The following is a 57,671-nucleotide window of genomic DNA, read 5'->3' on the forward strand; positions in this document are numbered from 1 at the left end:
GAAGGTGTCGCGCGAGCTGTGGCCGAGAGCGAGCACGACATGCTTGCTGAACAGTTGCTCGCCGCTCTCCAGCATCACGCCGCTGAGCTGGCCGTCTTCCATCAGCAGGTCGCTGACCCGTTGCTGGAAGCGCACTTCGCCACCGAGGGCCTTGATCTCTTCACGCATGGTGGCGACCACGCCAGTCAGGCGGAAGGTGCCGATATGCGGCTTGCTGACGTAGAGGATCTCGTCCGGCGCGCCGGCCTTGACGAATTCCTCCAGCACCTTGCGTCCGTAATGGTTGGGGTCCTTGATCTGGCTGTATAGCTTACCGTCGGAGAAGGTGCCGGCACCGCCTTCGCCGAACTGCACGTTGGAGGTGGGGTCGAGCACGTTCTTGCGCCACAGGCCCCAGGTGTCCTTGGTGCGTTGGCGTACTTCCTTGCCACGCTCCAGCACGATGGGGCGCAGGCCAGCCTGGGCCAGGATCAGCGCGGCGAAAATGCCACAGGGGCCGAAACCGACGACGATGGGGCGCTCGTTCAACGGCGCCGTGGCCTGGCCGACCGGCTTGTAGGTGATGTCCGGTGCCGGGCCGACATGCTTGTCATCGGCCAGGCGGGTGAGCAGGGCGGCCTCGTTTTGCACCTCGCAATCGAGGGTGTAGATGAAGGGCATGTCGCCATACTTCTTGCGCGCATCGTAGCTGCGCTTGAACACGCTGAAGGCGAGCAGCTCGCCATCCTCGATGCCCAGGCGCTGGACGATGGCCGGGCGCAGGGCCTCCTCGGGATGGTCGAGGGGCAGTTTCAGTTCGGTCAGGCGAATCATGGCGAATATCCCGTTGGGCCGGTGGTGATCCGGCAAGGTCAAGAAGGGCGGCGATTGTACAGGATCGCCGTCCTGCGGTCGCGCTGGCAGGAAGCCTCGACGTAGCCCGGATGCAATCCGGGAAATCCCGCATTCTCAATCCCCGGATTGCATCCGGGCTACTTGCGAGTCAGGTGATGCCAGTACAGCAACACATCGAGCATGCGGTTGGCGAAGGCCCACTCGTTGTCGTACCAGGCCAGCACCTTGACCAGATCCTCCTGCACGCGGGTGTGGTTGAGGTCGACCACGCAGGACACCGGGTGGGCGTTGAAGTCGCTGGACACCAGCGACAGCTCGTTGCACTCCATCACTCCCGGCAGCAGGCCCAGGGCACCGGCCTGCAGGGCGGCGTTGATGGCGTCGCGGCTGAGCGGGCGCTCGGCGCTGAAGGTCAGGTCGAGCAGCGACACGTTGGGTGTCGGCACCCGTACCGAAAGGCCGTCGAGGCGCCCGGCCAGCTCCGGCAGCACCAGGCCGATGGTCTTTGCCGCGCCGGTGCTGGTGGGGATCATCGACAGTGCGGCGGCGCGGGCGCGGTAGAGGTCGTCGTGGGCCTTGTCCAGCAGGTTCTGGTCGTTGGTGTAGGCGTGCACGGTGTTGACCAGGCCCTGGCGGATGCCCACCGCTTCGTGTAGCACCTTGGCCAGCGGTGCCAGGCAGTTGGTGGTGCAGGAGGCGTTGGAGACGATCTGCTGGGTCTTCAGCCGGTCATGGTTGACGCCGTACACCACCGTCAGATCGGCGCTTTCCAGCGGATGCGAAAGCAGCACGCGTTGCGCGCCGGCGGTCAGGTGCTGCTCGACCTGCTCGCGCTGCTTGAACTTGCCCGAGCATTCCAGCACCAGATCCACCCCCAGATCACGCCAGGGCAGGTTGACGGCTTCACGCTCGCCGAGCAGGTGGATCGCTTGGCCACCCAGGTGCAATTGGTCGTCGTGCAGCTCGACCTGGCCGGGAAAGCGGCCGAAGGTGGAGTCGAAGCGGGTCAGGTGAGTGAGGGTGGTGTAATCGCCGAGATCGTTGATCGCGACCAGGCGGATGCGTTGTTGCAGATCGCGTTGCACCAGGGCGCGCACCAGGGCGCGGCCGATGCGCCCGTATCCGTTCAGGGCTATGCGTAGCATGGCGGTCTCCTTCCATCATTGGCTCTTTGAGCTTAGGTGGAGAGTTCGACTCCATGCCAAGCGGCCGGGTGGTAACGGATGGAAGGGATCGCCTGGCGACGAGTGGGTGGCTCGCTACGCCGATCAGTTGCGCATGCCACCGAAGTGGGCGCAGCCGCGCAGCACCTGGCCGTCGAGACGCAGCTCGGCGCTGAGGTGATTGAGCGTGCCGCTCATGCTGTCGACGCAACGCTGCGGCGCCACCCACAGCTCCAGGCGCTGACCATTGGCCTCGCTGCTGAAGCTGATGCGCTCGTCCGGCAGTTGTTCTTCCAGATAGGGCAGGGCCAGGGGCGGCTGATTCGGGCGGTTGAGCACCAGCCCCTTGCTGCCGACTTCCACCTGCCAGGCAGGCTCGTTACCGCTGGCGCGCAGCACCAGGCGCTTGAAGTTGAGGTCGTCGCAGCCATGGCCTTCGGCCTGCAGGCGATACACCCGGCTGACCTCGAAGCGGCCATCGCTGCCCTGGCCCTGACTGCCGCCCAGCTCTCCGGCCAGATCGGCGAACAGGCTGCTGCGGTTGCCGGCCAGCAGGTTCATGGCCTCGCGCTCGATGCCGCTACCGCTGAGGCTGAAGTGACGTTGCTCCTGACAGGGGGTGAACAGCAGGGCGCCGTTCTGCACTTGCACCTCCCCTTGCAGGCGCGTGGCCGGGGGCGGGCCTTCGGGCTTGCCAGTATAGACCTGGCAGGCGGTCACGAGAGGGAGCAGAGTGAGGGTGGCGAGCAGGCTACGGGTGATGGACATGAGGGCCTCCGAAGGAAGCCGCCACCATAGCCACAGCGTGGCCTCGGCTCAAGTCGTTCGCTTTGACGCGGCGCGCCGGCTGCGGCCTAATGCGCCGGTTGATTGCGTTCGGTTCGTTCCCCATGTCCAATTTCGCCATGCGTCCCAGCACCCTCCATCTGCCTCAGGGCGACTGGGTCACGGTGCTCGACTGCCTGTGCGACCACTTCCCGGCCATCGACCGTGCCACCTGGCTCGAACGCATGTCACGCGGACGGGTACTGGATGCCGATGGCGCCCCCATCGATGCGGCGCATCCCTACCGTGCCGGGCTCAAGGTGCGTTACTTCCGCGAGGTGCCGGCGGAAACGCCGATTCCCTTCGAGGAGCAGGTACTGTGGCAAGACGAGCATCTGCTGGTGGTGGATAAACCGCACTTCCTGCCGGTGATGCCGGCCGGTGAGTACGTCGAGCAGACGCTGCTGGCGCGTCTGGTCAGGCGTACCGGCAACCCGGATCTGGTGCCGATCCATCGTATCGACCGGCTCACCGCCGGGCTGGTGCTGTTCTCCTGCCAGCCGAACACGCGCGGTGCTTACCAGGCGCTATTCCGCCAACGTGAGGTGCACAAGCGCTACGAGGCCATCGCCCCGGCCTTGCCGCAGCTCGAGTTTCCCCATGTGCACCGTTCGCGCATGGTGGAGGGCGAGCCCTTCTTCCGCATGCAGGAGGTGGCGGGGCAGGCCAACAGCGAGACGCATATCGAAGTACTGGAGCGCCATGGCCAGTGGTGGCGCTACGGCTTGTCACCAGTGACCGGGCGCAAGCACCAGTTGCGCGTGCACCTGGCCGGGCTCGGCGCGCCGATTCAGGGCGACGACTTCTATCCACAGCTCAGCAGCCACCGCGAGCAGCCCGACGATTACACCAGGCCGCTCAAGCTGCTGGCCCGTGGCCTGCGCTTCGTCGACCCGCTCAGCGGCCAGGAGCGTGAGTTCCACAGCGCTTTGCAGCTCTCCTGGTGAGCGCTCGCATAGCGTGACCCACATCATGCTATCGCCCCGCCAGCATTGAATCGCCGCCTCGCTGCGTGCAGTCTGCATGGCACTCACTTCACGGAGGAAGGATGACGGCATGTTCAACCCGGCCAACGAAACCCATTTCAGCCTGAACATCGAGGGTATCGAGCACGACCTGCAGGTGCTCGAATTCAGCGGGCGAGAGGCCGTCAGCCAGCTCTACCGCTTCGACGTGGAACTGATCAGCGAGCGCCCCGACCTCGACCTCAAGGCCCTGCTGCAGCAGCACGCCTACCTCGCCTTCAGCCCCAACGGCGATGGCATCCACGGCATCATCCACCGCGCCGAGCAGGGCGAATCCGGCAAACGCCTGACCCGCTACCGCCTGAGCCTCGTGCCGCAGCTCAAACTGCTCGAGTACCGCATCAACCAGCGCATCTTCCAGCACCTGAGCGTGCCGCAGATCGTCGCCCAGGTGCTCGAAGAACATGGCATCGTCCAGGGCCGCTACGAATTCCAGCTCGGCCCCACCGTCTACCCCGAACGCGACTACTGCGTGCAGTACGACGAGAGCGACCTGCACTTCGTCCAGCGCCTGTGCGAAGAGGAAGGCATCCACTACCACTTCCACCACAGCGAAAGCGGCCATGTGCTGGTGTTCGGCGACGACCAGAGCGCCTTCGCCAAGCTCGGCAGGCCCACGCCCTACATCCAGGACAGCGGCATGACCGCCGACGACCCGGTGCTCAAGCGCCTGGCCCTGCGCCTGGAAACCCGCACCCGGCGCACCACCCGCCGCGACTACGACTTCGAGCAACCGCGCCTGTTGCTGGAGGCCACCTACCAGGGCGATAAGGCCGGCGAGCTTGACCACCTGCCCGCCCTGGAAGACTACGACTACCCTGGCCGCTACACCGACCGCACACGCGGCAAGCACCTGGCCAAGCGCGCCCTGGAACGCCATCGCAGCGACTACCAGCAACTGCAAGGCAAGAGCGACCAACCGCGCCTGGTCAGCGGCCACCTGCTGGAAATCTCCGAACACCCGCAACGCGAATGGAACGCCCTGTGGCTGCTCACCGAAGTGCAGCACCAAGGCAAACAGCCGCAGGTGCTGGAAGAGTCCATCACCAGTGATTCAGCCCTGCGCCGAACGGCTCCCTCGCCCCTTTGGGGAGAGGGGGACAAGAGCGACACCGACTTTACCCAGGGCTACCGCAACCGCTTCCTCGCCACCCCCTGGGACGTGCCCTTCCGCCCGCCGCTGAAACACCCCAAACCCAAGGTGCTCGGCAGCCAGACCGCCGTGGTCACCGGCCCTGCCGGCGAAGAAATCCACTGCGACCAATATGGCCGGGTGAAGGTGCAATTCTTCTGGGATCGTGAAGGCCAGGCCGACGACAAGACCAGTTGCTGGCTACGGGTCAGCTCAAGCTGGGCCGGTGATCGCTACGGCGCCATCACCATCCCGCGCATCGGCATGGAAGTGCTGGTCACCTTCCTCGAAGGCGACCCCGACCAGCCGCTGGTCACCGGCTGCCTCTACCACGCCGAACACGTGGTGCCCTACGACCTGCCGGCGAACAAGACCCGCAGCGTGTTCAAAACCCTGAGCAGCCCCGGCGGTGGTGGCTACAACGAACTGCGCATCGAAGATCGCAAGGGCGCCGAGCAGATCTACCTCCACGCCCAGCGCGACTGGGACGAGAACATCGAGCACGACCAGAAGATCCGCGTCGGCAACAAACGCCACGACACCGTGGAAAAGAACAGCTACACCGAACTGCTGGCCGAGGAACACCTCACCGTCACCGCCGAGCGCAAGGTGGAAGTCAAACCGCAGGATCACCTGACGGTAGGCACCGACCAGCACATCAAACTCGGCACCGCACAACTGACCAAGGCAGGCAGGGAGATTCATCTCAAGGCCGGGCAGAAAATGGTCATCGAAGCCGGCATCGAACTGACCATCAAGGCGGGCGGCAGCTTTATCAAGCTCGACCCCGGCGGCATCACCATCAGCGGCCCATTGGCCCGCCTCAACGCCGGCGGCTCACCGGGCAAGGGCTCGGGCATCAAGATCAAACCGCCCGTGCTGCCAGGCGCGGCGGATAGTGACAAGGCGGGGAGTTTGTTGGAGCAGGCCATTGGTAATGCTGTTGAGCCACGGCCTAACCAGCTAGCGGTTCGTCTGGCTCCATTGCCTAATTTGCCGGGCTATGCGGACGAGCCTTATCAGCTTTTCGCCGACGGTGCGTTGCTGGAGAAAGGTTTCTCCGACGCGCAGGGCTATGTGCGCTTCGAGCACCGCCCCGGCACGCAGGCTTATGTGATCGAAACCGTCAACGGGCATCGTTTCACCCTGGCCGTGAAAGAACAGGCCGATGCTCAGAGTCGCTCGCTGAGCGAACGACTGGGGCGCCAGGGATATCGTGACTACCCTGCGCAAGCAGCCTCACTGGAGCCTCTTCGAGATACTGCCGATTTCCGTCGACTGTTGGCAGGACAGCACAAGGACACCGAGTAAAAGGACTTAGACATGACCTACCTCGATCAGAATCTCAGCCTGTCTCTGGACGACCGTAGCGCCACGGTGACACTGGACTGGTTCGCCCACCTCAAGAACCCGCTGAGTCCACCACGGCCAGCCGGCAACGTCGTGACGCCGCTCGTCTGCGGCGAGGAAGCCTTCGCCAAGGTGTACGAGTGCATCGAAAAGGCCCGGCACAGCGTCGATATCATCAGTTGGGGCTTCGACCCGGCGATGCGTCTCAAGCGCGATGACCCGAACGCGCTGCCCCTGGGCGATCTGCTCAAGCGCAAGGCTGAACAAGGCGTGGAAGTGCGTGTGCTGATCTGGAACAACAAGCTCGCCCAGCTCGGGGAAAACTCCGTAATCGGCGAGGGTATGAGTGGCCAGGGCGGCACTTGGCTGGGCTCGGGTCAGAGCGAAGGCCAGCCAGTGGATACTGCCGCGCGTGAACGCAAACGCCAGGAACTGTTGCTCGAGCAGGAAGAAGAGCGCCAGAAGTTGGCAGAGCTGGGGCCGAACGAAGAGGCGAAGAGACGCGCCAGCCGTGATCGGCTCAACAGCATTCAAGGCAAGCTGGATGCCCTGGACAGCGGCTACACCAAGGGCAGCGACTCAGGCGGAACCGCACATGATCCAGATGCCCAGGTTTACACCCGCAACTGGTTTCGCTGGGTACACAGCGGTCAGGTACGCAATATCGAATTCAGGACGAGGGACTTTGATCTCGTCGGCAGCCTGACCTATCACGACGATGTTGGTTTCAGACTTCATCGGGGGCGCCTTCTGATCCTGGGTAGGCTACTGCGGAAGGATCTTTTTCAAGGCACCGAACTGACGGGGTTGCAGATACTGTTGCTCAGCCTGTTCCCCAGCCACCACCAGAAGACTCTGGTCACCGACTACCAGCATCCCGAGTTGGCAGAAGGCTTCGTGATGGGGCACAACCTGCACCGCAACTACTGGGATACCACCGCTCACCTGTATGACGACAAGGCCGCCAACCGTGATATCGGTTTCGGCCCTTGGCAGGACTTGTCCCTGCACGTCAAAGGTCCGGTGCTGTTCGACCTCAACCACAACTTCTGCAATGCCTGGGACAGTGGCACCAGCTGGATCAGACGAATCTTCCAGGGGTCGTTGGCCAGCCAACGACGCACGACCACGCCGCTCAGCTATATCCAGAACGGCGGCGAACCGGCGCAGATATGTCGTACTCATCCGGAGGAAGGGCCGGAAGAGGCCATCCTTGAAGTCTATGAGAAGGCGCTGGGTAACGTGCACCAGTACGCCTACATGGAAAACCAGTACTTCCGCTACAAGCCGCTGGCCGAACGCCTCAAGAACACCGCCGCAGCGCGTAAGGCAGCAGGGGCCTTGCATGATCTGCATCTGTTCGTGGTGACCAACAACCCGGAAAGTGGTCACTTTTCCAGCACCTCCTACGACATGATGGAGAGCCTGGGCCAGGCCGAGCTGATGCCATTGGCCCACCGCGACAATCTCTATGATCAGCGCCAGTTGGCCTATCGGGAACGCGAACTCAGCGCACGCCCCGCATCACCTGAGCGTGATCGCGAATTGCAGCAGGTACGCAGCAAGATGCGTCAGCAGAACATCGACGAGGCGCGTGCCGATGAACTGATCGCGGATGACCCCAACGCCCACTACAACAAGGCTGTCGCCCGCGAGCTGGAACCGGAAATGCTGCCGCCCGAAGGCATGAAGGTCATCGTAGCCACCTTGGTCAGTTGTGACAGCGGCAACTCCGCCTCTCCCGCCGCGAAAACCCAAAGCGAACGCCAGACCGAGCAGCAGATCACCGAAACCCTCGGCCCCGAGCAAGGCACGGCGAAATATAAGGCCATCTACGTACACAGCAAACTGCTGCTGGTGGACGACCTGTTCTTCACCCTGGGTTCGGCCAATATCAACGCCCGCAGTCTGCTTAGTGACTCCGAACTGAATATCGCCATGCCGAGTCCAAAGACCACCAGATTGTGGCGGGAGCGGTTGTGGGAGATGCATTCGGGGGTTTCGATAACAGCAAATAAGGGTGGTGTCAAGAATGTTAAGACTGATTTTGATATTTGGAATGACGTGATAAATGACAACTGGGAAAGCCAAAAGAAAAATCGTCCTTTAGTGGGTAATATTGTCAGATTTTGGGATGTGGTGACACCTTATGCGACAGCTGTGGATTAAAGCGCTGCTTACTATTACGCTAATTTTTTCAGGATCGCAGGGAATGGCTTACGAATTTAAGTGTGTGCATGAAAAGGATACTGCGCCACAGCTTGATAAAGAGGCTGATGGCTGGTTTCAGCAAGCCAGAGAAATAAGCAAGGAACGTTTGCCAGACTGGGCGAAAGTAGCCCAGCTCTATCAACAAGCTGTTGATAAAGATCATTGGAAAGCCATGCATAACCTTGCAGAGCTTTACCTGCGCGGCAAGGGCGTATCAAAGGACACCAATAGAGCCATTGATCTCTATCAAAGAATGGTCGACTTGGATGTGCCGCTTGGGTACTACGATATGGGTGTTATGGTGCAGCGCGGCGTGGGGGTAGTTCAATCTGATAAGGATGCTATGCTTTTTCTGATAAAAGCGGCCGACATGGGCAGCCCCCATGCACAGACTCGAATTGGCTATATATATATATATGATAAAAATCAGGACTCTGTAGGGCTGGGCTACTTAAAATGCGCCGCCAAGCAGGGTTTCGCAGATGCTAATTATAAGCTGGCCAGTTATAACAAGAATATCGATGCAAATTATCCTGTCGCAATGCACTATTATCAGCGTGCAGCGGCTTTGGGGGAGCCAAAAGGGGCAATGAATATCGAGAGGGTATTCAGAGAAGGGAGGTTCGGTTATGAGCGAAACGAGGAAGTCGCCAGCGCCTACGAGAAAGTATATGACCAAATAGACGATAATCCCGATATCCGCTTCCCTAACTTGGCTAAAGATCACCCGCTTCCTCCACACCCTATCCAAGGCTACCACGCCGACAAGGACATCAACTGGATGCCTACTGGCCGTGCGGACGATTATTAAGGCAGTCACTCTCAGTTTGTTCTGTGCGATGGCGCCAGCCATGGCTTACGAGTTCAAGTGCGTACATGAAAAGGATACGGCGCCTCAGCTTGATAAAGAGGCTGACGGCTGGTTTCAACAAGCCAGAAAGATAAGCAAGGAACGCTTGCCAGATTGGGTGAAAGTAGCCCAGCTATATCAACAAGCTGTTGACAAAGAACATTGGAAAGCCATGCATAATCTTGCAGAGCTTTATTTGCGTGGCAAGGGCGTACCCAAGGACACCAATAAAGCCATTGATCTCTATCAGAGAATGGTTGATTTGAATGTGCCGCTTGGCTACTACGACATGGGTGTTATGGTGCAGCGAGGCGTGGGGGTGGTGCAGTCTGACAGGGAGGCTGTGCTTTTTCTGCTAAAGGCTGCAGACCTAGGAAGCCCGCATGCGCAAACTCGAATTGGCTATATATATATATATGATAAAAATCAGGACTCTGTAGGGCTGGGCTACTTGAAATGCGCCGCCAAACAAGATTTTGCTGACGCAAATTATAAGCTTGCCACCTATTATGAAGGTATTGATGTCAACTATCCTGTCGCCATGCATTACTATCAACGAGCAGCGGCTTTGGGTGAGCCCAAAGCCGCTATGGAGATTGAGGATGTGTTTCGGGAAGGTTTGTTCGAGTATAAAATGGATGTAAGTCTCGCTGAGGACTACAGGAATGTATACAGGAAGTTGAAGAGCGATCCCGATGCCCGTTTCCCTAACTTGGCCAAAGATCACCCGCTTCCTCCACACCCTGTCCAGGGCTACCACGCCGACAAGGACATCAACTGGAAGCCTACTGGCTGTGCGGACGATTATTGATATTCATCTTTTTATGTCGTGGAAGGAAAACCAATGAAAGTATTGTCGATCATTTCCACGTCGCTCTTTTTGATTCTGGCTTTGCTTTCGGTTCTGCTATGGATGGGAGGCGTGGCAGGTGCGGTGACAGGGGGCGGTAGAGGAACCGATGACCTTGACTATCTCTTGACCTTGTCTGCGGTTTTCCTCGGCTTGGCCTGCATCAGTGGTGTCACCACTTTGGCAGTGCTGTGTAAGAAAAAGACTTAAGGAAAGTCTGAAGAAGACTTCCCGTTTCTGGTGAAATAGGCCAATCCCGTTGCCCGAGTTTCTCAATGAAGCAGATGACTTTCGCCGACGCCGAATACGCCGGTAAACGTAAGCAGACCCGCAAGGAGCTGTTCCTGATCGAGATGGATCAGGTTGTGCCCTGGAAGGGGTTGGTGGCACTGATCGAGCCGCATTATCCCAAAGGTGAAGGCGGTCGGCCGGCCTACCCGTTGATGGCCATGCTGCGGGTACACCTGATGCAGAACTGGTTCGGCTACAGCGATCCAGCCATGGAGGAGGCGCTGTATGAAACGACCATCCTGCGCCAATTCGCAGGCTTGAGCCTGGAGCGTATCCCGGACGAAACGACCATCCTCAATTTCCGTCGACTGCTGGAGAAGCATGACCTGGCTGCCGGCATTCTCGGTGTCATCAATGGCTACCTGGGCGACCGAGGCCTGTCCTTGCGCCAGGGCACCATCGTCGATGCCACGCTGATCCATGCGCCCAGTTCGACCAAGAACAAGGAAGGCAAACGCGACCCCGAAATGCACCAGACCAAGAAAGGCAACCAGTACTACTTCGGCGCCAAGGCGCATATTGGGGTCGATGTGGAGTCGGGGTTGGTGCACCACGTCCATGTCACAGCCGCCAATGTTGCGGACGTCACCCAGGTGGACAAGCTGCTGCATGGCGAAGAGAACATGGTGGCGGCTGACGCCGGTTATACAGGCGTCGAGAAGCGCGAGGAGCATGAGGGGCGCCAGGTCATCTGGCAGATCGCGGCTCGGCGCAGCACGTACGAAAAGCACGGCAAGAAAAGCGCACTGTACAAGGCATACCGCAGCCTCGAGAAAGCCAAAGCGCAGACCCGCTCAAAGGTTGAGCACCCGTTCCGGGTGATCAAGCGCCAGTTTGGTTACACCAAGGTGCGGTTTCGTGGCTTGGTGAAGAACACGGTACAGATGGTGACGTTATTTGCTCTGTCGAATCTGTGGATGGCACGCCGATATTTGTTGATGGGTGCAGGAGAGGTGCGTCTGTAATGTGGAAAATGGCCTCCGCAGGCGGCGTGCGGAGGTCAGAGGCGGCAAAATAAACGGGTGATCTGAGCATTTTCTGATCAGATGGACTCTTTCAAGATCGGTAGCGACCGAAGTCGGCCAAAAATAGCGGCCTATTTCAGACCTTCCTTAACGCAGCGCTGATGAATACTTGGCTTGCTGGGTTGAAGGTTTTCTGGGCCGTGCTCTCGGGGCTGGCCATGCCCGTTATCCTGACTGTCGTACCGGTGATGACCGGGAGTGTGCCTTTCTTTGTCGCAGCAGGCTGCTTTTCACTGGCCGGGTGCATCCCTTTTATCAAACAGCTTTCGATCATTGCGCGGTTCTGTTTGATCCTCGCTGTCGTCGGCGCAGGTCTTATCCATGGTGACCCTCATCGCTGGCCAGATGGTCTGTTGCTGACCCTCGGGGTACCGTTAATCCTGTACTTCATGCTGCGAGGTGCATCCAAGTGGCTGAAAGAACTCGGCACTGCGATGCGCAGCTCACAAGAAAAAACGATGGGCAGAGGTTGAACTCGATCTCCCCATGCTTGCCCGCCCGCTCACAGCCCACCGCTGTCCACCTCATCCTCTCAGTTACTGCAGGTCTGCCCGGTGCTGGCGCTGGCCGATGGCGCCACGACAGGAGTGCCTTGCACGCATGAGCCTCGATATGTCTCAGGACGTGCAATGGGGTGTTTGCAACCAGGCACCCTGGTTATGGGCAGATCTTCGATTCGTTCACATTCCTTGCATTTGCCTGAGCGGTACAAGGTCTGGGTTTTTCGCGTGCCTTATGCGCCTCGCCAACGAATATCCGTTTTGGGACGAGGCAAAGGGAGACGCGCTCAGGTGGGCTTAGGAGTTAGTCAAAAAGCAGGCGTCAATAGGGTGATGGGCGGTCGTTAAACCCCGTCGAGGTCGAGGATAAGCTCACTGCAAGTCGGAGGCCGTGACCATTAGGTTGGCTGTCTGGCGGGGCTGAGTGGGCCTTTGATGGCCGTTTTATCCATGGACTCCAATCATGATCGATCTTGCTACCTGGAACCTGACCATTCCCGTGGGCCAACCTGCGGCTGTCATCGATACGCCTCTGCTGGTTGGTGGCTATCAGGACAATTATTTCCAGTCCCGGGAAGGGCGGATCTTCTTCTGGGCGCCGGCCAATGGTTCGACCACACTGAACTCGACTTACCCGCGCACTGAGTTACGCGAAACCTACGCCAATGGTGCTCTGCGCAACTGGTTCTACACGGCAGCCAATGATGTGCTGAGCGCCACCACCAGAATCACTCAGGTGCCTGCCAGTGGCATGCTGGCGTTCTCTCAGATCCACTCCAAGCAGAGCAGTTCGCCACTGCTGATGCTGGGTTATCAGTATTTACCCCAGAGCAACTACGGCAATGTGGTGATCGCGTTTCGCGGGCATCCGGCTTCTGCCGACTCCAAGAAGATCGTGCTGTCGAGCAAGGTCAGGCTGGGTCAGGATTTCAGCTATGAAGTTCAGCTCTCGAAGAGTGGCAAGCTGACGATTGGTCTGGCCGAGCCAGGTGGCGCGGTAAAAACCTGGAGTGCCACGGTAAACAAGGCCTGGGCCAGTCATGGCCTGTATTTCAAGGCAGGGGTTTATACCCTCGACAACAGCGGCAATGAAACCAATGCAGGGGCGGCGGTGTTCACTCATTTGCAGGTTGAACACCGCCAGTGACGCTTGAGTGGCTCGCGCCACCCAAGGAACCGATTGCTAGTTGCTGCAGGTCGGTCCGGTGCTCGCGCTGGTCGGGCTTTGCGTGATCAGCATGTGGCAATGACGGCGCACGGTGCTGTCGAGGATCTGGCTCTGCAGCGGCAGCAGGTCGCCGATCAGCAGGTTTTGCAGCAGCGGGTTGGCGCTGAACTGGTTGTCGCCGAGCACGGTGTTCTGCATGCCTTCCACGCGAATCATGGCCTTGCCGATGTTTTCCAGGGTGTTGCCGCTGATCACCAGCTCGCCGGCGGCCGGCTGGCCGTTGCGCAGGCTGATGGCGTATTCGGGGGTGGAGCTGATGCGATTGCCAAGGATCCAGGCGCCATTGATCTCGCCGGCATCGATGGCGCTCAGGTGGCTGTTGGCGATCAGGTTGTCTTCGATCAGCAGTTGGCTGCCGTCCTTGATCTGGCGCAGCATCATGCCGTAGCCCTGGGAGGCGCCGATGAGGTTGCCGCGGATCAGCAGGGCGCCGCTTTGTTCGTTGACTTCGATGGCGCTCTTGCCGGTGTGCAGGATCAGGTTGTCACGAATGCGCCCGCTGCTGCTGCCGCCGATACGGATGCCGCTGTTGTGCTTGACCCCGTCGATGCGGTTGTCGGCGATGAGGAAGCGGCTGTTGCTGATGTCGATGGCGTATTGCTGTAGCTGGTTGAAGCGGTTGTCACGGATCAGCGCCTCGCTGTGGCGCAGTTCCAGGGCGCTGGACATGTTGTCGAACTGGCTGTTGCTGATGAGGATGCGCGCAGGTGGCTGACTGGGCGCTTGCTGGGTGCTCAGGCCACTGCTGATGCCGCGGGAGAAGTTGGCGTTGTAGCCGATCTTCACCAGATGGGCGTTTTCCATGCGCAGGCGGCTGCCGGCCCAGTTCATGATGAAGGGGCGGGTGGGGCGATCGGTGCTGAGCGTGCGACCGTCGCTCCAGGTCTCCAGGCGTGAGTTGCGTACCTGCAGCAGGCCCTGGTTGATCAGCGCGGTGCCGGAGGGGCCGAACAGGTAGAGCACCTGGTCATCGATCAGCAGGGCGGCGTCTTCGCCAATCATCAGCGGGTAGCTGAGCAGATAACCGTCCTGATGGCGACGCAGCACCTTGGGGTCGTTCAGTTGCGCTTGCAGTTGCGCCAGGGTGATGGCACCGCCACGAATGACCACGGCCCGCGGGTGCTGCGCCTGGTAGCTGGCAACCGCGCGGAACAGGCCGTTGTGCACGAAGGGCTCGAACGGCCAGCTACCGGCCTGGGCCGAGTACATCGGCTCCAGATGGGCGCTGCCACGCTGGTTGGGCACTGACAGAGTCATGGCCGGCGGTTGGCTGTGTTGGAGAATCTGCCGGCGTGGGAGTTGTTGCTGTTGCTCCTGCCACTGGGGGTCGAGGGTGCGCAGGGCAGCCGGAGCTGCCTGGGCGAGCAGGGGGCAGGTCATGCAGCTCAGCAGGAGCAGTGCGCGGGAGAAGGGCAGTGCCTGGGGCATGGTGGCGTCCTGTGTCAGTTGAGGCGAGGGTAGAGTGGCCTGAGGTCACCACCCACCTGGCTGTAGCCGGTGATGTCTTGGCCATATGCCTCATAAAGGCGTCTGGCCCATGCATGCTGCGGATAGCGGCTGAGAAACGGCAGCAGCCAGACCATCTTGTGCGGGCCGACTTCAGCCTGGCGCTGGGTCAGTTCGGGCAGGGTCTTGGGTTCCAGCACCGCGCGCGCGGCGAAGTTGGCCAGGGCGGCGAACTTGCTGCGCTCCTCTGCGGTGAGCGGCCGGCCATTGGTTTCTGCCGTTTCCACCAGCAAGGTCAGCGGCACCATGGCGTAGTGCGTGTAGTCGGCGGCCAGGCGACCACGGGCGACTTCCAGTGGCAGGTAGGCGTAATCGCCCTGGCCGGCGGTGATCTGGCCGAAGGCGCGGCGCAGGGCGACATCGGCCCAGGCCAGGGCGCGGTCGTCATTGCGCAGCATGGCGCTGGCCGCCACTGCCCAGGCTGCCCAGTAATCATGGTTGTTGAAGTAGATGCTCGGGTCGTGGCGACGCGGCTCGTATTCGGCCATCACCTTGGCCGACAGTTGGCCGAGCCAACGCCGCTGCACGTCACTCAACTGGTAGCGCTGGTCGCTCAGGGCGCGCACCTTGAGCAGGGTGGTGGCGATGGCGGCCAAGGCCCATTTGCGTGCGGCCACACCGGTCTTGCTGGCGTCGTCGCTGAGCAGGGCCGATTGGCTGCCCCAGGCGTCGAGCCATTGGCTCAGACAACCCAGGGCGACGTTGGCTTCTTCGGCCTTCTTCGTGCGCTGGAACACTTCACCGGCCTTGATCAGACCACCGATGTAGTACTGCACCTGCTGACGAACGCGCTGGGTGTCCTTGCTCTGCTTGGCCGTCAGGCGTGACTTGCTGCTGTCGCTCTGGTCGTACTTGCTGTCGAGCTGCAGATGGCCGGTGTAGGCCGGCGGTGGCGTTTTCGGGCAGCGCTGGTTGCGGTAGTCGGCCACCAGTGCAGATGCCGGCGTGGCCTGGCTGACCCAGATCGATTGCGTGGCGTTGGCACTCAGGGGGCCGAGCAGCAGGGCGGCGGCCAGCCACCTGATTGACGGGGTCACAGGCATAGCTTGGTCTCGATCTGCAGGGGTTGCTCGATGATCTGGGTCGGTTCGAGGAAGACGGACAGCAGGTTGGCATCGCGGAATTCGGCAGCGCGGCTCAGTTCCAGGTAGTACTGCCCGCTGTTGACGATGGCCTCGCGGCGGAACCACACCTTGTCGCGGGTGCCGTTGTCGTAATAGGTGATGATGTAGAAGTTCTTCAGGTTGGGGTCGCTGATGCGGATGTCCAGTACGCCGTCGCGGCCCTTGAGATCCTTGCGTTGTGCCCCGGCATTGCTGAGCAGTTCGATGCGATCGTTGAGCTGCAGGCCTGGCCGTTCGACGCGTGCCTCGAGTTCGCTGGGGCTGGCCTTGCAGCCGCCGTTGACCGCTGGCACCAGTTGCCGGTAGGTGATGTCGCCATCGAGGCGGTAGTTGGCCGGTAGTTCCCAGATGATCAGCTTGGGCGCCTTGTCCGGCGCGTAGTTGTCCGACAGCAGATATTGCAGCAACGAACCATCCTGGCCGGCGCCGGGCAGGGCGTAGTTGACCAGGTCGCTGCTCAGGTATTGCTTGAGGAAACCGTCGAAGTTGAACTGCTTGGTTTCATCTTCACGGGCGGCGGAGTTACTGGTACCGACCAGGATGATCTCGGGATCGGGCTGATCCTCGAACAGCAGAGAGGCGTCGTTGCTTTCCGGGACGGTCTGGTAGCCCGGCACGAACTGGCTGCCGTAGCGGTTGCCGCAGATCGCGTTGAGGCCGAGGTTGAGGGTGCCGTCCTTGAACAGGGTCATGTTCTGCTCGGTCTTGTAGCCCTTGTGTGCGAGCTGGGCGTAGACCGGTTGCTGACGGATGGTGTCGGCGGTGACCTTGGCGATGGCCTCGGCGCCCACGGGGGTCCAGTGGTGGTCGCGGCGGAAGAAGAAGTCCTTCGGCGGCTGCTGCACCAGGCCCATGATGTCCGGCACTATGGCGCCTGCGTCGCGCATCTGCTGCAGGAAGTTGCGCAGGTTGCCGCTGGCGCGGGCGTAATCGAAGCCGTGCGCTTGCCCCGGCAGAAGCTGGGCGCGATGCATCAGGCCGCGAGTCGGTTGTATCGCCATCACCACCTGGGTGCCATGGCTGGCGAAGGCGCGCATCAGGCGGGCGAACTCCGGCTGCATGGCGGCCGGAATGCCGAAGTCGTTGGTCAGATCCACTTCGGAACGGAACAGCCAGTGGTCACGGCCCGGCACCAGCTGCTTTAGCGCCTTCATGTTGCCCTGGGCATATTCCTCGGGCGCGCTCAGTTGTGGGCAGATCAGGCATTGCAGATCCGCACAGTCGTCGGCCTTGCTCGCTGGTGCCGCAGCGAAGCTGGCCGGCGTGCCACCCACCAGCAGGCTGCCGATGGCCAGGGAAAGGTAGTGTTTCATCTTCGTCGGGATCATCGTCCGCTTACTCGTAAGGCTTGCTGGTCGGAATTCATTCGGTGGCGTCGATGCTGTTGGCCAGGGTGATGGCGCGGTAGCCACTGCCTGCCGGCAGCAGGGCGTAGCTGTAGGAACGGCCCTTTTTCAGGAACAGTTCGTCGAAGCTGGCCAGCTTGTCGTTGTCGGCGTAGGCGGCGAAGGCGATCTTCAACTCGTTGACCATGCGGCTGCCGGTCTGGTCGCGTTGCAGGGTGTCGACCACCACATGCTGGCCATCGACGGTCTTCAGCGCGGCGGGCTTGTCGGTGAAGTTGTAGAAGGCGATCTGCGCCTTGCGCGGTTCGTCGACGAACTTGTCGGTCAGCAGCAGCAACTTGCCGTCGCGGTAGATCACGGTGCTGGCCGTGTTGGCCTTGAGCTCGCTCTCCAGGGTCTGCCCGTCGGCGCTGATGATCTGCTTGCCCGGTGCGACGAAACGATAGCCACCGAACTGCCCGCTGTTGACGAGTTGGGGCTTGTTCTTGCCGCTCAGGCTGACTTCGATGTTGCGCTCGCTCAGGTTGAGCACGCGGACGAAAGCCGAGTTGGCTGGCGCCACCGGGTCATAGAGGTCGGCATTGCCGTCCTGGGCCGCCTGGGCAGCGGTGCAGCCGATGATCAGCAGCATGAACAGGGCGTGAAGCGGGGAGATGGGCATGAAGCACCTCTTCTATTGTTGGGCGATGGGGGAGGGAAGTTGGCGTTGCGCGAGCAGGGTGCGCAGGGGAAATTCCCAGACGACGGTGTGCACATCGCCGCTGGCGGCTGCCGGGCTGGCGAGAAAGGCGTTCATGGCCTCGAACGGGCCGCGTGCTTCCAGGGCCACGCTGATCAGATCACGCTGCAGCGCCTGCTTGAGAAAGCCGGTGAAATTCCAGTCATCGATGCGCGTATAGCTGGTGCCGACCACGGCCAGGGATACCGCCTCGTCGGCGAACAGGCTATCGCCGATGTCCTTGGGCGAGCCTTTGAGGGTTTCATGCAGGGCGATGTGCACCGGTGCGAAGTAGCTGGGGGCGAAGCGAGGGTCGAACTTGAGGTAGTTGAGCAGATCCCCGGGCACCTGTTTCTCGCCTACCGCCTGGGTGACGTAAGCCGTAGTGCCGGCCAGCTCGGGGAACTGCCGTGCCAGGGTGCGTGCGGCCAGGTCAGCGCCCTGTGGTGTCCAGTGGGTGTCGTTGCGCAGGAACAGGGGCACGGCGGCGGCTGCGTCGTTGTAGGCGCCACGCAGATCCGCCGAAGCGATGCCACGCTCGCTCAGGCGTGCGCGAAAGTCCTCGTACAAACCGCTGAGCTGCGCGCTGGGCGCCAGGCGTGAGTGCTCGGCGTAGGTGTCCAGCTTCATCGGAATGGGCAACAGGATCAGTCGCGTGCCCTTGGCTGCCAGTTGCTCGCGGGCCTTGTCGATCAGCGCCAGTTGCTTGTCCAGGTTCTCTTCCAGGCCACTGGGCAGCAGGTATTCCTGATTGGTGAACAGCCAGCCGTCGCGGCCCAGCACCACGCCACTGGCGCCTTCGCGGAACAGCGCATATTGAATATCGGCCCATAGCTCGATGGACGGGTCACGCAGGAACAGGCTCTTGTCGTAGTAATGCTCGAACTTGCGCACCAGCTTGCCATCGAGGAACAGTGCCATGGCCTGGCTGGGGTTCTGCTGGCTGGCGAAGCCGAACACCAGCGGCAGGGAATAGAGGAACATGCCGCACAGCAGCACGATGAAGAGGATGCCGTTGATCTTGCTGGCCGAACTCATCACGGGAAACATGCGCGCCTCCTCAGAACTGGAAGTACAGGAAAGGGGAGAAGGAGTTGGCCGCCAGACGGCTCAGCGTCAGCAGGAAGACGGCCCACAGCAGCAGGACGTTGAAACCACTGACGTGCTGCATGAAGTACGGCTGCTGCTTGTTGCCGGCGTAATAGCGCTGATTGATCGTGCCGGCGACGACGAGCCATAGCAGGGCGATCAGGGTGAAACTCATGGTCATGGCCGAGGTGCCGAACCAGTACAGCTCCAGCGAACCGATGCCGTTGAAGCCGAGCATGGCCTGGTAGACCTGGAGGCTGTGCGGCAGATTGCCGGTGAAGAACAGCGGCATGGAGCAGATCAGCAGAAACATGCAGCGCACGTTGCGCCAGAAGTGGTAAGGCGTGGTGATCTTGGTGGCGATGCCCAGCTTGCGTTCGATCACCATGCCGACACCGAAGAACAGCCCCCAGAAGATGAAGGCGAAGCTCGGGCCGTGCCACAGGCCCGACAGCAGCATGGTCACCACCAGCCCGGTGAGCATGCCCACCAGGCGCTTGCGCACCAGCGGCATGTACACGTAGTCACGCAGGAAGTCGGCCAGGGTCATGTGCCAGCGTTGCCAGAACTCGGTGATGCTCTGCGCGATGTAGGGCTGGTTGAAGTTCTCGGCGAAGCGAAAGCCCATCATCATGCCCAGGCCGATGGCCATGTCGCTGTAGCCGGAAAAGTCGAAATACAGTTGCAGCGCGGAAATCAGCAGGCCGAACCAGGCATCGACCATCTGCAGATCGCCAGCGCTGCCACCACCGATGAACAGCACGTTCATCGGTGCCAGGGAATCGGCGATCAGCACCTTCTTGATGAAGCCGAGCATGAAGCGGCAGGCGCCCAGGGAGAACAGCTCCAGCGAGTGGGTGCGCTGCTTCAACTGCTTGTCGATCAGGCTGTAGCGCAGGATCGGCCCGGCGATCAGTTGCGGGAAGATGGCGATGTAGGCGGCGAAGTCGACGAAGCGCTCGGTGGGCTCGGCGTTGCGCCGGTAGATGTCGACGATGTAGCTCAGGGCCTGGAACACGTAGAAGGAAATGCCCAGCGGCAGGATGATGTGCTCCAGGGTGAAGGTGTTGATGCCCAGCGGCTCCAGCACCGCCACCAGCACGTCGGCGCCGAAGTTGGCGTACTTGAAGTACCCCAGGGTGGCCAGGTTGCCGATGACGCCGACGGTCAGCAGGCGGAAGGCGATCTTCTTCTCGCCGGCATCCATGCGCGCCTTGATGCGCAGGCCGAACCAGTAGTTCCAGTAGGAAATGGCGACGAACAGCAGGAGGAAGTCCGGGCGCCACCAGGCATAGAACAGGTAGCTGCCGAGCACGATCACGTACGAACGCCAGTGCTCTCTGGCCAGGTAATAGCAGAGCAGGAATACCGGCAGGAAGAGGAACAGGAAGACGTTGGAGGCGAAGATCATGCTGGCACTACTCTCGGTCAGTACGTCAGGGTGATACCCAGCGTCAGCTGGTAGTCGTCACCGATTTCCAGGGCGCTGCCGGCGCGGAAGTAACTCAGGCTGGTCAGGGTGTTGAGCTGGATGCGCTTGCCTTCGTAGGCCAGCGGGAACATGCGCCAGTAATGGGTGATGTCCAGCACCTGACCCAGGTGGGTGGACGAGCCGCTGTCGCGCACGGTGCCTTCGTTGGTGGTGCGCAGCGGCAGTTGCGCGGAGGCGTTGCGCAGGCGCAGATCGCTCAGGCGGATGTCCAGTTGGCTGCGGTCGGTGGGCTGGGTTTCCAGGGTCACGCCATAGAACGCCAGGTTGCTCAGGTTGACGCTGACCAGGTTGCTGATCAGGCGGCTGCTGTAGCTGAACGGGTCGTTGCGCCGATCCGACTGGATGCGGTTGAGGCTGAAGCCATCGTTGCCGCTGTCGTCCGGGCGGTCGGTGATGCCGGCGGTGAGGCCGACACGTGGCGTCCAGGGCAGATCCTCGAAGCGTTTGCCGATATCGCCGACCAGCGCCCAGCCCTCTTTGTCGCTGCGATCCCGCAGGCCGTTGCGCTGGGTGATTTCCTGCTTGCCGTCGAGGCGCACCAGTTCCAGTTGGTAATCGCTGATCAGCGAGGTCAACTGGCGGGTATCGCCACGCAGGAACAGGCCATAGCGCAGGCCATCGAAATCCTGGCGATCATCGGTGGCGCTGCCGGAGTGGTCGTCCTCGTGCAGCAGGCGCACCCCGACCCAGTGGTCGGCATACCAACGCCAGGCATACTCGGCCATCAGGTAGCGGATGTTCTTGTCACGCGGGTCGAGGCGATTGTCGTCGGAGTTGTAGTAGTAGAACTTCTCGGCGACGGCGACGAAGCCATTGGCGAAGCTGTCGTTGTAGTCCAGGCGCAGGGCTTCGATGCTGTCGTCCCACCAGATGCCGAAGCGGTCGGTGAAGCGCTGGCGGCCGAAGGTGGCGGAGAAGCGTGGATCATCGCCGAGCAGGTTGCGCCGCACGTAGAATTCGCGAGCCTCGCTGTAGGCATGGCGCCGCCGCGACAGGTCGTCGTTGTCGCCCTCGATGGTCTGCAGGGCATTGGGATCGGTGTCGTAGTTGAGCCACAGGCGGCCGAAGGCTTCCCACTTGGCCCAGCGTTGCTCGGGCGAATACCAGCGGTACGAAGGTTCGTAGCGCAGGCTGAAGAAGGCCCGACGGTCTTCGCCTAGACGCGTTTCGTCCGGGCCATAGCCGCTGCGCAGAAAGAGCTTTTGCGTCAGCAGCGAGGTGACGGGTTCGAGTTCGGGTGACAGGTTGCTGGGCTCTGCCACTGGTTCGTCAGGTTCCTCGGCCTGCACCAGAGTGAGGGGCAGGCAGGTGAGCAGCAGGGCGGCATGACGCAGGACATGGGTGCGGATCACAGGATGGATTCCTCGATGAGACGGTTGCCTTCACGGGTGGCGGCGGCGCGCTGTTCGGGGGTGAGCCTGGAGCCCAGCGCTTCCACCAGCGACAGGGCGCGTTGATCACCCAGTTCCTGGGCGGCGTAGGCGAAGCTGTAAGCCTTGATGTCGTCGCGGCAGATGGAACGGCCGTAGCTGTACAGGCGGGCAATGCGCATCAGGGCGTTGAGCGAGCCGCTCTGGACTTCCTTCATGTACAGCGCGATGGCCTGTTGCTGGTCAGGCTCGTCCAGCACGCCCTGGCTGTACATGTCGCCTTCGAGCAGCGTGGCCTCGGGGTAGTGCTCGGCTTGCAGCTCGGCGATCAGGCGCTGGCTCAACTGCGGGTCGAGCGTGCGCCAGACCACCATGTGCAGGCTGGCGCGCAGGGCCTTGATGCGCTGCGGGGTGATCGGATCCTGGCGCTCGGCCATGCTCAGGCTGAGGTTCTGCCCCTGGCGTTGTTCCAGGCGCTGGATCAGCTCGACCACCGGCTCCGGGCCATAGCGATCCGGCGCGGTCATCAGGAAGTAGGCCTTGCTGACCATGGCCGGGCCGAAGTCACGGGCGATGGCGTTGTCCAGCCACAGCAGCACCTCGCGGTCGATCTGTTCGATCAGGCTGGCGTGCGCCTGGGCTTTGCGCTCGCGCTCGGCCTTTTCTTCGTCGGTTTGCGCGCGAGTCAGCGGGCGGTTGTTGTTATAGGCGCCGATCTCGGCGTTGCGCACCGCGGTCAGTTGCTGGGCGATGCTCTGCACCAGATCCACCGGCAGGCTGTTCATGCGTTCTGCCAGGCGTGCGGCGAAGGCGCGGAACAGTTCGTTGCGCTTTTCACCGAGAAAGGCGTAATAGCGGTTCACCGCGCGTGGGTCGCTTTCCACCGCCAGCTCGAACCATTTCTCGGCCTCGGCGCGCTCGCCGTAGCGAGTGGCGGCTACCGCCCGGTACAGCGGGGCGTGGCAGTAGATCAGGCAGGCGCGGTCATACAGCTCGATCAGGCGCATCGTCTCGGCCTGGTCGAACAGCTCCGGGTAGACCAGGAAGACTTCCAGGCGCGTGTCGACGCTGATGAAGTCGCGGCCCACGGCGAATTGCGTCAGGGCCTGGCGCATGAAGTCGCGGTTGGCCTCACGCCAGCGCGGCTTGTAGTCCACCAGGCGCGCCAGGGGGATCAGCGCGCCGATATCGCCACGGCCATCGGCGAAGGCCTGCTTGAACAGCGCGATGGCTTGCGCGGTATTGGCTGGGCTGCGGCTGGCCAGCACTTCGCCGAGCAGACGAGCGGCTGCCAGATCACCGCGCTGCGACAGCAGGCGCAGGTCGTCCTCGACCGCCGCCTGGTTGTCCTGGAACAGCGCGTAGCGCACCTGCTCGAGGCTACGCTCGGCCTGTGCGGCGCCGCTGAGCGCCAGGGTCAGGGCGCTCGTGCAAAGGATGAATCTGAGCGACATGGCGACCTCAGAATGTCCAGCGTGTGGGCAGGCCGAGCCTGAAGTCGACCGCGACAGGCAACTGGTAGTCGTTGCGCGGCAGTGCCTGATCCGGCTTGATGGTCAGCTCGACCATCTGCTGCTGTTCGTCTACGCGGCTGCCGACGATCTCGCCGGTGAAGACCTGATCGCTGCCCAGCACGCGCATCTCGACGCCACGTACACGCTCGAGCTTGTTCATCTGCGCGAAGGGAATGCTGGCCTTGACGTCCAGCGGCTGATCCAGCGGCAGCAGGTGCACCAGCTCGTCCTGCTTGTAGGCGAAACCATCCTGACGCGCTTTGGGGTAGTACAGGCTGCAGTTGCAGGGGCTGGCGATCACCGTTTCCACGGTCACGCGGCCGAGCAGGGCGGCACTGTCCTGTTCCGAGAGGTTGGCCAGGGCGGCGATGTCCGCCGGGCTGGTCAGGCTGCTGGCCAATTGTGTGGAGACACTGGCCAGTGGCTGCCCGACGCTGACCTGGGTCTGCCCGGGGGCGATCAGGTACTTGAGGTTGCCGTTTTCCGGCATGCTGACGATGTAGGCGTTGGCGCCGACCACGGCCTGCGCCGCTTGCATGTGGAAGAACAGCAGATAACTCTTGTAAACGATCAGGGCGAGGGCCGCGAGGCCGATGGCGAGGAACAGCAGCGAGCCGAACAGAGCCCGCAGACGCTCGCCGAAGGTGCGTGATTCGGCGGTCTTGTGCTTGCGTTCCTTGATGTAGTTCTCGCGCTGCATCACGTTGAACAGGCCGTTGATATCGGCGATGTCACCGGACATGTAGGACGAGATGATGTAGCGCAGGATGTCGCTCTTCTGCCGATCCAGGTCGACGAATTCGGCGCCCACCTCATGGTTGCGCTGGGAGACGATCTTCAGCTTGGTCTCGATGTTCAGGTCGATCTTGTTCAGCTTCAGCTTGATCGAGGCATTGAACAGGCTGCCGATGGTCATGGGTTGGGCCAGCGACAGGCCGATACCGCCCAGTGACAGATCCAGTATTTCGCATTCCAGATCCTTGATTCCGTTCCCTTCGAGGGTGACGCGGGCAGGAATCTTGGCGCGAACGAACTGACGCTCGTCGATCGCCTCGTGAACGATGTTTCCGGGTAGGACAGTGCTACTCATGGTCTTCGCGCCTTTGCTTAGTGTTGCGTGAGTTCGAGCAGGATCGAGATGACCCCGAAAAAGATGGCGATCGAGGAGAACAACATGCCCTTCGAGGTCCATCGGTTGAGGGCCGCATCGAAAGCGACGCTGCCATTGCTGAGCGTGGTTTTCTGTCGCGTCCAGCTCTGCTGGTTCATGTGGAACATGGCGTACACCTTCATCAACGACCCCATGATCTGGTTGTAATAGAGGACGAAGGGGTAGAGCGGGTCGACCGGGTGCTTGCTGAAGACGAACAGCAGCGTCACCAGCGAGCGCGACAGCAGCACCCAGAACAGGTACAGCAGCAGGTACTGGATGCCGAACAGCAGGCCGGCCACCAGCGAGGCGCTCAGCCCCATCAGGCAGGTCCACATGGACACGCGCTGGTCGTACAAGACGTACATGGTGAACAGCCCCAGGCGGCCGAAGCCCAGCAGTCGAGTGGTGCGGAAGTTCTGCCGCAGCGAGTTACCGTACCAGCGGTACATCAGTTGCCGGGTGGCCTGGAAGAAGCTGCTGCTGGGCGGGTGCTCGATGGTCAGGGTGTGGCTGTCGGGCACGTAGAAAGTGTCCCAGCCGGCGCGCATCAGGCTGAACCAGGAGGACTTGTCGTCGCCAGTGAGGAACTGGAAGCGCCCCAGGCGCCAGTGATCGAGGAAATCGGCTTCCACGTCCTGAATGAACATTGGGTCGGTCATCACGCTGGCGCGGAAGAACGACAGGCGCCCGGTCATGGTCAGCACGCGCTTGGAAAGCGCCATCGAACACATGTTGATGTGCCGCTGGACGAAACGCAGGGTGTGCCATTCGCGCATCAGGCGGCTGCCTTTGACCTCGCAGAACTCGTTGGTGGTGATGCCGCCGACGCTGGGCAGGTAGGCGAACAGGCTCACCGCGCGCTCGACGCAACCCGGCAGCATCAGGGTGTCGCCGTCGACCACGCCGACCACCGAGTTCTCCAGCGGCATGCGTCGTGACAGGGCGCGGAAGGCGTGCGCCAGGCCGTCGCGCTTGCCAGTGCCGCGGGCCCGCACGATGACCAGCTTGATGTCGTCACGCTCGCGCACTTCCTGGCGCAGGATGTCCTTGATGAAGTGCTCGTCGCTCTTTTCCACGATCGAGGCGATCACCGTGCAGGGCACGGGCAGGCGCTGCACTTCCTGGAAGACCGATTGGTAGACCTGGTAGGTGGTCTGCGTGGGAATGCGGAAGCTGGTGACCACCATGAACAGGTGCTCCGGCAGAGCCGCCGCGCCCATACGGTCGACCGCCTTGCGTATGCGCGGGAAGCGCCAGTGCAGGAAGTACATGCCGCGCAGGTAATGCATCACCGCATTGCCATAGCGCCACATGCCCAGTACGCCGATCAGGAAGATGAACTTCTGATGCGACGGATCGAGGTAGGCGGGATCGATCATTTCCGAGGCGAACAGGATCAGGGCGATGAGGCAGGCCCAGCCCAAGAACTTGTTCAACCTGTCTGCAAAGGATCTTTGCATTTGACGTGCTTCCTTCATTGATGAACGCTGCTGCCGGCGCACCGGCAGCAAGCGCTTTCCTGGCTAGCTGAGTACGTTGTCGCTGCGCCCGTAGACATCCTCGAAGCGCTCGATGTCGTCCTCGCCGAGATAACCGCCGGACTGCACCTCGATGATCTCCAGGGGGATCTTTCCGGGGTTGGCGAGGCGGTGCACGGCGGCGATGGGGATGTAAGTCGACTGGTTTTCCCAGAGCAGGAAGGTCTTGTCGTCACAGGTCACCCGCGCGGTGCCGGAGACCACGATCCAGTGCTCGGCACGGTGGTGGTGCTTCTGCAGCGAAAGCTGCGCGCCGGGCTTGACCACGATGCGCTTGACCTGGAAGCGATTGCCGTTGTCGATGGAGTCGTAGCTGCCCCATGGGCGATAGACCTGGCAGTGGTTGAGCGCCTCGCTGCGGCCTTCGCGGGTCATGGTGTTGACCAGTTGCTTGACGTCCTGCACATGATCCTTGTGCGCCACCATCACCGCGTCCTTGGTTTCCACCACCACTACGTCCTGCAGGCCGACCAGGGTGACCAGCTTGCTCTGGCTGTGGGCCAGGCAGTCGTGGCTGTCATGCACCAGTACGTCACCGGACAGACTGTTGCCATTGGCGTCCTTGTTGCGCACGTCCCACAGGGCCGACCAGGAGCCGACATCGCTCCAGCCGGCGGCCAGTGGCACCACGCAGGCGCGCTCGGTCTTCTCCATCACCGCGTAGTCGATGGAGTTGTCCGGGCAGCAGGCGAAGGAGCTGGGGTCGATGCGGATGAACTGCAGGTCGCTCTTGCTGCGGCTCAACGCCAACTGGCAGGTGTCGTAGATATCCGGGTCGTGCTGTTGCAGTTCTTCCAGATAGCGGCTGCAACGGAACAGGAACATGCCGCTGTTCCAGAAGTAATCGCCCTGTGCCACGAAGCTCTGCGCCGTGGCCAGGTCAGGCTTCTCGACGAAGCGCTCCACCGGCAGCACACCCTCGGGTAGCTCGGCGCGCGCGGGGCTGGTCTTGATGTAGCCGTAACCGGTTTCGGCGCGCTCGGCCGGTACGCCGAACAGCACCATCTCGCCTTGTTCGGCTGCCTTGCGAGCCAGCTCGAGCGCCTGGTGGAACACTGCGTGGTCTTCGATCACATGGTCGGCCGGCAGCACCAGCAGCAGTTCGTCGCGGCCGCTGGCGAGCAGGTGCATGGCGGCAATGGCCACGGCTGGCGCAGTGTTGCGGCCGAAGGGTTCGAGCAGAATGCTGTGCGCCTCGCAGCCGATGGCGGCGAGTTGTTCGTTGACGATGAAACGATGTTCCTCGTTGCACACCACTATGGGTTTTTGCATGCCTTCCGGGGCCAGGCGCTGCAGGGTTTGCTGCAGCATGGTGGCCGAGCCGATCAGGGGCAGGAACTGTTTCGGATAAAGCTTGCGCGACAGCGGCCAGAGCCGCGAGCCGCTACCGCCGGACAAAATCAGAGGAATCATCTCGTCACTCCTGTGCAGACACCGATTGGCAACCTATTGGCAGTGCAAGGGCCATTGGCCTCGGCCGATCCCGTGGCAGCGTGCGTATGCCGCTACCATTCGGGCTGGGCGCTTACCAGCAGATGCCTTCCCGGTTCGCCTGAGTGCTGTGCTCCATGAACCCGACCAGATCGACCACCTGCTTGTCGCTGCTCAGGTTCTGCAGCACGTCGGCGAAGCGCGGTTCGTTGTTGCCGAGGATCAGCACGTCGGAGGCCTCGACCACTTCCTCCAGCTCCTTGCACAGCAGCGAGGAGACATGCGGGATCTTCGATTCGATGTATTCCTTGTTGGCGCCGAACACCCGGGCATACTCGACGTTGCTGTCATAGATGCGCAGCTCGAAGCCCTTGCCGATGAGCATTTCCGCCAGCTCCACCAGCGGGCTTTCACGCAGGTCGTCGGTGCCGGCCTTGAAGCTCAGACCCAGCAGGCCGATGCGGCGCTTGTCGTAGGTGGCGACTATGTCGTAGGCGCGCTGCACCTGGGCGCGATTGCTCGGCATGATCGAGGCCAGCAGCGGGTGCTCGACATCCAGTTGCCCGGCGCGGTAGGTGAGGGCGCGTACGTCCTTGGGCAGGCAGGAGCCGCCGAAGGCGTAACCGGGGCGCAGGTAATAGCGCGACAGGTTGAGTTTGTGATCCTGGCAGACCACGTCCATCACCTCGCGGCCGTCGACGCCGCAGGCCTTGGCGATGTTGCCGATCTCGTTGGCGAAGCTGACCTTGGTGGCGTGCCAGACGTTGCAGGTGTACTTGATCATTTCCGCGACTTCTATGGTCTTGCGGATGATCGGTGCGTCCAGTTCGCTGTACAGCTCCTGCAGCAGATCGCCGGATTGTTCGTCCAGCTCACCGATGACGGTCATGGCCGGAAAGTCGTAATCCTTGATCGCCGTGCTTTCACGGAGGAACTCGGGATTGGTGGCCACACCGAAGTCGATGCCGGCTTTCTTGCCGGACTCCCTTTCGATCAGCGGAATCACCACGTTCTTCACCGTGCCCGGCAGTACCGTGCTGCGTATCACCACTGTATGGCGCTCGTGCTTGTCGCGCAGTGCCACGCCGATCTGCTTGCACACCGACTCCATGTAGCCGAGATCCAGGTCGCCATTGCGCTTGCTCGGCGTACCGACGGCGATGAAGGACAGATCACTGGCCAGCACGGCCGCACCGACATCGGTGGTGCCGCGCAGCAGACCGGCGTTGACGCCCACTTCGAGCAGTTCGGCAAGGCCCGGCTCAACGATCGGGGATTTGCCCTGATTGATCAGATCGATCTTGGTTTGCGAGACATCGACACCGATCACTTCGTGACCGCGCGCCGACAGGCAGCCTGCGCAGACTGCTCCAACATAACCCAGTCCAAAGATACTGATTCTCATCGCTACATCCCTCAATACTAAGTTGTTGGCTAAATCTTCTGCACTTATTCCAGGCACAAATACGCCCTGACTGCGCATGTGCTATCGCGCAATCTCTGCCGTTCTGTTTAGTGGCGGTATGCAATTAGGGCGGATACTAGGGTGGCTTTTTTCTTATTTCAAGTGCCCGAAGTTGGCTTGTTATTGTTTTTTTAATTTAAGTTTGTCTTTTATAAAAAATACAATAAAAACAACGGCTTATAGTTTGTGATATTTCCAGCGTCAAAAAATAGTTTCACTGTTTCTTGGTGTTTTTTTGGCGTCATCAGGCCGGCGCTGGTCGTGCTTCATTATGTTTCATGTTTCTCTCTCTTGCTCGAAAGTTGTGCGTTACTTGTTTTGTTATTGCTTGATTGCACTGTTTTTAAATTTCCATGATTGTGCGCAGGGCGGCGATAGGGCACCTCTAAAAACGTAGGCGAGGTAGACAGCGCAAGGCTAAAACAGGCGAAAAAGCGCAGTTTACGCGCTGTAAATGAGCATTTTGAGCCTGTTTTTAACGCAGCGATGGCAACGCAGGTAGTTTTTAGAGGTGCCCGATAGAGGGCTGTGGGCTTGCCGCGCGAGGAAAGAAGGCAGGTGCTTGCACGGTATTGTGCATGTGGCTTTCTGGCGGCGATTTGCAGTCAAATGACTGTGCGGGCCAAACCGACCCCCGCGAGGACCATGGACGATGACCCAACAATCGCAATTCGCCCTGCTCGGCAAGAGACGGTTTCTGCCGTTTTTCGTGACGCAATTGCTCGGCGCCTTCAACGACAACATCTTCAAGCAGTCGCTGATTCTCGCCATCCTCTTCAAGCTCAATACGGGCGCCGACCGCGATGTGCTGGTCAATCTCTGCGCCTTGCTGTTTATTCTGCCGTTCTTCCTGTTCTCCGCGCTTGGCGGGCAGTTCGGCGAGAAGTTCGCCAAGGACGCCTTGATCCGCAAGATCAAACTGGCCGAGATATTCATCATGCTCGCCGGTGCCGCAGGGGTGCTGCTCAATAGCCTCGAGCTGATGCTGGCGGTGCTGTTCGCCATGGGCACGCAATCGGCGCTGTTCGGCCCGGTGAAATATTCGATCCTGCCGCAGCATCTGCAGGAGAAGGAGTTGGTCGGCGGCAACGCCCTGGTGGAAATGGGCACCTTCCTGGCCATTCTCGCCGGCACCATCGGTGCGGGCATCATGATGGGCAGCAGCAGTTATGCCGCCATAGTCGCTGGCTCCGTGGTGAGCGTGGCGGTGCTGGGTTATCTGGCCAGTTGCGGCATTCCGCGTGCTGCAGCGGCCATGCCCACGCTCAAGCTGGACTGGAACATCCTGCGCCAATCCTGGCTGACCATGAAGCTGGGCCTCGGCCAGCGGCCGGCGGTGTCGCGCTCGCTGGTGGGCAACTCCTGGTTCTGGTTTCTCGGTGCCATCTACCTGACGCAGATTCCCGCCTATTCCAAGGAGTGGCTGCACGGTGACGAGAGCGTGGTGACGCTGATCCTCACCGTGTTCTCGCTAGGCATAGGCCTGGGTTCGATGCTCTGCGAGCGCATGAGCGGGCACAAGGTGGAGATCGGCCTGGTGCCGTTCGGCTCCATCGGCCTGACCGTCTTCGGCATTCTGCTGTGGTGGTTTTCCGGTGGTTTTCCCGAGGGCGCAGCGCCGCACGACTGGCTAGCGCTGCTCGGCCATGGCCAGGCCTGGTGGATTCTCGGCTGCATTCTTGGCATAGGCCTGTTCGGCGGCTTCTATATTGTGCCCTTGTATGCGCTGATCCAGTCGCGCACCGTCGAGCACGAACGGGCGCGGGTGATCGCTGCCAACAACATCCTCAATGCCTTGTTCATGGTGGTGTCGGCCATCGTCGCGATCCTCTTCCTCGGCGTCGCCGGGTTGAGCATCCCGCAGTTGTTCCTGGTGGCCTCGCTGATGAACGTCGCGGTCAGCAGTTACATCTTCAAGGTCGTCCCCGAATTCAGCATGCGCTTTCTCATCTGGCTGCTGGGGCACTCGATGTATCGCGTCGAGCACAAGGGGCTGCAGGCCATACCCGAAGAGGGGGCGGCGGTGCTGGTGTGCAACCACGTGTCCTTCGTCGATGCCTTGCTGATCGGTGGCGCCATTCGCCGCCCGGTACGCTTCGTCATGTACTACAGGATCTACGACCTGCCGGTGCTCAACTTTGTCTTCCGCACCGCTGGTGCCGTGCCGATTGCCGGGCGCAACGAGGATCTGCTGATCTACGACGCGGCGTTCAAGAAGATCGCTGAGTACCTGCGCAACGGTGAGCTGGTGTGCATCTTTCCCGAAGGCAAGCTGACCCGCGACGGCGAGATCGACGAATTCAAGGGTGGGGTGCAGCGCATTCTCGAAGAGAATCCGGTGCCGGTGATTCCCATGGCCTTGCAGGGCCTGTGGGGCAGCTTCTTCAGCTATGACCCGAACAAGGGCTTTTTCAAGCGCCTGTGGTCGCGGGTGACCCTGGTGGCGGGCGAGGCCATCGCGCCCGAGCAGGCCGGGCGTGAAGCGTTGCAGGCGCGTGTGGCCGAACTACGAGGCGACTGGCGCTGATGACGCTGCGCGCGGCGCCCCCTACGCTTCGTAGGGTGCGCTGCGCGCACCAGGCTTTTCATTCGGCGCTCTTTTCTGCCCCCATCCGCCGGTAGAGCGTTGCCAGCAGCGCACCGGACAGGTTGTGCCAGACGCTGAACAGCGCACTGGGTACCGCCGCCAGTGGGCTGAAATGGGCACTGGCCAGGGCGGCGCCGAGGCCGGAGTTCTGCATGCCGACTTCGATCGACAGCGTCTTGCGCTGCGCCAGCGGCATGCCGGACAGGCGTCCGGCCAGATAGCCCAGGCTCAGGCCGATGGCGTTGTGCAGCACCACCACCGCCATGATCAGCAGGCCGGATTCGGCGATCTTGCCCTGGCTGGCCGCTACCACAGCCGCGACGATGGCGACGATGCTCACCACGGAAATCAGCGGCAGTACCTGCACCGCCGTCTTCACTCGCGTACCGAGCAGGCGCTGCACCACCAGGCCGAGCACGATGGGCAGCAGCACCATCTTGAGGATCGAAACGAACATCGCGCTGAACGACACCGGCAGCCATTGCGAGGCCAGCAGCCAGATCAGGGCTGGCGTCACCAGCGGGGCGAGGAGGGTGGTCACCGAAGTGATCGCCACCGACAGGGCCAGGTCGCCACGGGCGAACCAGGTGATGACATTGGAGGCGGTGCCGCCCGGGCAGCAACCGACCAGGATCACCCCGACGGCGATTTCTGCCGGCAGGCCGAAGAGCTGGCACAGCAGCCAGGCCGTCAGCGGCATGATGGTGAACTGCGCCAGCACGCCGAGCAGCACGGCCAGGGGGCGCCGCAGCACGTCACGGAAATCCTCGGCCTTGAGCGTCAGGCCCATGCCGAACATGATCAAGCCCAGCAGCGGCACGATCCAGGCGGTGACGGGCAGGAACCAGGCCGGTTGCAGGAAGGCCAGAACAGCGAACAGCAACACCCAGAGGGCGAAGGTATTGCCGACGAAGCGGCTGAAGGCGATCAGGGCGCGCATAGGGGCGATCCAGGCAGTCGTGGGGGCGGCAAGCCTAGCAGAGGTGGCGTACGAGGGGGATTGGTCGGCGTGCCGTCTGGCGGGAGATATAGATGAATGAATGAATAAATAGTGGCGCCATGATATTGTCGCCGCGCCTTCGCTGTTTAAACTGTGCCGAGTCTCTGTGCTGGCCATAAGAACAACTCTCCAGCGTTTGCGTATTCCTGTATCTCATGCTGGAGAACTTCATGAACAAATGGTTCGGCAACCTCAGCGTAACCCTGAAACTGGCCATAGGCTTCGGCCTGGTGCTGGCCCTGACCCTGATACTGGCTGTCGTTGCCTGGAACGGCATGGGGCAACTGGTGGAGCGTGGTGAGCGCTTGACCGATATCACCCAGCTCGATAGCCGCCTCGACGACCTGCGGGTCAAACGCCTGACCTACGAGATGAGCAACGGCAACGAGGCGCTCGGTGAAACCTTCCAGAAAACCCTGGATGAATACCTGCAGGTTCACCGGGCCGTACGTGTCAACTTCACCCGGCCGGAAAACGTACGGCTGTTCGAGGCGCAGCAAACCCAACTGGATCTTTACCAGACCAGCCTCACCAAGATGCGTGAAGCCTACCGGCAGTTGACTGCCGCGCGTGGCGAAATGGGGCGTCTGGCCAAGGAAGCCTTCGCCCAGCTCGATGAGATAGAAGCTGCCGTGGCGCGTATGTCGGAGAGCGACCCGCAATATCTGCCACGTTATCGCGCCCTGCGCGACGCCCGCGAGGGCTGGCAACTGATGCGCTACGAGGTGCGTGGCTACACCGCCAACCCCAATGCCGACACCGAAGCGGCCGTGCTGCGCCAGTACGAGCGCACGCAGCAAAGCCTGGCCAACCTGCAACAGGCGATGGGCAGTGACATGACTGCGCAGATCCGCGCCGTGGTGGCCAGCTTCAGCGCTTACCAGAATGCCGTGAAGAGCTTTCAGCAGCTCGACACGGCGATCATCCAGGCCCGTGAAGAGATCGGGCAACAGGGCCAGGCGATCACCTCCTTGAGCCAGAAGATGATCGACGGTCAGATTGCACTGCGTGACGCCGATATCGCCTCGGTCGAGCTGGCCGAATTGCTCACCACCGTTCTAGCATTGCTGCTGGGGGCCTGCTCGGCCTGGATCATCACCCGTCAGATCACCCAGCCGCTGGGCCATACCCTGAAGGTGGTGGAGCGCATTGCCGCAGGTGACCTCAGCGCAATACCTTCGACCGCTCGACGTGACGAGATCGGTGCGTTGCAGCAGGGTGTACAGCGCATGGGCAATACCTTGCGTGAGTTGATCGGGGGCATTCGCGACGGCGTCAGCCAGATCGCCAGTGCCGCCGAGCAGCTCTCGGCGGTGACCGAGCAGACCAGTGCCGGGGTCAACAATCAGAAGCTGGAAACGGATCAGGTGGCCACGGCCATGCAGGAAATGTCCGCCACCGTGCAAGAGGTGGCGCGCAATGCCGCCGAGGCGTCGCAGGCTGCCGTGGATGCCGATGGCGAGGCGCGCCAGGGGGATCGCATCGTCAGTGACGTGGTTGCACGCATCGAAGCCTTGGCCGGGGAAATGACTCGCTCCACCGATGCCATGAGCAGTTTGCAGCATGAGAGCGACAAGATCGGCAGCGTGATGGACGTGATCAAGGCGGTCGCTGACCAGACCAACCTGCTGGCGCTCAACGCCGCCATCGAAGCGGCGCGTGCCGGTGAGGCCGGGCGCGGTTTCGCCGTCGTCGCCGATGAGGTGCGTAATCTGGCCCGGCGTACCCAGCAGTCCACCGAGGAAATCGAAAGCCTGATCGCGGCGCTGCAGCGTGGCACCGATCAGGTCGCCGGCGTCCTGCAGGAAAGCCGCAGCCTGACCGACGACAGCGTTGCCCTGGCGCGCCAGGCCGGCGATGCGCTGGAGGTGATCAATCAGAAGGTGGCCAATATCCAGTCGATGAATCAGCAGATCGCCGCTGCTGCCGAGCAGCAGGGAGCGGTGGCCGAGGAAATCGGCCGCAGCGTGCTCAACGTGCGTGACGTGTCTGAGCAGACCGCGGCGGCCAGCGAGGAAACCGCAGCCAGTTCGGTGGAACTCGCCCGTCTGGGCAACCATCTGCAAACCCTGGTCAGCCGCTTCCAGCTCTGACTCGGTTTCACGGGCCTGGCGAACTCGCGTCGCCAGGCCTGCCTCTCTGCTGAGCTTCTGACACCAGCCCTTACAACCTGGCTGCGCATTCTGTCGGCTGCTTCACACTTGCTTGTGTCTCGTGCCATTGGCCTTGCGTCAGCAGTGCCCAGGTGGCTGTTGCCGCGGCACTGCGATCAAACCTCAACAGCCCCCCTATTGCTGGCTCCAAGAAGAACAAGTCTCCAGCTCAACCTTAAAAAATACCTACATTGCCTTGCTCAAGGTTGGAGATCCTTCATGCACTCCTGGTTCGCGAACCTCAACGTCACTCGCAAGCTCGCGCTTGGCTTCGGCCTGGTACTGGCGCTCACCCTGGCTCTGGCCTGGGTCGCCTGGACCAGCCTCGGCAGCGTCATTCAGCGCAGCACCTGGATGAGCGAGATCGCTCATCTCAACAACACCCTCACCACCCTGCGCATCGCGCGTCTGCAACTGATGCTGGCCAAGGGCGACGCCGCCAGCACCGAGCGCCTGCTCGGCAGCCTGGACATCTACCTGCAGCAGCAGAGAAAGCTGATGGCCACCTTCGTCAACCCGGTCAACGTCAAGTTGCTCAAGGAACAGGACGGCTACAACCAGGCCTATCAGAAGTCCCTGGCCGGCATGCGCGCCGCCTACGCCGCCGCCGGTGAGGCTCGTCTGCGCGTGGCCAGCGAGGCCCAGCAACTGAACGAGCTGATGGAGGGTCTGCTGCGTGGCGTGCTGCAATTGCCGTCATACGATGACCAGCGTTTCAACCAGTTGCAGGCCCTGAACCAGACGCAGAACGACCTGCTCAGCGTGCGCTACCTGCTCGAGCGCTACGACAACATGGCCGACAGTCAAACCGAACAGGCCCTGGCTGGCCGCCTGGCCGCCGCGCGCAACAGCCTGGCTGGCCTGCGTGAGGCCTTCGCTGCCCAGGGCGATGTCGCCAGCCGTATCGACGCGCTGCTGGGCAGCTACGAGCAGGCCATGCAGGCACTCAAGCAAGCGACCCAGGACATCGCCCGTACCCGTCAGGAAATGACCGAGCAACAGGCCGAGATCGTGCGTATCAGCGATACCCTGTACAAGTTCCAGATCGAGCGCCTGGGCATCGAGAGCCAGCAGGCGCGCACTTGGCAGATCGTTGCCGTGCTTCTGGCGTTGCTTTTCGGCGTGCTGGCGGCCTGGCTGATCACCCGCCAGATCACCCGTCCGCTGCAAGACACCCTGGGCGCCGTGCAGCGCATTGCCGACGGCGATCTGACCGATGCGCCGCGCGTCACCCGTCGCGACGAGCTGGGCATGCTGCAGCAAGGCATTGCGCAGATGGCTAGCACCCTGCGTGAGCTGATCGGTGGTATCCGGGACGGTGTGGCGCAGATTGCCAGTGCCGCCGAGCAACTGTCAGCCGTGACCGAGCAGACCAGCGCCGGTGCCAATCATCAGCGTCAGGAAACCGATCAGGTGGCCACCGCCATGCACGAAATGTCGGCCACGGTGCAGGAAGTGGCGCAGAACGCCGAGCAGGCCTCCCACGCCGCCACGGCCGCCGATGGTGAAGCGCGTCAGGGTGACCAGGTGGTAGCCCAGGTCATGGCGCAGATCGAGCGCCTGGCTGCCGAAGTGGGGCGTTCCTCCGAGGCCATGACCGGCCTGCAGCAGGAAAGCGACAAGATCGGCAGCGTGATGGACGTGATCAAGTCGGTGGCCGAACAGACCAACCTGCTGGCCCTCAACGCCGCCATCGAAGCGGCGCGCGCCGGTGAAGCCGGCCGTGGTTTCGCCGTGGTCGCCGATGAAGTGCGTGGCCTGGCCCAGCGCACGCAGAAATCCACCGAGGAAATCGAAGCGTTGATTGCCGGCCTGCAGAGCGGCACCCAGCAGGTGGCAGCGGCGATGCGCGCCAGCCGTGACATCACCGACAGCAGCGTCGAGCTGAGCCGCAAGGCCGGCACCTCCCTGGCCAGCATCACCCAGGCGGTCTCCAACATCCAGTCGATGAACCAGCAGATCGCTGCCGCAGCCGAAGAGCAGAGCGCCGTGGCCGAAGAAATCAGCCGCAGCGTGATCAGCGTGCGCGACATCTCCGAGCAGACCGCCAGCGCCAGCGAAGAAACCGCCGCCTCCAGCGCCGAACTGGCCCGCTTGGGCGGTCACTTGCAGTCCCTGGTCAGCCGCTTCCGCGTCTAGTCTGAGGCCCGCGCATTCTACGAGGAGTAGTTTCGGTGCGCATAGCGCACCCTACGCCGGCATTTCGAGTCCAACGTAGGGTGCGCCGTGCGCACCACACGGCCAAGCGTAGCCATGTAGGGGGCACTGCGCGCACCAGCGTCTATGCTGCATCCATGCTTAACGATTCAGGAGACAGGGAATGTCCCGTTATCGCCGTGCACCGGAGGCTGGCGCGAGCTACTTCTTCACGCTGGTTACTTATCAACGCCGCCCCATCCTGACCGACGCTACATCGCGTGCCGCGCTGCGCCAGGCCATCGAACAGGTTCGTCTGCGTTATCCCTTTTGCATCGAAGGCTGGGTATTGCTGCCCGACCACTTGCACTGCATCTGGCGTCTACCACCTGGCGATGCCAACTTCAGTGTGCGTTGGTCGCTGATCAAGCGCCTGACCTCGCAGCAGGTCGTGGCGCCTGCCGCAATCAGCCTCAGTCGACAACTGCGTCGAGAGTCCGGTTTGTGGCAGCGGCGCTTCTGGGAGCATTGCATTCGTGATGATGAGGACTACCAGCGCCATATGGATTACCTGCACTTCAATCCGGTGCGGCATGGGCTCGTGAGGCATGTGCAGGACTGGCCGTGGTCGAGTTTCCATCGCTTGGTGAGGGCGGGGGTATATCCGGCCGATTGGGGCGGCGGGGATGTGCGAGAGGGTGATGGTTTTGGCGAGTAGTGTCGGTGCGCGCAGCGCACCCTACGTGGCTGGTCGAGTTTCCATCGCTTGGTGAGGGCGGGGGTATATCCGGCCGATTGGGGTGGCGGGGATGTGCGAGAGGGTGATGGTTTTGGCGAGTAGTATCGGTGCGCGCAGCGCACCCTACGTGGCGATCCAGCGTAGGGTGCGCCGTGCGCACCGCCTGTCCGAACCTAGCTGACCAGCGTCAGCGACGGCTGCTCTTCGGCGGGCGCCACGCCGGCGAGGAAGTCCTCGCCCCAGCGGCGGATGTCGTTGTAGCAGACGATGTCGAACAGCTCGCGCAAACGCGCCTGGGCCTCGCTCTTGGGCAGGTTCAGCGCCAGGTAGCAGGTTTGTGCCAGGTCGGCCGGGTCGTGCGGGTTGGTCAGCAGGGCACCCTTGAGTTCGGCGGCGGCGCCGGCGAATTCCGACAGCACCAGCACGCCACGCCCGCCGAGCAGGCCTTGCGCGGCGACGAATTCCTTGGCTACCAGGTTGAGGCCGTCGCGCAGCGGGGTGATCCACATGACGTCCGCCATGGCGTACCAGGCGCTGACTTCCTCGAACGGCAGGCTGCGGAAGAAGAACTGCAGCGGCGTCCAGCCGATGCGGGCGAAGCGCCCGTTGATGCGGCCCACGGCCTGTTCGATCTGCGTCTGCAGTTCGTCGTAGACGGTCATCTCGCGCGCTGCCGGCACGCATACGGTGACCAGGGTGACCTTGCCGATCAGCTCGGGGTTGTCGGCCAGCAGGCGTTCATAGGCGTTGAGCTTTTCCAGGATGCCCTTGGTGTAGTCGAGGCGCTCCACGGCGAGAATCAGCTTTACGCCTTTCATCTCTTCGCGCAGTTGCCCCATCAGTTCCTGAATCTTCGGCGCCTCCAGGGCGCTGCGCACGCGTTCGATGTCCAGCCCGACCGGGTGTGCGCCGAGCTTGACCTGGCGCGTGCCGGTATCCAGCGCGGTGGTCATGCGCTCCAGGCCCACGGCGCAGCCGTAGGTGATGAAGCGCGGCGCGCAGCTCTGCCGCTCCAGAGTCTGCAGCGGGAACACGCCACGGGCGACGTCGACGAAGTTCTCCACCTGGCGCGGGATGTGAAAGCCGATGTAATCGCACTGCAGCAGGCTGCCGACGATCTGCCGGCGCCAGGGCAGCACGTTGAACACGTCGGCCGAGGGGAAGTAGGTGTGGTGGAAGAAGGCGATGCGCAGATCCGGGCGCAGCTCGCGCAGATAGGCCGGCACCATCCACAGGTTGTAGTCGTGCAGCCAGACGATGGCGCCTTCGGCGGCTTCCAGCGCGGTACGTTCGGCAAAGGCACGGTTGACCTTGCAGAACACCTGCCAGTCGTCCTCGTTGAAGGTGGCGCGCTCCCAGAAGGTGTGCAGGGTGGGCCAGAAGGCTTCTTTGGAGAAGCGCTTGTAGAACACGTCCACTTCTTCCTTGCTCAGCTTGACCCGCGCGGCGGTGAGTTTGGGATAGCGCTCGGCATCCACCGTGGTATGGCTGTCGAAGGGTTCTTCGTCATCCTCGTGTACGGCCCAGGCCACCCAGGAGCCGGGGCGGCCGTCACCGAAGAAACTCAGCAGGGTGGGGATGATGCCGTTGGGCGAGGTCGGCCGGCGGCGCTGCAGCTTGCCGTTGGCATTGCGGTATTCCTCATAGGGCAGGCGGTGATAGACCATCACCAGCTCGGCCTTGCCCGGTTGTGCGGCCTGGCGCCGTTCGGCGGCGATGCCGTGTTCACCGAGAAAGCCGAAATGGGCGAAGGCTTCGAGGATGCCGCCACAGCCCGGGCGGTTGGCGTGCAGGGTACGCGAGTGGCTGCGCGTGGCGTCCAGCAGGGCGGTTTCCGACTGGCCGACGCACACACCATGGAAGCTGGAGCTGAGCATGGACAGGTCGTTGAGCGTATCGCCCGCGGCCAGCACCTGGTCGTGGCTCAGTTCCAGCCAATCGGCCAGGGCCTGCAGGCTGCTGCCCTTGTTCACGCCCTTGGGCAGGAAGTCCAGATACAGCTCGGCGGAGTAGAGCAGGTCACAGCCCAGTTCGTCGGCGATCTTGCGCAGTTCCGGGTTGGCCGCCTGTTCCGGCGTGCAGAAGTAGGAGCAGCGGCGCGCCTGCGGCACGTCCTGGCGCTCCAGGCCGAACGCCTCAATGGCGCTGGCCACCTGGGTTTCGCCGGGCCAGCGAGCATCCACGGTGCTCTGCAGCGGCTGGATCGGTTGCAGGCTGTCGCCGTGAACCAGGGTCGCGCCAACGTCGGCGATGATGTAGTCCGGTTGTGGCAGCGTCGGGTCGGCCAGCAGCGGCAGCACCGCTTCCAGGCTGCGCCCGGTGACGTAGGCGAGCTTGATCTCCGGGTGTGCGGCGATGGTCTGATAGAGGCTCAGGCGATCCTCGGGATCGCCAGCGAGAAAGGTTCCATCCAGGTCGGTGGCTAATAGCATCGTTGTTTCTCCAGAAGTGGCCTGCGGCTCGGCTCTAGGGCGAGCGGCCTACTGGCCGGGTTTCTGGCTGCTTGGGGTAGGCTCGAGGCCTTGCCGAAACAGCCTTTAAGAACCTGCCCCGAGACTGCAGCGCGAGTCTTGGAACAGGTTCTATGACTTCAGGACAGAGTTGTCGTCTCCTCCGTCGATTCATGGGGCGGTGCATCTGGCATCAGCTCCAGCACCGTGGGGCTGGTGCGCAGCATGGGCACGAAGTGCGCGGCGTCGCCGCTGACCAGATCGCTGACATGGCGCAGCCGGTAAAGGGTGTAGGCAGCCAGCAGGCCGAGGGTGCAGGCGAAGTACAGCGGCAGGGCACGGGCGCCCAGTTGTTCCATCAGCACGCCGGCCAGCAGCGGGCCGCACACCGAGCCGATACCGTTGACCATCAGTAGGCTGGCCGAGCCGGAAAGAATCTCGTCGCTGTGCAGCTGGTCGATCAGTTGCGCCACGGCGATGGGGTAGATGGCGAAGGCCAGGCCGCCCCAGATGAAGATGGCGCCGAGCAGCCAAGGGCCAGCCGGCAATAGGCTCATGATCAGCGCCAGGGCCACTGCCAGCAGCACTACCCAGAGCAGCACCTGGCGCCGGTCGTGGCGATCGGAATAGAGGCCGATGGGCCATTGCAGCAGGGCGCCGCCGAGAATGGTGGCGGTCATCAGCAGGCCGACACCGGCGGTGTCGAAACCGGACAGGCTGGCATACACCGGTGCCATGCCCCAGAAGCCGCCCATGGCCAGCCCGGACAGGCCGGCGGCGATGATCGCCAGCGGTGCGATGTTCCACAGTTGGCGCAGGTTGCTCGGCGGCGTTTCCGGCAGGCTAGGTTGCGCCTGGCGGGTCAGGGTAATGGGCATCAGCGCCGCGCTGATGAGGATGGCGGCGATGGCGAACAGGGTGAACTGCACCGGGTCGGACAGGCGCAGCAGTTGCTGGGCCAGGGCCAGGGCGCCGAGGTTGACCGCCATGTACAGGGCGAATACCTGGCCACGCTTCTCGTTCGGCGCCTGGGCGTTGAGCCAGCTCTCGATGACCATGTACAGCGTCACCAGGGCCAGGCCGTAGAGCACGCGCAGCAGCAGCCAGATCCACGGATTGATCAGCAGCAGATGGAGCAGGGCAGCGATGGCAGCCAGCGCCGCGCAACAGGCGAATGCACGAATGTGCCCGATGCGTCTGACCAGCGGAGTCGCCAGCCAGGTGCCGAGAAGGAACCCGACGAAGTACCCGGACATGATCAGACCGAGCATCGTGGTGGAGTAGCCTTCGGCGACGCCACGCAGGGTTAGTAGGGTATTGAGCAGACCATTGCCGAGCAGGAGCAAAGCCACGCCGCTCAGCAAGGAGCTGATGGGGGCAATGAGAGACCGCATGCGAACTACCCTAAGGAACTATGCCAGTGATAGCAAGCACGAAACAGGCCAGGGTGCAGCGGTCGATTTGTTTAACTTATTGTTATTTAAAGTATTTTTTTGCTGACGAACGGTTGGGTGAATTTTTTGCGTAGCGCCACTGCCCCATGGGTGCGCGCAAAACGCCCCGGTTGCCTTCGGGCGGAGCGAAGACGAAGGTAGCCCGGATGCAATCCGGGAGCTTCTAACAGGCTCCCCGGATTGCATCCGGGCTACGGGGCTCAACCGCGGTAGTAGCGCTGCGGTACGAACGGGGTCTTGGCCACCTTCATCGGCACGCGCTTGCCGCGCACCAGGGCCCAGACTTCGCTGTCGAGGGCGGTAAAGCCGGCGTCGACGTAGCCCATGGCCACCGGCGCGCCGAGGCTCGGGCCGAAGCCGCCGCTGCACACCTGGCCGATCACACTGCCATCGGCATCGACGATCTCCGCACCTTCACGCACCGGCACGCGCTCCTGCGGCAGCAGGCCGACACGCTTGCGTGCCACGCCTTCGCGTTGCTGCTGGAACACGCGCTCGGCACCGGGGAAGTGGCCGGCGCGCTCGCCGTCTGCGCGGCGCACCTTGGAGATGGCCCACAGCAGGCTGGCTTCGATCGGTGTAGTGGCCGTGCTCATGTCGTGGCCATACAGGCACAGGCCGGCTTCCAGGCGCAACGAGTCGCGTGCGCCGAGGCCGATGGCTTCGACTTCGGTTTCGGCCAACAGGCTGCGCGCCAGGGTTTCCGCCTGGTCGACGGCGACGGAAATCTCGAAGCCGTCTTCGCCGGTGTAGCCGCTGCGGCTGACGATGCATTCGCTGCCCAGCAGACGTACACGAGCCACTTGCATGAAGGTCATCTTGCTCACCTCCGGCGCCAGGCGGGCCAGCACGTCGGCCGCTTTCGGGCCTTGCAGGGCGAGCAGGGCGCGCTCCTCGAACAGGCTCTCGATCTGGCACTGCTCGCCGATGTGCTTGTGCAGGTGGGCCAGATCCTGATGTTTGCAGGCGGCGTTGACCACCAGGTACAGGGTGTCGTCACCCAGGTTGGCCACCATCAGGTCGTCGAGGATGCCGCCGTTGGCGTCGGTGAACATGGCGTAGCGCTGCGTGCCCACCGGCAGGTCGATGATGTCCACCGGCACCAGGCTTTCCAGGGCGCGCGCGGCGTGCTCACCACACAGGAGGATCTGGCCCATGTGCGACACGTCGAACAGGCCGGCGGCGTCGCGGGTGTGCAGGTGTTCCTTCATCACGCCCAGCGGGTATTGCACCGGCATGTCATAGCCGGCGAAGGGCACCATGCGCGCGCCGAGTTCAAGGTGCAGGGCATGCAACGGTGTCTTGGCGAGGGTTTCAGTGGTCATCGGAAAATTCCTTGAAAAGGCCCGGCGCGATGGCGCCGGGCGTTTCGCGAGTCGTAGCCCGGATGCAATCCGGGAGCTTTCATGGCATCCCCGGATTGCATCCGGGCTACGGGCTGGACACGGACTGTCCCCTCTCCCGCAAGCGGGAGAGGGGAGACAAACGCCTCAAGCGTCCTGATACGCCTCGATGGACGGGCAGGCGCAGACCAGGTTGCGGTCGCCGTAGACGTTGTCCACGCGGCCTACCGGCGGCCAGTACTTGGCCTCGATCAGGCTGGCGACCGGGTACACGGCCTGCTCGCGGCTGTAGGCGTGGTGCCACTCGCCCACCAGCTCCAGGGCAGTGTGAGGAGCGTTCTTCAGCGGGTTGTCGTCTTTATCCAGACGGCCTTGCTCGACTGCGCGGATTTCTTCGCGAATGGCGATCATGGCGTCGCAGAAGCGATCCAGTTCTTCCTTGGACTCGCTCTCGGTCGGCTCGATCATCAGGGTGCCGGCCACCGGGAAGGACATGGTCGGGGCGTGGAAGCCGAAGTCGATCAGGCGCTTGGCCACGTCGTCGACGCTGATGCCGCTGCTGTCCTTGAGCGGGCGGATATCGAGGATGCACTCGTGCGCCACCAGGCCGCCTTCACCGGAGTAGAGCACCGGGTAGTGCTCTTCCAGGCGACGGGCGATGTAGTTGGCGTTGAGGATGGCCATCTGCGAGGCGCGCTTGAGACCATTGCCGCCCATCATGGTGATGTACATCCAGGTGATCGGCAGGATGCTGGCGCTGCCGAACGGCGCGGCGCTCACGGCACCTTCCTTGCGCGCCATGTTGGCGTGGCCGGGCAGGAACGGCGCCAGGTGCGACTTGACGCCGATCGGGCCGACGCCCGGGCCGCCGCCGCCATGGGGGATGCAGAAGGTCTTGTGCAGGTTCAGGTGGGAGACGTCGCCGCCGAACTGGCCCGGGGCGCAGAGGCCGACCATGGCGTTCATGTTGGCGCCGTCGATGTACACCTGGCCGCCGTTGGCGTGGATGATCTCGCAGATTTCGCGGATGCCTTCCTCGAACACACCATGGGTGGACGGGTAGGTGATCATCAGCGCGGCGAGGCGATCCTTGTGCTCTTCGGCCTTGGCCTTGAGGTCAGCGATGTCGACGTTGCCGCGGGCATCACAGGCGGTCACTACCACGCGCATGCCGGCCATGGAGGCTGTGGCCGGGTTGGTGCCGTGGGCCGATTGCGGGATCAGGCAGATGTCGCGCTGATCGTCGCCACGGCTGTGGTGGTAGGCACGAATGGCCAACAGGCCGGCGTACTCACCCTGAGAACCGGCGTTGGGCTGCAGCGACACGGCGTCGTAGCCGGTGGCGGCGCAGAGCATGGCTTCCAGTTCGCGGGTCAGTTGCGCATAGCCGGCAGCCTGTTCGGCGGGGGCGAAGGGGTGCAGGTTGCCGAACTCCGGCCAGGTCACCGGGATCATCTCGCTGGCGGCGTTGAGCTTCATGGTGCAGGAGCCCAGCGGGATCATGCTGCGGTCCAGCGCCAGGTCCTTGTCGGCCAGCTTGCGCAGGTAGCGCATCAGCTCGGTTTCGCTGTGGTAACGGTTGAACACTTCGTGTTGCAGGATGGCCGACTGGCGCAGCAGACCTTCTGGCAGACGGCTGGCGATCTGTGCGGCCAGGTCGCTGACTGCAGGAGCTGCCTGCTCGCCGGCGAACAGTGCCAGCAAGGCCTCGACGGCGGCCTGGTCGGTGGTTTCGTCCAGCGACAGACCCAGACGCTCGGCGTCGATCTCGCGCAGGTTGATGCCGGCGGCACGGGCCTTGGCATGCAGCTCGGCGGTCTTGGCGCCGGTCTTGATGCTCAGGGTGTCGAAGAAGTGCTGCTGCTCGACGCTGTGGCCCAGCTTGGTCAGGCCCAGGGCGAGGATGGCGGTGAAGCTGTGCACGCGCTGAGCGATGGCGGTCAGGCCTTTCGGGCCGTGATACACGGCGTACATGCTGGCGATGTTGGCCAGCAGCACCTGGGCGGTACAGATGTTGCTGGTGGCCTTCTCGCGGCGGATGTGCTGCTCGCGGGTCTGCATGGCCAGGCGCAGGGCCGGCTTGCCGAAACGGTCGACCGACATGCCGACCAGGCGACCCGGCATGTCGCGCTTGAACGCGTCGCGGGTGGCGAAGTAGGCGGCGTGCGGGCCACCGAAGCCCAGCGGCACACCGAAGCGCTGGGCGCTGCCCAGGGCGACGTCGGCACCGAACTCGCCCGGCGGGGTGAGCAGGGTCAGGGCCAGCAGGTCGGCGGCCACGGCCACCAGGGCATTGGCGGCGTGGAAGCGCTCCACCAGGGCACGGTAATCGAAGATGTCACCGTTGCTTGCCGGGTACTGCAGCAGCGCGCCGAAGTAGGCGCTGGCGTCGCTGATGCTGGCTTCGTCGCCCACTTCCACTTCGATGCCCAGCGGTTCGGCACGGGTGCGCAGCACGTCGAGGGTCTGCGGGTGGCAATGCTGGGAGGCGAAGAAGGTGTTGCTGGCCTTGTTCTTCGACAGGCGTTTGCAGAAGGTCATGGCCTCGGCGGCAGCGGTGGCCTCGTCGAGCAAGGAGGCGTTGGCAATCTGCATGCCGGTGAGGTCGCTGATCAGCGTCTGGAAGTTCAGCAGCGCTTCCAGGCGGCCCTGGGAAATCTCCGGCTGGTAAGGGGTATAGGCGGTATACCAGGCCGGGTTTTCCAGCAGGTTGCGCAGGATCGCGCTCGGCGTGTGGGTGCCGTAGTAACCCTGGCCGATGAAGTTCTTGAACTGCTGGTTCTGCGCGGCGATGGCCTTGATACGCGCCAGGGCGTCGGCTTCCGACAGGCCCGGCTGCTCGCCGAGGATGCTGGTGCCCTTGATGCTCTCGGGGATCACCGCACTGGTCAGGGCGTCCACCGAGTCATAGCCGAGCAGTTCGAGCATGGCAGCGGTATCGGCCTCGCGTGGGCCGATATGGCGGGCGATGAATTCGTTCTGGGTATCGAGCTGGGTCATGGCGGTCACTCAGGCGTTGGCATTCAACAGACGATCATAGCCGGCCTTGTCCAGCAGATCGGCCAGTACGGCGTTGTCGGCCAGGCGCATGCGGAAGAACCAGGCCTTGTCCAGCGGCGATTCGTTGACCAGCTCCGGGCTGCCTTCCAGGTCGGCGTTGATCTCGACGATCTCGCCATCCAGCGGCATGACGATATTGCTGGCGGCCTTCACCGACTCCAGCACGGCCACTTCCTCGCCCTGGGTGTAGGCCTTCACTTCCGGCAGTTGCACGTACACCACGTCGCCGAGCGCGTCCTGGGCGTAATGGGTGATGCCGACGGTCACCAGACCATCGTTATCCAGACGCAGCCATTCGTGATCGGCGGTGAAACGCAACTCGCTCATGTCAACTCCTCAAGGGTAATGATGTCCGCTTCTAGGTGGCGGGCAGGTGCGGGAGCATTAGCAAACCAGGTGCCAATGTAAAAATATTCAATAAAATCAATAAGTTAAATATAATTTCTGGCGTTGCTCAGAGTGGCCTGGAACGATATCGATACGAATACCTGCGTCGCAAATGGAAAAGTAGAAGTCGCATGAGGCGCGGCGCGGCTTTCCTGCCTTTGTTGCTGAATCGTTACGGTGTAATGATATCGATACGGAATATGGCTGGAACCCCTCGCAAGCCCTGGGAGTCGGTAACTGGGAGGCTCAATCGAAAAGGAGGCAGATCGACCATGAAAGCCCTGATTCCCCTGACTTTCGCGTTATTCGGCGTCAGCGCCGTGCAGGCCAGCGATAGCGTAAGCGTGATTCTTGAGCGGGCCACCGAGAACGGCCCCGGCGCGTCTGTTGGCAGCGTGAGCATCAGCCAGTCTGCCTATGGGTTGGTCTTCACTCCCGATCTACAAGGACTGGAACCGGGCATCCACGGCTTTCACGTGCATACCCAGCCCAACTGCAACGCTGTCAGAGTGGACGGCAAGCTGACCCCCGCCGGCGCGGCAGGCGGCCACTGGGATCTGCATGAGGCCGGGCGCCATGGCTTTCCCTGGGAAGACGACGCCCACCTGGGCGACCTGCCCGCGCTGCTCGTGACCGAAGATGGCAAGGCCAGCCAGCCGGTGCTGGCGCCGCGACTCAAGCGCCTGGAAGACCTGCACAACCGTTCGCTGATGATCCACGCCGGCGGCGATAATCACGCCGATCACCCGCAGCCGCTGGGTGGTGGCGGTGCGCGAGTCGCCTGCGGGGTGATCAAGGTGCCGACCAGCACCAAGCCGATCTAGCATGTCGCCCGGATTGCATCCGGGCTACGGATTCGGCATGGGCGCTGTGGGAGGCGCTTTTCACATCCACCGAATAAGGTGAGGTGCAAGGCTGGAGCGCAGAGGATGGTGGGCAGGCTTCGCGTTGCCCACTCTACGCAAAACGAACGCTATCAAGCCTTGCCGATACCGTACTTGCGCAGGCGCTTGGCGATGGCGGTATGCGAGGTGCCCAGGCGTGAGGCCAACTGGCGGCTGGAGGGGTGGCTGTCGTAGAGCTTTTCCAGCAGCGCCTTCTCGTACTCGTCCATGGCCTGCTCCAGGCTGGCGACTTCCCCTTCCACCCTCGGCGCCACTTCGGTGCCAGCGATATCCAGGTCGTCCATCTCCACCCAGTTGCTGTCGCAGATGGCGGCGGCGCGGAAGATCACGTTCTGCAACTGGCGCACGTTGCCCGGCCAGCGCCCGGCCAGCAGCGCCGGGAAGGTGGCTGGCGCCAGGCGGCAGGGCAGGCGCTGGATCTGCGCACAGGCCTGGGCCATGAAGTGCTGGGCCAGCAGCAATATGTCCTGGCCACGCTCGCGCAGCGGCGGCACCTCCAGATTGAGCACGTTGAGGCGGTAGAACAGGTCTTCCCGGAAGCTGCCTTCGGCCACCATCTTTTCCAGATCGCGGTGGGTGGCGCTGAGGATGCGCACATCCACCTTCACTTCGCGGTCGCCGCCGACACGGCGGAAGCTGCCATCGCTCAAGAAACGCAGCAGCTTGGCCTGCAAATAGGGCGACATCTCGCCGATCTCGTCGAGGAATACCGTGCCCTGGTTGGCCAGCTCCAGCAGCCCCGGCTTGCCGCCGCGCTGGGCGCCGGTGAAGGCGCCGGGGGCATAACCGAACAGTTCGCTTTCGGCCAGGTTCTCCGGCAGGGCGGCGCAGTTCAGCGCCAGGAAGGGCGCGGTGCGGCGCACACTGACCGCATGGCAGGCGCGTGCCACCAGTTCCTTGCCGGTGCCGGTTTCGCCGTGGATCAACAGCGGCGCATCCAGCGAAGCCACGCGCAGGGCGCGGGCCTTGAGCGCACGGATCGGCGCCGACTCGCCGAGCAGCGAGTCGAAACCTTCGGCATGGTCATGATGCAGCGCGGCCAGGCGCTGGCCCATGCGGCTGGGCGCATAGAGGGTGAGCAGGCCGCCGGTGAGGCGGCCGTCCTCGGTGATCGGCTGGGCATCGAGCAACAGCGGCTGGCCGGCGAAATGCACCTCGCGCAGCGGCTGGTGGAAGCCGGCGGCGAGCAGCGATTGCTGCAACGGCTCGTCGGCGAACAGCGCGGCGATGCTCAGGCCCTCGGGGGCGCGGCCGTAGAGGTCGTTCAGTGCCGGGTTGGCCAGCAGCACCGTGGCGCGGTCATCCACCGCCAGCACCGGGTCGGGCATGGCAGCGAGCAGGGCATCGAGCTGCAGGCGGCGGCGCTGACCGGGGAGAATGTCCACCACCTCCACGCTTTGCACGCCATGCACCTGCAGCAGCGCCCCGCGCAGTTCCTCGAGCACCGCAGCGCTCAGGGTCGGTGCGTCGATATAGACGTTTGGCGGTACCATCTCCACCGCATCGAGGTTCAGATTGCGCCCGCCGAGCAGCGCCAGGACTTCCTGGGTGATGCCGACGCGGTCGATGAAGCTGACGTGGATGCGCATTGAGGACGGTCGAAATGGGCGGACAGGCGGCGATTATGCCTGCTCTGCCCGGCATGAGGAAAAGGGCAACATCGTGAGCACAGAAAAACCGAGCCGAGCCGATTACCACCGCGAGCACCAGGCCCGCGCCGAAGCCGAGGCCCAGCGCCTGCTGGCACGCAAGGCCGAGTTGCAGGGGCGCTGGCTGCCCTGGGTGGCGCAGGAGCTGTACCAGCTCAGCCCGCCGGAGTTCGCCAACATGGTGCGGCGGGAGTTGCAGCGTCTTTCGTAGCCCATCTTGCGACGGCACATGCCCGTAGGAGGGGCTTTAGCCGCGATGCTTTTGAGCGGCTCTAATTGAATCTGGGCCAAGTTACGCTGCCGTTGGGGGGAGTATTGGGCGTGAGTCGTGGTGCCGGACTCGGCATGGCCCGGCGGACTGTTCGCTGGCGCTCCTGAGTCCGCCCTACAAGCTGCTGAGTTCGTGCGGCTGGGCCCTACCTGCTATGCCTGAGAATGAAGGGTGTCGAGCACGAACTCGACCCGTTCCTCGACGCTGACCTGCGGCAGCAGGGTGATCTCGTAGCCCAGTGTGGTGTAGGTGGCTTGCAGATGTGCGTATTCGGCCTCTGCCTCGGCAAGGTCATGCTGGCGCTGTGCATCGGTGCGGTAGATCGCCGGCCAGGGTGGGGCGAGGAACACCTGCGAACCGTAGGGTGCGCTGTCGCCCAGGCTGCTTGCCAGGGGCACGCCATACAACCGTTCCAGGGCGGCGGCTGCATCGATCAGCCCACGGTCGAAGAACACCGGCCCAGCCAGCCCTGCTACCGCCTGCAGGTCGTGCACCGCGAGTTGCAGCGCCTTGCGCAGGAAGCGTTCCATATCCGCCCAGGGCAGGGCATCGCCGCCCTGGCGCAGCTGCTCGGCGATGACGCGCCGGCCTGGTTCTTCGACCGTGGCATGGCCATGACGGCGCAGCGCGTCGAGCAGGGTCGACTTGCCGGCGCCGGAACAACCCGAGATGACCACCTGGCGTTGACTGGATTTGAACAAATCGGGCGCTCCCTATCAGGGCTCAGGCACAGGCGTGTGCTGCCACAGCAGGGCTCATGTGGCCGGCCGTGACAATGCCAGGCGCAGGCCGAACAGCATCAGCGCCAGGCCGGTGAGGGCATCGAGCGAGCGCGTGACCCAGGGCTGGCGCAACCAGCGCGCGAGAGGCCGGGTCGCCAGGATCAGAGCGGCGAACCAGATCAGTCCCATGGCCGCGTGGATGCCGGCGAGCAGCACGCTGAAGCCCACCACCGGCACGCCGGCTGGGATGAACTGGGGCAGCAGGCTGACATAGAACACGCCGACCTTGGGGTTGAGCAGGTTGGTCAGCAGGCCACGCAGGAACCAGCGCTGGTTACCCTCGGCGGGGGAGTCGCCGTCGTTTGCCTGTGGCAGTGCCGGTCTGGCACGGCGGGCGCTCCACAGCAGCTTGCCCCCCAGCCACAGCAGGTAGGCTGCGCCGACCATCTGCAGCAGGCTGTAGGCCGTGTGCGACAGGGCAAGCACGGCGCCCAGGCCGAATGCCGCGATCACGCCCCAGGCCAGCACGCCGACGACGATACCGCTGCCGGCCTGCATGGCCTGGCGCCCTCCCTCGACGGCAGCGGTGCGCAGCACCAGCGCGGTGTCCAGGCCTGGGGTCAGGGTGAGCAGTGCTGCCGCGACGCTGAAGGTTAGCAGTGCGGAAACAATATCCATCATGGGATTCCTCGTCGTTGGCAGAAGTCTTCCAGCAAGGCCAGGCCTTGTGGCCAGTCGCCCAGCCCGCTGCTGATATGCCCGAGAGCACCGGCCTCGGCGAACTCCGCCTGCCACTGGCTGGCTTGCCGTCGGGCATGGGCCAGGCTGGCATAGGGATCATCGCAACTGGCGAGCACCAGAGCAGGAAAGGGTAGCGGGCCTTCGGGTAATTCGGCAAAGCCGCGTGCCGCCGCAGGAAACACGGCGGACGCCGGATCGGGCGGGGCGACCAGAAAGGCGCCGCGCACCCGAGCAAGGTGATGGGTGTGGGATTCGCCGCTTCCCGAGTGCAACGCCCAGTGCGCGACCAACAGGCAGGACAGGCTGTGAGCGACCAGCAGCAGCGGCTCGGCCATGGCCTCGATAGCCTGCTCCAGCGCCTGCAACCAGTCCTGCAGGTGCGGTGCGTTCCAGTCGTCTGGCTGGAAGCGCTGGCTGCCGGGTAGAAGCTGTTGCCAGGCGCTCTGCCAGTGATCGGCAGGGGAGTCGCCGATACCGGGCAGCAACAGCAGTCGGGTTTGTAACAGCCTCTTGGTCATCGCTTCGCTCTTTGCTGAGTCGATCCTCTCCGGCGCCAGCCGCGCGGCTCTACTGCTCAGGCGTGCCGGATTGTGCGCCTGCCATTGACGCTCATGGCCGCCTGGCGGGCTGCCGTCACGGACGCCTGGAAGTCGCCGATCAGTTGCCGGGTGATCGGGCCAACCGGCCACTCGGTGCTGCCGTTTTCCTCGACCAGGGCCACCACCGGCTGCAACTCGACCGAGGTGCCGGCGGTGAAGACCTCGCTGGCGCTACGCAACTCATCCAGGGTCACGGCGCGTTCCTCCACCTGCAGGCCACGTTGACGCGCCAGGCCCATCACGTGGCGTTTGGTGATGCCGTCGAGAAAGCAGGTGGGCTGCGGCGTCACCAGCACCTCGTCGCGAATCAGCAGCAGATTGGTCGCCGTGGTCTCGGCCACCAGGCCGTCGCTGTCGAGCAGCAGCGCATCGTCGCAGCCCGCCGCGCTGGCGGCGTGCCGGGCCAGGGTGCCGATCATGTACAACCCGGAGCACTTGGCTGCGGTTGGCGCGGTGTCCGGGCGCGGGCGGCGCCACTTGGCCAGGTGCAGACGGATGCCGACTTCGGCGCGGCCCTGGGCTGCCGCCGTGGGCCAGTCCCAGGCTGCGATGGCGACATGCACCCGTGCCCGTGGCGAGGCGATGGAGACGCTGTCCGCGCCACGCCAGGCAATCGGGCGGATGTAGGCATCCTCGAGCTGATTGGCCCAGAGCACGGCCTCGATGGCCTGCCTCAGCTCGCCCTGCGACCAGGGCAGGCGATAGTCCAGCAGTTTGGCCGAGCGCTCCAGGCGCTGCAGGTGCGGCGTGTCGAGGAACACATGGCCGCCGTAGGCACGCATGCCCTCGAACACCGCGCCACCCATGTGCAGCGCATGGGTCAGCACATGCAGGCGCGCTTCGCGCCAGGGCAGCAGTTCACCGTCGAGCCAGATCAGGCCTTCGCGATCGTCCAGGGCATTGAGCATGGGGTACACCGCCTAGCAGCTTGTCGATGGGCGCAGTGTGCAGTGAGCTTCTCGCGGCCACGAGTGAGCAAATCTCAGATGACGCTGAGTTTTGCTCCGCGTGCTGGTGAGCCTGTACGCAGCAATTGCGCTTTAATGGGCGCATGGTCGAAGCATGAACTTCAGGAGGCCGTAGCCCGATGCGCATACCTGTCCCGCTGAATGCCCTGCGCGCCTTCGAGGCGGCCGCGCGTCATCTGTCGATCAAGGAAGCGGCCCTGGAGCTGGCGGTCACGCCATCGGCGGTGAGCCACCAGTTGCGCACTCTGGAGGACATGCTCGGGGTCGAGCTGCTGCGCCGGGTTGGCACGCGCCTGGAGCTGACCTGCGCTGGTGAGCGACTGGCGCCCAGCCTCAATCAGGGTTTCGCGCTGATCGCAGACGGCGTAGGCGCCTTGCGCGAAGAGCGCTATGACGGGCCGCTGCGGGTCAACATGCTGCCCACCTTCGCCACCAACTGGCTGTCACCGCGCCTGAGCCTGTATCCCTTCGGTCGGCGTGGTTTCTCGCTGGAAATCTCCACCACCCAGGACGAGGTGGATCTCGCTGCCGGCGTGGCCGATGCCGGCATCTGGTACGGCAGCGGGCAGTGGCCGGGGCTGCAGGCGGATCTGCTGTTCGAGGCCAGCATCGATCTGTACGCCCGCCCGGGGTTCGCCACGGGCTCGCCGGCACAGCGCATGCAGCAGGTCGCGCGGGCCAATCTGTTCGTCTCGCGCCATTGCCTGACCTGGCAGCGTTGGATGGAGTGCCTGCCTGGTGGGCCATTCGAGCCCGCCGTGGTCACTCGGGTGGACTCCGGCGGCTTGACCATGCAGGCGGCGGCCGACGGTGTCGGCGTGTCGATTGCAGTCTGCGAACTCGCCGAAAGCGCCGTGCGCCTGGGGCGCCTGGAGTCGGTCTTCGAGCACCCGGTCAGCGCAGGCGTGGGCTTCTGGCTCGTCTACCCTGAAGCCCTGCGTGAGGATCGGCGCCTGGACAACTTGCGCAGTTGGCTGCGCGAACAATGCCCTGCGCAAAGCACCGCGGTGCATGCCAAGACCGGCATGGCGACGGCGCGGCCCTTGGCAACGCGATGAGGGAAGCAAGCGCGCCATGACAACGCTTTACACCCTGGCCTATCCCAGGCTTGCCGATCACGACGCTCGATGGATCGACGACTATCGCCGCCAGCACGATCCGCGCTGGGCCATGGTCGGCGCTCATTTCACCCTGGTTTTCGGCTGCGCGGGTGTGAGCGAGGCTGTATTCAGCTCACAGGTGGCGGCAGTCGCTGGCCTGGCCCGCCCGATTCACTTCGTTTGTCGCTACGCGATGCTGGGGCACGACCATCTGACCGACAAGGCCTACCTGTATCTGGTGCCGGATGAAGGTCATAGCGGCCTGTTGCGGTTGCATGACCAGCTATATGGGGGCGCGCTGGCAGGCCATCTGCGCCTCGATGTGCCCTTCATTCCACATATCACCCTTGGCGTCTGCGATGAGCGCAGCTTCGCCAAACGACTCTGCGATGCGCTCAATGTTCAGGGCCTGGAGGTGCGCGGAACGGTCGATAGCCTGGTGGTCGCCTCCCTCGAAGAGGGCAGCGTCCGAACCCACGAGTGCTTCCGTCTGACGGCCGATTGACCGGCCGCTTCGAGTTCGGCCCAGGCTCGGTGCCAGGCGCGGTGTGGCCTTCATGGCCTGTTATCTGCCGGGCGGTGGCTCAGGTTGCCCGGAGGGGTGGTTGGCAGCTCGCCGCTGCGCAGCCAGTGCAGTGCCAGTGGCCACAGCGCCTCGCGAAAACGTTGATGGAAGAAGGCGAAATGGCCGATCTCGGCCTGACCGATGTCGGCGGGTGCCAGGCGTAGATGGTAGCGCTCGCTGCCGCTGTAATAGTCCAGCAGGCGATCCAGTGCCGGGCCTGTGCCGAATGGATCGTCCTCGATACCCAGGGCCAGGATGGGGGCGTGCACCTGGGCCAGGCGTCGCGCCAGCATTTTGGCTTCGGGCTCGCCCTGCGGCGTTTCCCGGCCATGCCGCACGCTGGCCTCGAAGCGCGGGCCCATGCGTGCCCAGTCCAGGGCCACGCCCTTGGGGGTGTCCTCCATCCAGCCCAGGCGCTTGGCCGGCACATAGCCCAGTACTCGTGCCAGCAGCGGCATGGCCAGGTGCCAACGCAGGAACATGGCGCGGCGTAGCACCGGGGTGTAGTCGCGCCAGTAGGCGTACTGCGCACCCATGGTGAAGATGCGCCGCACGCGCGGGGCCGATGCCGCCAGGCCGATGACGAAGCCACCGGCGGAGTGGCCGATCACGTCGATGGGCTGGCCGGGGAAGTGGCGGGCGGCATATTGCAGCACACCCTCGAAGTCGTGCTGGCCCCAGTCGATCCAGTCGGCCTGGAGCCGGCGCAGCGAGCGGGGGCGGGATTCGCCGATGCCGCGATAATCGTAGATCAGCACATCCCAGCCGTGGCCGTGCAGCCACTCGGCGAAACGCGCGTAGTAGCGGCAGCGCACCGAGGTGGCGGCGTTGATCAGGGCGAGTGGATGAGGCCGGTGCGGGTCGCCAGCGCGGCGCCAGACGAATCCGCCCAGGGCGTAACCGTCGGCCGCACGAATGGTGATGGGCTGGGTCATCGGTCGGCAAGTCCGTGCACCAGCAGCACCGTGGTCGTTGCGCCGGCCGTGCGATCCTCGGCGATGCGCCGGTACTCGGCCGACTCCGCGCATTGGCGGAAGGCCTGCTCATCGGGGAAGGTCATCAGCACCAGCTTCTGATACGGCCATGTGCCTTCGATCAGGCGAGGCTGTTCGTCGGCTGCCAGCAGGCAGCCCTGATAGCGACGAAATACCTCCATAAAGCGAGCCTGATAACGCCCGTAGCGGGATCGATCATGGATATCGAGTTGCGCGATGGCGTAAAGGGGCATGACGATCACTCCTTGTCGCCTGTTCGATGAACATTGGCCGGGGCGAGGCCTGAGAAGGCCAGGGGATGGATGAATCTGAAGAGATTCTGCGGTGCGGCCCGTGGCGCTGCCAGCGAGTATTTTTCAGCCCGCGTTGAGTTTTTCCGTGGCGCTGCGCAACTGGCTTGGCGCCCCTAGGTGCTGTCCCTGCGTAGAGCGTACCGGGACGCCGGTCGCTCGAAAGCAGTACGCCGCCGTTGGGGGAGTATCGGGCGTGAGTCGCGGTGCCGGACTTGGCATGGCCCGGCGGACTGTTCGCTTAGGCTCCTGAGTCCGCCCTACGCGCACCAGCTTTACGGTGGGCAGAGCGCACGACGCACCCTACGACCTGCCGCCCTACGCGCGTTTGCGCATACAGAGCCTCATATCCACCTTGCCCACATAGGGGTTGCCCCAACCCATCACACAGGCCACCTGCTGGTTGCGCTGGCGCTCCCAGGGTTCGACCGGGTAGGCCTTGCTCCAGGCCTCGTAGAGCCGGCGATCCTGCTTCGACAGGCGCAGCTTGTAGCGATCGGACATGTAGAAATAGGTGCGTGCGATCATCCCGCGGATGGTCGGGCGCGGCATCACCTTGCGCGCCTTGAAGTCCACCACCGTCTGGCACTGGCCGTATTGGTACGGCTTCTGCGGCAGCCAGGCGAAGCTGTAGTTGCTGCGGTCGCCGTTCACCTCGCCGATGCTCGGCACCAGGTTATGCAGGTCGGCCTCGGCCTTGCGGAACTGCACGTCATGGGCCGTGCAGTTCCTGCGTCCGCCTTTCTGCCAGCACTGGCGCTGATGGCCGATCACCCAGGCCGGGACGATATGTTCCCACTCGATGCGCCGGGCACGATTGGCGTTCTTGCGCGGCGTGTAGCCACAGGAGCGCAGGTCGACGCGATTGCCGCTGTACTTGCAGCCGCAATAGAACTCGGTGGATTGCTTGGCATACAGCGGCCAGGCCAGGCGCTTGGCCTCGGCGAAGGTGGCGGGTGCGGCATGCAGGGACAGGGCGGTGAAACAGCAGAGCAGAGGGAGTAGAGATCGAATCATGGGGCGGCAGAGTAGCCGTCACCATCACGCTTGTGAAGCAGGAAAGTTAAGGTTTTTCAATGGTTTACATGATGGCCAAAGGCCTCGTTCAAGCAGCGACGGGCAGCCCGACCGAGCTGTCCGTCACTCGTATGATGTTCAGTTGAACCTTGGCAGACGCTGATCCTGCTCGCCGCCTTCGGCCTCCACCTGCTGCGGCAGGCCGGCGACCTTGAGCACCGGCGTTCGCTCGCCCACCAGACGCAGGTCGCGGCGCGGCAGGGCGAAGCGCACGTCCAGCTCGCGCAGGGCATCGAGCAGTTGCAGATTGATCTCCTGCTGAACGTCCATGTACTGGTTGTAATCCGAAGTCAGCACGATATACACCACCTCGAAGGTCAACTGGCTTTCGTCGAAGCCGAGGAAGTGCGCGCGGTCGAAACGGGTCTTCGGCGTGGCGCGGATGATATCGCCGACCTTCTCCGACACCTGACGCACCTTGTCGCTGGGGGTGTCGTAGCTGATGCCGAACTTGAAGACGATGCGCCGGGTGTCCATGCGCTTGTAGTTATGCACCACCTGGCGCAGCAGGTCGGCATTGGCGCACACCACCTGCTCACCGCTGAGGCTGCGAATGCGCGTGGTCTTCAGGCCTATATGCTCGATGGTGCCGGCCACCTGGCCGAACACCACGAAGTCGCCGATCTCGAAGGGCTTGTCGACGCCGATGGACAGCGAGGCGAACACATCGCTGAGCACCGTCTGCACCGCCAGCGCCACCGCGATACCACCCACACCCAGGCTGGCCACCAGCGCGGTGATATCCACGCCGAGGTTGGCCAGGATCGACAGCAGCATCACCGACCACACCACGATCAGGATCATGATGCTCATGATGGTGGTCATCACCGGGTTGTAGTTGGCACCGCTCTTGCCCATCACCAGGCTGCGCGACCACAGGCGCACGCCGCTATCTACCCACAGCGCCACCTGCAAGGCCAGGGCGACGAACCAGGTGTGGCTCAACGCGCTTTGCCAACTGTCGGGCAGATCCGGCAAACGCAACGCCAGCAACAGGGAAAAGGCCAGCAGCAGCAACCGGCTGGTACGGCCGATCACCACGGCGACGAAGTGCTGCCAACTGCCATCCTGATCCTTCGACCAGGCCGTCAACCGCTTGTGCAGCGCAGCAACCACGGCTCGCAGCACGCTGTAGATCAGCGCCGTGGCGACCAGCACGATCGCCACGTTGAGCCAGATATCGCGGTTGAGCCAGATATTCCACTGTTCCATCGCCAGGGGCCTCCAGAAAAGGGCAGGTAGTGTTCTGTGGGCTTTGAGCGGCAGAAGTTCCGGGGAATGGGTGAGTGGTTTGGCTGGGCGAGAGGTGGTGGAATCGAACCCTTTCCGGCCCCTCGCTGTGATCTGCAACGCACGGCTTTACTGGCTTTCCTGCTTCGTCAGCCCGGCATTTATCCGCTATGCCTTGCAGTGATTTCGACACTTTTTCGACACGGTAGCTAGACAGCTC

At 63.0% G+C, this 57,671-nt stretch carries 47 protein-coding genes and 2 pseudogenes (1 of these 49 cut by a window edge); 19 read left to right on the top strand and 30 right to left on the bottom strand.

All coding sequences use genetic code 11. The features are described 5' to 3' along the window. From ACSVIK_RS00770 to ACSVIK_RS00780, 3 genes are all read right to left on the bottom strand, one after another. A protein-coding gene (locus ACSVIK_RS00770; protein WP_442442460.1) for an NAD(P)/FAD-dependent oxidoreductase crosses the window boundary here: on the bottom strand, positions 1-813 show its 5' portion. 792 nt of this gene lie to the left of the window's left edge; only the first 813 of its 1,605 coding nucleotides appear in the window; its start codon is at positions 811-813; its stop codon lies beyond the left edge, outside the window. 158 nt (positions 814-971) lie between these two features. Beyond that, on the bottom strand, positions 972-1,979 hold the full coding sequence (gene gap, locus ACSVIK_RS00775) for a type I glyceraldehyde-3-phosphate dehydrogenase (RefSeq protein WP_442442461.1): 1,008 nt from the start codon (positions 1,977-1,979) through the stop codon (positions 972-974). A 123-nt stretch (positions 1,980-2,102) separates the two neighbouring features. Next, a complete protein-coding gene (locus ACSVIK_RS00780; protein WP_442442462.1) occupies positions 2,103-2,765 on the bottom strand; it encodes a COG3650 family protein in 663 nt (220 codons plus the stop codon). Between the two features lie 122 nt (positions 2,766-2,887). Here ACSVIK_RS00780 and ACSVIK_RS00785 point away from each other — a divergent pair, with 122 nt between their 5' ends. The 9 genes from ACSVIK_RS00785 to ACSVIK_RS00825 all read left to right on the top strand — a co-directional run bounded on the left by ACSVIK_RS00785 (position 2,888) and on the right by ACSVIK_RS00825 (position 13,203). After that, positions 2,888-3,769 carry an RluA family pseudouridine synthase gene (locus ACSVIK_RS00785; protein ID WP_442442463.1) on the top strand — a complete coding sequence of 294 codons (882 nt, stop codon included), beginning with the start codon at positions 2,888-2,890 and terminating at the stop codon, positions 3,767-3,769. A 109-nt stretch (positions 3,770-3,878) separates the two neighbouring features. Further along, entirely contained in the window at positions 3,879-6,290 is a 2,412-nt protein-coding gene (gene tssI, locus ACSVIK_RS00790; protein WP_442442464.1) for a type VI secretion system tip protein TssI/VgrG, read from the top strand. A 12-nt stretch (positions 6,291-6,302) separates the two neighbouring features. After that, positions 6,303-8,498 (top strand): phospholipase D-like domain-containing protein, encoded by a 2,196-nt coding sequence (locus ACSVIK_RS00795; RefSeq protein WP_442442465.1) that lies wholly within the window; start codon positions 6,303-6,305, stop codon positions 8,496-8,498. A gap of 43 nt (positions 8,499-8,541) precedes the next feature. Next, complete coding sequence (locus tag ACSVIK_RS00800; protein ID WP_442442466.1) at positions 8,542-9,351, top strand: tetratricopeptide repeat protein; 810 nt, start codon at positions 8,542-8,544, stop codon at positions 9,349-9,351. A 40-nt stretch (positions 9,352-9,391) separates the two neighbouring features. Further along, the gene (locus ACSVIK_RS00805; RefSeq protein ID WP_442442467.1) at positions 9,392-10,201 is read left to right on the top strand and encodes a tetratricopeptide repeat protein; all 810 of its coding nucleotides are present in this window, start codon (positions 9,392-9,394) and stop codon (positions 10,199-10,201) included. Between the two features lie 33 nt (positions 10,202-10,234). Next, positions 10,235-10,450, top strand: a complete 216-nt coding sequence (locus ACSVIK_RS00810; protein ID WP_442442468.1) for a hypothetical protein — start codon at positions 10,235-10,237, stop codon at positions 10,448-10,450. A gap of 65 nt (positions 10,451-10,515) precedes the next feature. After that, positions 10,516-11,496: an IS5 family transposase gene (locus ACSVIK_RS00815; RefSeq protein ID WP_442442469.1), complete on the top strand. Its 981-nt coding sequence runs from the start codon at positions 10,516-10,518 to the stop codon at positions 11,494-11,496. 161 nt (positions 11,497-11,657) lie between these two features. Then, complete coding sequence (locus ACSVIK_RS00820; RefSeq protein ID WP_442442470.1) at positions 11,658-12,029, top strand: hypothetical protein; 372 nt, start codon at positions 11,658-11,660, stop codon at positions 12,027-12,029. 490 nt (positions 12,030-12,519) lie between these two features. Further along, positions 12,520-13,203 (top strand): polysaccharide lyase family 7 protein, encoded by a 684-nt coding sequence (locus ACSVIK_RS00825; protein ID WP_442442471.1) that lies wholly within the window; start codon positions 12,520-12,522, stop codon positions 13,201-13,203. Between the two features lie 36 nt (positions 13,204-13,239). On the opposite strand, the gene ACSVIK_RS00830 is transcribed toward ACSVIK_RS00825, so the two are convergent. From ACSVIK_RS00830 to ACSVIK_RS00885, 12 genes are all read right to left on the bottom strand, one after another. After that, complete coding sequence (locus tag ACSVIK_RS00830) at positions 13,240-14,712, bottom strand: right-handed parallel beta-helix repeat-containing protein (protein ID WP_442442472.1); 1,473 nt, start codon at positions 14,710-14,712, stop codon at positions 13,240-13,242. 14 nt (positions 14,713-14,726) lie between these two features. Continuing rightward, a complete protein-coding gene (locus ACSVIK_RS00835; protein ID WP_442442473.1) occupies positions 14,727-15,833 on the bottom strand; it encodes a polysaccharide lyase in 1,107 nt (368 codons plus the stop codon). Then, entirely contained in the window at positions 15,824-17,227 is a 1,404-nt protein-coding gene (locus ACSVIK_RS00840; RefSeq protein ID WP_442442474.1) for an alginate O-acetyltransferase AlgX-related protein, read from the bottom strand. Before ACSVIK_RS00840 ends, ACSVIK_RS00835 begins: the two co-directional genes overlap by 10 nt. A gap of 49 nt (positions 17,228-17,276) precedes the next feature. After that, on the bottom strand, positions 17,277-17,921 hold the full coding sequence (locus ACSVIK_RS00845; protein WP_442442475.1) for an alginate O-acetyltransferase AlgF: 645 nt from the start codon (positions 17,919-17,921) through the stop codon (positions 17,277-17,279). 12 nt (positions 17,922-17,933) lie between these two features. Continuing rightward, positions 17,934-19,028: an alginate O-acetyltransferase gene (locus tag ACSVIK_RS00850; RefSeq protein WP_442442476.1), complete on the bottom strand. Its 1,095-nt coding sequence runs from the start codon at positions 19,026-19,028 to the stop codon at positions 17,934-17,936. Between the two features lie 10 nt (positions 19,029-19,038). Further along, complete coding sequence (locus tag ACSVIK_RS00855) at positions 19,039-20,478, bottom strand: MBOAT family O-acyltransferase (RefSeq protein WP_442442477.1); 1,440 nt, start codon at positions 20,476-20,478, stop codon at positions 19,039-19,041. Between the two features lie 17 nt (positions 20,479-20,495). Next, a complete protein-coding gene (locus tag ACSVIK_RS00860; RefSeq protein ID WP_442442478.1) occupies positions 20,496-21,911 on the bottom strand; it encodes an alginate export family protein in 1,416 nt (471 codons plus the stop codon). Further along, positions 21,908-23,383, bottom strand: a complete 1,476-nt coding sequence (locus ACSVIK_RS00865; RefSeq protein ID WP_442442479.1) for a sel1 repeat family protein — start codon at positions 23,381-23,383, stop codon at positions 21,908-21,910. The genes ACSVIK_RS00860 and ACSVIK_RS00865 overlap by 4 nt, the downstream gene beginning before the upstream one ends. 7 nt (positions 23,384-23,390) lie before the next feature. Further along, positions 23,391-24,533: a PilZ domain-containing protein gene (locus ACSVIK_RS00870; protein ID WP_442442480.1), complete on the bottom strand. Its 1,143-nt coding sequence runs from the start codon at positions 24,531-24,533 to the stop codon at positions 23,391-23,393. Between the two features lie 17 nt (positions 24,534-24,550). Then, positions 24,551-26,056 (bottom strand): glycosyltransferase family 2 protein, encoded by a 1,506-nt coding sequence (locus ACSVIK_RS00875; protein WP_442442481.1) that lies wholly within the window; start codon positions 26,054-26,056, stop codon positions 24,551-24,553. A 63-nt stretch (positions 26,057-26,119) separates the two neighbouring features. Beyond that, positions 26,120-27,547, bottom strand: coding sequence for a mannose-1-phosphate guanylyltransferase/mannose-6-phosphate isomerase (locus ACSVIK_RS00880; RefSeq protein WP_442442482.1), 1,428 nt, complete (start codon positions 27,545-27,547; stop codon positions 26,120-26,122). A gap of 112 nt (positions 27,548-27,659) precedes the next feature. Next, entirely contained in the window at positions 27,660-28,970 is a 1,311-nt protein-coding gene (locus ACSVIK_RS00885; RefSeq protein WP_442442483.1) for a nucleotide sugar dehydrogenase, read from the bottom strand. Between the two features lie 712 nt (positions 28,971-29,682). Between ACSVIK_RS00885 and ACSVIK_RS00890 the strand changes: the two genes are divergently transcribed. Next, a complete protein-coding gene (locus ACSVIK_RS00890) occupies positions 29,683-31,557 on the top strand; it encodes an MFS transporter (protein WP_442442484.1) in 1,875 nt (624 codons plus the stop codon). A gap of 58 nt (positions 31,558-31,615) precedes the next feature. Here the strand turns inward: ACSVIK_RS00890 and ACSVIK_RS00895 are convergent, their stop codons facing one another. Then, positions 31,616-32,557: a bile acid:sodium symporter family protein gene (locus ACSVIK_RS00895; RefSeq protein ID WP_442442485.1), complete on the bottom strand. Its 942-nt coding sequence runs from the start codon at positions 32,555-32,557 to the stop codon at positions 31,616-31,618. Between the two features lie 335 nt (positions 32,558-32,892). On the opposite strand from ACSVIK_RS00895, the pseudogene ACSVIK_RS00900 reads away from it, so the two are divergent. From ACSVIK_RS00900 to ACSVIK_RS00920, 5 genes and pseudogenes are all read left to right on the top strand, one after another. After that, positions 32,893-33,855 (top strand): annotated as a pseudogene (locus ACSVIK_RS00900) (methyl-accepting chemotaxis protein); the annotation flags it as partial. 141 nt (positions 33,856-33,996) lie between these two features. Beyond that, positions 33,997-34,710, top strand: a complete 714-nt coding sequence (locus tag ACSVIK_RS00905) for a methyl-accepting chemotaxis protein (protein WP_442442587.1) — start codon at positions 33,997-33,999, stop codon at positions 34,708-34,710. A 414-nt stretch (positions 34,711-35,124) separates the two neighbouring features. Further along, positions 35,125-36,006 (top strand): annotated as a pseudogene (locus ACSVIK_RS00910) (methyl-accepting chemotaxis protein); the annotation flags it as partial. Positions 36,007-36,204: 198 nt separating this feature from the next. Then, positions 36,205-36,909: a methyl-accepting chemotaxis protein gene (locus tag ACSVIK_RS00915; protein ID WP_442442588.1), complete on the top strand. Its 705-nt coding sequence runs from the start codon at positions 36,205-36,207 to the stop codon at positions 36,907-36,909. Positions 36,910-37,090: 181 nt separating this feature from the next. Further along, positions 37,091-37,624, top strand: coding sequence for an REP-associated tyrosine transposase (locus ACSVIK_RS00920; RefSeq protein ID WP_442442486.1), 534 nt, complete (start codon positions 37,091-37,093; stop codon positions 37,622-37,624). Between the two features lie 194 nt (positions 37,625-37,818). On the opposite strand, the gene ggpS is transcribed toward ACSVIK_RS00920, so the two are convergent. The 5 genes from ggpS to gcvH form a co-directional block, all read right to left on the bottom strand. Then, a complete protein-coding gene (ggpS, locus tag ACSVIK_RS00925) occupies positions 37,819-40,077 on the bottom strand; it encodes a glucosylglycerol-phosphate synthase (protein WP_442442487.1) in 2,259 nt (752 codons plus the stop codon). 158 nt (positions 40,078-40,235) lie between these two features. Continuing rightward, complete coding sequence (locus tag ACSVIK_RS00930) at positions 40,236-41,489, bottom strand: MFS transporter (protein WP_442442488.1); 1,254 nt, start codon at positions 41,487-41,489, stop codon at positions 40,236-40,238. 260 nt (positions 41,490-41,749) lie between these two features. Next, complete coding sequence (gcvT, locus tag ACSVIK_RS00935; protein WP_442442489.1) at positions 41,750-42,874, bottom strand: glycine cleavage system aminomethyltransferase GcvT; 1,125 nt, start codon at positions 42,872-42,874, stop codon at positions 41,750-41,752. A gap of 165 nt (positions 42,875-43,039) precedes the next feature. Beyond that, positions 43,040-45,892, bottom strand: a complete 2,853-nt coding sequence (gcvP, locus tag ACSVIK_RS00940) for an aminomethyl-transferring glycine dehydrogenase (RefSeq protein WP_442442490.1) — start codon at positions 45,890-45,892, stop codon at positions 43,040-43,042. Between the two features lie 9 nt (positions 45,893-45,901). Next, positions 45,902-46,279 carry a glycine cleavage system protein GcvH gene (gene gcvH / locus ACSVIK_RS00945; protein ID WP_442442491.1) on the bottom strand — a complete coding sequence of 126 codons (378 nt, stop codon included), beginning with the start codon at positions 46,277-46,279 and terminating at the stop codon, positions 45,902-45,904. Between the two features lie 332 nt (positions 46,280-46,611). Between gcvH and sodC the strand changes: the two genes are divergently transcribed. Further along, on the top strand, positions 46,612-47,163 hold the full coding sequence (gene sodC, locus ACSVIK_RS00950) for a superoxide dismutase [Cu-Zn] SodC (RefSeq protein WP_442442492.1): 552 nt from the start codon (positions 46,612-46,614) through the stop codon (positions 47,161-47,163). Positions 47,164-47,315: 152 nt separating this feature from the next. Here sodC and ACSVIK_RS00955 read toward each other — a convergent pair whose 3' ends face one another. Then, positions 47,316-48,833 carry a sigma-54-dependent transcriptional regulator gene (locus ACSVIK_RS00955; RefSeq protein ID WP_442442493.1) on the bottom strand — a complete coding sequence of 506 codons (1,518 nt, stop codon included), beginning with the start codon at positions 48,831-48,833 and terminating at the stop codon, positions 47,316-47,318. A gap of 73 nt (positions 48,834-48,906) precedes the next feature. Here ACSVIK_RS00955 and ACSVIK_RS00960 point away from each other — a divergent pair, with 73 nt between their 5' ends. Next, on the top strand, positions 48,907-49,104 hold the full coding sequence (locus ACSVIK_RS00960) for a hypothetical protein (protein WP_072422714.1): 198 nt from the start codon (positions 48,907-48,909) through the stop codon (positions 49,102-49,104). Positions 49,105-49,316: 212 nt separating this feature from the next. Here the strand turns inward: ACSVIK_RS00960 and ACSVIK_RS00965 are convergent, their stop codons facing one another. Genes ACSVIK_RS00965 through ilvE form a run of 4 tightly spaced genes read right to left on the bottom strand, consistent with a single transcriptional unit; the run spans position 49,317 to position 52,134 of the window. Further along, on the bottom strand, positions 49,317-49,865 hold the full coding sequence (locus ACSVIK_RS00965) for an AAA family ATPase (protein WP_442442494.1): 549 nt from the start codon (positions 49,863-49,865) through the stop codon (positions 49,317-49,319). 54 nt (positions 49,866-49,919) lie between these two features. Further along, positions 49,920-50,564 carry a LysE family translocator gene (locus ACSVIK_RS00970; RefSeq protein WP_442442495.1) on the bottom strand — a complete coding sequence of 215 codons (645 nt, stop codon included), beginning with the start codon at positions 50,562-50,564 and terminating at the stop codon, positions 49,920-49,922. After that, complete coding sequence (locus ACSVIK_RS00975) at positions 50,564-51,145, bottom strand: RBBP9/YdeN family alpha/beta hydrolase (protein WP_442442496.1); 582 nt, start codon at positions 51,143-51,145, stop codon at positions 50,564-50,566. The genes ACSVIK_RS00970 and ACSVIK_RS00975 overlap by 1 nt, the downstream gene beginning before the upstream one ends. 56 nt (positions 51,146-51,201) lie before the next feature. Beyond that, positions 51,202-52,134: a branched-chain-amino-acid transaminase gene (ilvE, locus tag ACSVIK_RS00980; RefSeq protein WP_442442497.1), complete on the bottom strand. Its 933-nt coding sequence runs from the start codon at positions 52,132-52,134 to the stop codon at positions 51,202-51,204. Positions 52,135-52,313: 179 nt separating this feature from the next. On the opposite strand from ilvE, the gene ACSVIK_RS00985 reads away from it, so the two are divergent. Further along, positions 52,314-53,252 (top strand): LysR substrate-binding domain-containing protein, encoded by a 939-nt coding sequence (locus tag ACSVIK_RS00985; protein WP_442442498.1) that lies wholly within the window; start codon positions 52,314-52,316, stop codon positions 53,250-53,252. Positions 53,253-53,268: 16 nt separating this feature from the next. Then, a complete protein-coding gene (locus tag ACSVIK_RS00990; protein WP_442442499.1) occupies positions 53,269-53,799 on the top strand; it encodes a 2'-5' RNA ligase family protein in 531 nt (176 codons plus the stop codon). A gap of 50 nt (positions 53,800-53,849) precedes the next feature. On the opposite strand, the gene ACSVIK_RS00995 is transcribed toward ACSVIK_RS00990, so the two are convergent. The 4 genes from ACSVIK_RS00995 to ACSVIK_RS01010 form a co-directional block, all read right to left on the bottom strand. Further along, on the bottom strand, positions 53,850-54,794 hold the full coding sequence (locus ACSVIK_RS00995; protein WP_442442500.1) for an alpha/beta hydrolase family protein: 945 nt from the start codon (positions 54,792-54,794) through the stop codon (positions 53,850-53,852). Further along, positions 54,791-55,087, bottom strand: a complete 297-nt coding sequence (locus ACSVIK_RS01000; protein WP_442442501.1) for a DUF1330 domain-containing protein — start codon at positions 55,085-55,087, stop codon at positions 54,791-54,793. The genes ACSVIK_RS00995 and ACSVIK_RS01000 overlap by 4 nt, the downstream gene beginning before the upstream one ends. 375 nt (positions 55,088-55,462) lie before the next feature. Next, the gene (locus tag ACSVIK_RS01005; protein WP_442442502.1) at positions 55,463-56,161 is read right to left on the bottom strand and encodes an endonuclease; all 699 of its coding nucleotides are present in this window, start codon (positions 56,159-56,161) and stop codon (positions 55,463-55,465) included. Between the two features lie 138 nt (positions 56,162-56,299). After that, positions 56,300-57,433 (bottom strand): mechanosensitive ion channel family protein, encoded by a 1,134-nt coding sequence (locus ACSVIK_RS01010; RefSeq protein ID WP_442442503.1) that lies wholly within the window; start codon positions 57,431-57,433, stop codon positions 56,300-56,302. Positions 57,434-57,671: the final 238 nt, after the last annotated feature.

It is taken from the genome of Pseudomonas sp. NCHU5216, from assembly GCF_052156495.1.
Lineage (GTDB): Bacteria > Pseudomonadota > Gammaproteobacteria > Pseudomonadales > Pseudomonadaceae > Aquipseudomonas.

Coding starts and splice junctions, on each gene's coding strand:
- ilvE (WP_442442497.1), bottom strand. CDS start 52,134: ATGCTCAATGCCCTGGACGATCGCGAAGGCCTGATCTGGCTCGACGGT.
- ACSVIK_RS00930 (WP_442442488.1), bottom strand. CDS start 41,489: ATGCGGTCTCTCATTGCCCCCATCAGCTCCTTGCTGAGCGGCGTGGCT.
- ACSVIK_RS00955 (WP_442442493.1), bottom strand. CDS start 48,833: ATGCGCATCCACGTCAGCTTCATCGACCGCGTCGGCATCACCCAGGAA.
- ACSVIK_RS00880 (WP_442442482.1), bottom strand. CDS start 27,547: ATGATTCCTCTGATTTTGTCCGGCGGTAGCGGCTCGCGGCTCTGGCCG.
- ACSVIK_RS00825 (WP_442442471.1), top strand. CDS start 12,520: ATGATCGATCTTGCTACCTGGAACCTGACCATTCCCGTGGGCCAACCT.
- ACSVIK_RS01000 (WP_442442501.1), bottom strand. CDS start 55,087: ATGCCCCTTTACGCCATCGCGCAACTCGATATCCATGATCGATCCCGC.
- ACSVIK_RS00905 (WP_442442587.1), top strand. CDS start 33,997: ATGCAGGAAATGTCCGCCACCGTGCAAGAGGTGGCGCGCAATGCCGCC.
- ACSVIK_RS00885 (WP_442442483.1), bottom strand. CDS start 28,970: ATGAGAATCAGTATCTTTGGACTGGGTTATGTTGGAGCAGTCTGCGCA.
- ACSVIK_RS00820 (WP_442442470.1), top strand. CDS start 11,658: ATGAATACTTGGCTTGCTGGGTTGAAGGTTTTCTGGGCCGTGCTCTCG.
- ggpS (WP_442442487.1), bottom strand. CDS start 40,077: ATGCTATTAGCCACCGACCTGGATGGAACCTTTCTCGCTGGCGATCCC.
- ACSVIK_RS00810 (WP_442442468.1), top strand. CDS start 10,235: ATGAAAGTATTGTCGATCATTTCCACGTCGCTCTTTTTGATTCTGGCT.
- ACSVIK_RS00805 (WP_442442467.1), top strand. CDS start 9,392: ATGGCTTACGAGTTCAAGTGCGTACATGAAAAGGATACGGCGCCTCAG.
- ACSVIK_RS01005 (WP_442442502.1), bottom strand. CDS start 56,161: ATGATTCGATCTCTACTCCCTCTGCTCTGCTGTTTCACCGCCCTGTCC.
- gap (WP_442442461.1), bottom strand. CDS start 1,979: ATGCTACGCATAGCCCTGAACGGATACGGGCGCATCGGCCGCGCCCTG.
- ACSVIK_RS00975 (WP_442442496.1), bottom strand. CDS start 51,145: ATGACCAAGAGGCTGTTACAAACCCGACTGCTGTTGCTGCCCGGTATC.
- ACSVIK_RS00845 (WP_442442475.1), bottom strand. CDS start 17,921: ATGCCCATCTCCCCGCTTCACGCCCTGTTCATGCTGCTGATCATCGGC.
- ACSVIK_RS00815 (WP_442442469.1), top strand. CDS start 10,516: ATGAAGCAGATGACTTTCGCCGACGCCGAATACGCCGGTAAACGTAAG.
- gcvP (WP_442442490.1), bottom strand. CDS start 45,892: ATGACCCAGCTCGATACCCAGAACGAATTCATCGCCCGCCATATCGGC.
- ACSVIK_RS00890 (WP_442442484.1), top strand. CDS start 29,683: ATGACCCAACAATCGCAATTCGCCCTGCTCGGCAAGAGACGGTTTCTG.
- tssI (WP_442442464.1), top strand. CDS start 3,879: ATGTTCAACCCGGCCAACGAAACCCATTTCAGCCTGAACATCGAGGGT.
- ACSVIK_RS00895 (WP_442442485.1), bottom strand. CDS start 32,557: ATGCGCGCCCTGATCGCCTTCAGCCGCTTCGTCGGCAATACCTTCGCC.
- ACSVIK_RS00970 (WP_442442495.1), bottom strand. CDS start 50,564: ATGGATATTGTTTCCGCACTGCTAACCTTCAGCGTCGCGGCAGCACTG.
- ACSVIK_RS00915 (WP_442442588.1), top strand. CDS start 36,205: ATGTCGGCCACGGTGCAGGAAGTGGCGCAGAACGCCGAGCAGGCCTCC.
- ACSVIK_RS00995 (WP_442442500.1), bottom strand. CDS start 54,794: ATGACCCAGCCCATCACCATTCGTGCGGCCGACGGTTACGCCCTGGGC.
- ACSVIK_RS00920 (WP_442442486.1), top strand. CDS start 37,091: ATGTCCCGTTATCGCCGTGCACCGGAGGCTGGCGCGAGCTACTTCTTC.
- ACSVIK_RS00850 (WP_442442476.1), bottom strand. CDS start 19,028: ATGTTTCCCGTGATGAGTTCGGCCAGCAAGATCAACGGCATCCTCTTC.
- ACSVIK_RS00795 (WP_442442465.1), top strand. CDS start 6,303: ATGACCTACCTCGATCAGAATCTCAGCCTGTCTCTGGACGACCGTAGC.
- ACSVIK_RS00800 (WP_442442466.1), top strand. CDS start 8,542: ATGGCTTACGAATTTAAGTGTGTGCATGAAAAGGATACTGCGCCACAG.
- ACSVIK_RS00835 (WP_442442473.1), bottom strand. CDS start 15,833: ATGCCTGTGACCCCGTCAATCAGGTGGCTGGCCGCCGCCCTGCTGCTC.
- ACSVIK_RS00830 (WP_442442472.1), bottom strand. CDS start 14,712: ATGCCCCAGGCACTGCCCTTCTCCCGCGCACTGCTCCTGCTGAGCTGC.
- ACSVIK_RS00875 (WP_442442481.1), bottom strand. CDS start 26,056: ATGCAAAGATCCTTTGCAGACAGGTTGAACAAGTTCTTGGGCTGGGCC.
- ACSVIK_RS00855 (WP_442442477.1), bottom strand. CDS start 20,478: ATGATCTTCGCCTCCAACGTCTTCCTGTTCCTCTTCCTGCCGGTATTC.
- ACSVIK_RS00990 (WP_442442499.1), top strand. CDS start 53,269: ATGACAACGCTTTACACCCTGGCCTATCCCAGGCTTGCCGATCACGAC.
- sodC (WP_442442492.1), top strand. CDS start 46,612: ATGAAAGCCCTGATTCCCCTGACTTTCGCGTTATTCGGCGTCAGCGCC.
- ACSVIK_RS00870 (WP_442442480.1), bottom strand. CDS start 24,533: ATGAGTAGCACTGTCCTACCCGGAAACATCGTTCACGAGGCGATCGAC.
- ACSVIK_RS00780 (WP_442442462.1), bottom strand. CDS start 2,765: ATGTCCATCACCCGTAGCCTGCTCGCCACCCTCACTCTGCTCCCTCTC.
- gcvT (WP_442442489.1), bottom strand. CDS start 42,874: ATGACCACTGAAACCCTCGCCAAGACACCGTTGCATGCCCTGCACCTT.
- gcvH (WP_442442491.1), bottom strand. CDS start 46,279: ATGAGCGAGTTGCGTTTCACCGCCGATCACGAATGGCTGCGTCTGGAT.
- ACSVIK_RS00840 (WP_442442474.1), bottom strand. CDS start 17,227: ATGAAACACTACCTTTCCCTGGCCATCGGCAGCCTGCTGGTGGGTGGC.
- ACSVIK_RS01010 (WP_442442503.1), bottom strand. CDS start 57,433: ATGGAACAGTGGAATATCTGGCTCAACCGCGATATCTGGCTCAACGTG.
- ACSVIK_RS00985 (WP_442442498.1), top strand. CDS start 52,314: ATGCGCATACCTGTCCCGCTGAATGCCCTGCGCGCCTTCGAGGCGGCC.
- ACSVIK_RS00785 (WP_442442463.1), top strand. CDS start 2,888: ATGTCCAATTTCGCCATGCGTCCCAGCACCCTCCATCTGCCTCAGGGC.
- ACSVIK_RS00865 (WP_442442479.1), bottom strand. CDS start 23,383: ATGTCGCTCAGATTCATCCTTTGCACGAGCGCCCTGACCCTGGCGCTC.